The sequence below is a fragment of the Streptomyces sp. NPDC042638 genome, assembly GCF_040647235.1.
Classification (GTDB): Bacteria; Actinomycetota; Actinomycetes; order Streptomycetales; family Streptomycetaceae; genus Streptomyces; species Streptomyces rameus.
Genome location: NZ_JBEZBT010000008.1, coordinates 132,420 through 187,880, shown reverse-complemented (window position 1 = coordinate 187,880; position 55,461 = coordinate 132,420). Strand labels below are relative to the sequence as shown.

At 72.4% G+C, this 55,461-nt stretch carries 52 protein-coding genes and 1 pseudogene; 25 read left to right on the top strand and 28 right to left on the bottom strand.

Annotation, left to right across the window (positions count from 1 at the left end; genetic code table 11):
- Positions 1-134: 134 nt before the first annotated feature.
- A complete protein-coding gene (locus tag AB0B40_RS10235; protein WP_362263669.1) occupies positions 135-3,035 on the bottom strand; it encodes an FAD-binding and (Fe-S)-binding domain-containing protein in 2,901 nt (966 codons plus the stop codon).
- A gap of 156 nt (positions 3,036-3,191) precedes the next feature.
- Here AB0B40_RS10235 and serC point away from each other — a divergent pair, with 156 nt between their 5' ends.
- On the top strand, positions 3,192-4,310 hold the full coding sequence (gene serC / locus AB0B40_RS10230; protein ID WP_362263668.1) for a phosphoserine transaminase: 1,119 nt from the start codon (positions 3,192-3,194) through the stop codon (positions 4,308-4,310).
- 196 nt (positions 4,311-4,506) lie between these two features.
- On the top strand, positions 4,507-5,247 hold the full coding sequence (locus AB0B40_RS10225) for an alpha/beta fold hydrolase (RefSeq protein ID WP_345051252.1): 741 nt from the start codon (positions 4,507-4,509) through the stop codon (positions 5,245-5,247).
- 180 nt (positions 5,248-5,427) lie between these two features.
- Here the strand turns inward: AB0B40_RS10225 and AB0B40_RS10220 are convergent, their stop codons facing one another.
- On the bottom strand, positions 5,428-6,393 hold the full coding sequence (locus AB0B40_RS10220) for a WD40 repeat domain-containing protein (RefSeq protein WP_345051254.1): 966 nt from the start codon (positions 6,391-6,393) through the stop codon (positions 5,428-5,430).
- Positions 6,394-6,491: 98 nt separating this feature from the next.
- Here AB0B40_RS10220 and AB0B40_RS10215 point away from each other — a divergent pair, with 98 nt between their 5' ends.
- The gene (locus AB0B40_RS10215; RefSeq protein ID WP_362263667.1) at positions 6,492-7,175 is read left to right on the top strand and encodes a GDSL-type esterase/lipase family protein; all 684 of its coding nucleotides are present in this window, start codon (positions 6,492-6,494) and stop codon (positions 7,173-7,175) included.
- 83 nt (positions 7,176-7,258) lie between these two features.
- Positions 7,259-7,849, top strand: a complete 591-nt coding sequence (locus AB0B40_RS10210) for a Uma2 family endonuclease (protein ID WP_362263666.1) — start codon at positions 7,259-7,261, stop codon at positions 7,847-7,849.
- Positions 7,850-8,018: 169 nt separating this feature from the next.
- Here AB0B40_RS10210 and AB0B40_RS10205 read toward each other — a convergent pair whose 3' ends face one another.
- The 3 genes from AB0B40_RS10205 to thpR form a co-directional block, all read right to left on the bottom strand.
- Positions 8,019-9,008 (bottom strand): aldo/keto reductase, encoded by a 990-nt coding sequence (locus tag AB0B40_RS10205; protein ID WP_093724609.1) that lies wholly within the window; start codon positions 9,006-9,008, stop codon positions 8,019-8,021.
- Positions 9,009-9,064: 56 nt separating this feature from the next.
- Positions 9,065-9,169, bottom strand: coding sequence for a helix-turn-helix domain-containing protein (locus AB0B40_RS10200; RefSeq protein ID WP_345051465.1), 105 nt, complete (start codon positions 9,167-9,169; stop codon positions 9,065-9,067).
- Positions 9,170-9,450: 281 nt separating this feature from the next.
- Positions 9,451-10,023: an RNA 2',3'-cyclic phosphodiesterase gene (gene thpR, locus AB0B40_RS10195; RefSeq protein ID WP_345051259.1), complete on the bottom strand. Its 573-nt coding sequence runs from the start codon at positions 10,021-10,023 to the stop codon at positions 9,451-9,453.
- A gap of 41 nt (positions 10,024-10,064) precedes the next feature.
- Between thpR and AB0B40_RS10190 the strand changes: the two genes are divergently transcribed.
- Positions 10,065-10,589, top strand: coding sequence for a GNAT family N-acetyltransferase (locus tag AB0B40_RS10190; RefSeq protein ID WP_345051260.1), 525 nt, complete (start codon positions 10,065-10,067; stop codon positions 10,587-10,589).
- A 54-nt stretch (positions 10,590-10,643) separates the two neighbouring features.
- Here AB0B40_RS10190 and AB0B40_RS10185 read toward each other — a convergent pair whose 3' ends face one another.
- Positions 10,644-11,987, bottom strand: a complete 1,344-nt coding sequence (locus AB0B40_RS10185) for an MFS transporter (protein ID WP_345051262.1) — start codon at positions 11,985-11,987, stop codon at positions 10,644-10,646.
- A 26-nt stretch (positions 11,988-12,013) separates the two neighbouring features.
- Entirely contained in the window at positions 12,014-12,451 is a 438-nt protein-coding gene (locus AB0B40_RS10180) for a MarR family transcriptional regulator (protein WP_184965703.1), read from the bottom strand.
- 154 nt (positions 12,452-12,605) lie between these two features.
- Here AB0B40_RS10180 and AB0B40_RS10175 point away from each other — a divergent pair, with 154 nt between their 5' ends.
- Complete coding sequence (locus AB0B40_RS10175; protein ID WP_345051267.1) at positions 12,606-12,788, top strand: ribbon-helix-helix protein, CopG family; 183 nt, start codon at positions 12,606-12,608, stop codon at positions 12,786-12,788.
- Between the two features lie 16 nt (positions 12,789-12,804).
- Here AB0B40_RS10175 and AB0B40_RS10170 read toward each other — a convergent pair whose 3' ends face one another.
- Positions 12,805-14,256, bottom strand: a complete 1,452-nt coding sequence (locus AB0B40_RS10170) for an NCS2 family permease (RefSeq protein ID WP_345051269.1) — start codon at positions 14,254-14,256, stop codon at positions 12,805-12,807.
- Positions 14,257-14,430: 174 nt separating this feature from the next.
- On the opposite strand from AB0B40_RS10170, the gene AB0B40_RS10165 reads away from it, so the two are divergent.
- Together AB0B40_RS10165 and AB0B40_RS10160 are read left to right on the top strand one after the other, a co-directional pair.
- Positions 14,431-14,697, top strand: a complete 267-nt coding sequence (locus AB0B40_RS10165) for a DUF2530 domain-containing protein (RefSeq protein ID WP_345051272.1) — start codon at positions 14,431-14,433, stop codon at positions 14,695-14,697.
- A gap of 107 nt (positions 14,698-14,804) precedes the next feature.
- On the top strand, positions 14,805-17,201 hold the full coding sequence (locus AB0B40_RS10160) for an HAD-IC family P-type ATPase (RefSeq protein WP_362263665.1): 2,397 nt from the start codon (positions 14,805-14,807) through the stop codon (positions 17,199-17,201).
- A 3-nt stretch (positions 17,202-17,204) separates the two neighbouring features.
- On the opposite strand, the gene AB0B40_RS10155 is transcribed toward AB0B40_RS10160, so the two are convergent.
- The 5 genes from AB0B40_RS10155 to AB0B40_RS10135 all read right to left on the bottom strand — a co-directional run bounded on the left by AB0B40_RS10155 (position 17,205) and on the right by AB0B40_RS10135 (position 23,841).
- Complete coding sequence (locus AB0B40_RS10155; protein ID WP_345051277.1) at positions 17,205-18,053, bottom strand: hypothetical protein; 849 nt, start codon at positions 18,051-18,053, stop codon at positions 17,205-17,207.
- A gap of 292 nt (positions 18,054-18,345) precedes the next feature.
- Positions 18,346-19,128, bottom strand: coding sequence for a hypothetical protein (locus tag AB0B40_RS10150; RefSeq protein ID WP_345051279.1), 783 nt, complete (start codon positions 19,126-19,128; stop codon positions 18,346-18,348).
- 198 nt (positions 19,129-19,326) lie between these two features.
- Complete coding sequence (locus AB0B40_RS10145; RefSeq protein ID WP_362263664.1) at positions 19,327-20,214, bottom strand: hypothetical protein; 888 nt, start codon at positions 20,212-20,214, stop codon at positions 19,327-19,329.
- Positions 20,215-20,256: 42 nt separating this feature from the next.
- Entirely contained in the window at positions 20,257-20,571 is a 315-nt protein-coding gene (locus AB0B40_RS10140; RefSeq protein WP_362263663.1) for a hypothetical protein, read from the bottom strand.
- Positions 20,572-20,682: 111 nt separating this feature from the next.
- Complete coding sequence (locus AB0B40_RS10135; protein ID WP_345051285.1) at positions 20,683-23,841, bottom strand: molecular chaperone Hsp90; 3,159 nt, start codon at positions 23,839-23,841, stop codon at positions 20,683-20,685.
- Between the two features lie 156 nt (positions 23,842-23,997).
- Here AB0B40_RS10135 and AB0B40_RS10130 point away from each other — a divergent pair, with 156 nt between their 5' ends.
- Positions 23,998-24,492 (top strand): hemerythrin domain-containing protein, encoded by a 495-nt coding sequence (locus AB0B40_RS10130; protein WP_345051287.1) that lies wholly within the window; start codon positions 23,998-24,000, stop codon positions 24,490-24,492.
- Positions 24,493-24,553: 61 nt separating this feature from the next.
- Here the strand turns inward: AB0B40_RS10130 and AB0B40_RS10125 are convergent, their stop codons facing one another.
- Both AB0B40_RS10125 and ppk2 read right to left on the bottom strand, forming a co-directional pair.
- Positions 24,554-25,516, bottom strand: coding sequence for a YihY/virulence factor BrkB family protein (locus tag AB0B40_RS10125; protein ID WP_362263662.1), 963 nt, complete (start codon positions 25,514-25,516; stop codon positions 24,554-24,556).
- Between the two features lie 92 nt (positions 25,517-25,608).
- Positions 25,609-26,604 (bottom strand): polyphosphate kinase 2, encoded by a 996-nt coding sequence (gene ppk2 / locus AB0B40_RS10120; protein WP_345051290.1) that lies wholly within the window; start codon positions 26,602-26,604, stop codon positions 25,609-25,611.
- Positions 26,605-26,757: 153 nt separating this feature from the next.
- Between ppk2 and AB0B40_RS10115 the strand changes: the two genes are divergently transcribed.
- Positions 26,758-28,383 (top strand): alkaline phosphatase D family protein, encoded by a 1,626-nt coding sequence (locus AB0B40_RS10115; protein ID WP_345051292.1) that lies wholly within the window; start codon positions 26,758-26,760, stop codon positions 28,381-28,383.
- A 46-nt stretch (positions 28,384-28,429) separates the two neighbouring features.
- On the opposite strand, the gene AB0B40_RS10110 is transcribed toward AB0B40_RS10115, so the two are convergent.
- Together AB0B40_RS10110 and AB0B40_RS10105 are read right to left on the bottom strand one after the other, a co-directional pair.
- Positions 28,430-28,897 (bottom strand): GNAT family N-acetyltransferase, encoded by a 468-nt coding sequence (locus tag AB0B40_RS10110; protein ID WP_362263661.1) that lies wholly within the window; start codon positions 28,895-28,897, stop codon positions 28,430-28,432.
- Positions 28,898-28,926: 29 nt separating this feature from the next.
- Positions 28,927-29,850 (bottom strand): DUF3027 domain-containing protein, encoded by a 924-nt coding sequence (locus AB0B40_RS10105; RefSeq protein ID WP_345051295.1) that lies wholly within the window; start codon positions 29,848-29,850, stop codon positions 28,927-28,929.
- Between the two features lie 290 nt (positions 29,851-30,140).
- On the opposite strand from AB0B40_RS10105, the gene AB0B40_RS10100 reads away from it, so the two are divergent.
- The 4 genes from AB0B40_RS10100 to AB0B40_RS10085 all read left to right on the top strand — a co-directional run bounded on the left by AB0B40_RS10100 (position 30,141) and on the right by AB0B40_RS10085 (position 33,746).
- Positions 30,141-31,568, top strand: a complete 1,428-nt coding sequence (locus AB0B40_RS10100; RefSeq protein WP_345051296.1) for an MFS transporter — start codon at positions 30,141-30,143, stop codon at positions 31,566-31,568.
- A 117-nt stretch (positions 31,569-31,685) separates the two neighbouring features.
- The gene (locus AB0B40_RS10095; RefSeq protein ID WP_345051297.1) at positions 31,686-32,159 is read left to right on the top strand and encodes a DUF2771 domain-containing protein; all 474 of its coding nucleotides are present in this window, start codon (positions 31,686-31,688) and stop codon (positions 32,157-32,159) included.
- Positions 32,156-32,878 (top strand): futalosine hydrolase, encoded by a 723-nt coding sequence (locus tag AB0B40_RS10090; protein WP_362263675.1) that lies wholly within the window; start codon positions 32,156-32,158, stop codon positions 32,876-32,878. Before AB0B40_RS10095 ends, AB0B40_RS10090 begins: the two co-directional genes overlap by 4 nt.
- Positions 32,868-33,746 carry a 1,4-dihydroxy-6-naphthoate synthase gene (locus AB0B40_RS10085; protein WP_345051301.1) on the top strand — a complete coding sequence of 293 codons (879 nt, stop codon included), beginning with the start codon at positions 32,868-32,870 and terminating at the stop codon, positions 33,744-33,746. The genes AB0B40_RS10090 and AB0B40_RS10085 overlap by 11 nt, the downstream gene beginning before the upstream one ends.
- Before the next feature lie 48 nt (positions 33,747-33,794).
- On the opposite strand, the gene AB0B40_RS10080 is transcribed toward AB0B40_RS10085, so the two are convergent.
- Positions 33,795-34,178, bottom strand: a complete 384-nt coding sequence (locus AB0B40_RS10080; protein ID WP_345051304.1) for a cold-shock protein — start codon at positions 34,176-34,178, stop codon at positions 33,795-33,797.
- Positions 34,179-34,352: 174 nt separating this feature from the next.
- On the opposite strand from AB0B40_RS10080, the gene AB0B40_RS10075 reads away from it, so the two are divergent.
- Complete coding sequence (locus AB0B40_RS10075) at positions 34,353-34,616, top strand: hypothetical protein (protein ID WP_345051305.1); 264 nt, start codon at positions 34,353-34,355, stop codon at positions 34,614-34,616.
- Here AB0B40_RS10075 and AB0B40_RS10070 read toward each other — a convergent pair.
- Positions 34,580-35,224: an HAD family hydrolase gene (locus AB0B40_RS10070; RefSeq protein WP_362263660.1), complete on the bottom strand. Its 645-nt coding sequence runs from the start codon at positions 35,222-35,224 to the stop codon at positions 34,580-34,582. The two genes, AB0B40_RS10075 and AB0B40_RS10070, sit on opposite strands and share 37 nt — an antisense overlap.
- A gap of 84 nt (positions 35,225-35,308) precedes the next feature.
- The gene (locus AB0B40_RS10065) at positions 35,309-36,328 is read right to left on the bottom strand and encodes a hypothetical protein (RefSeq protein WP_362263659.1); all 1,020 of its coding nucleotides are present in this window, start codon (positions 36,326-36,328) and stop codon (positions 35,309-35,311) included.
- Between the two features lie 164 nt (positions 36,329-36,492).
- Here AB0B40_RS10065 and AB0B40_RS10060 point away from each other — a divergent pair, with 164 nt between their 5' ends.
- Positions 36,493-39,111: a helicase-associated domain-containing protein gene (locus AB0B40_RS10060; protein WP_362263658.1), complete on the top strand. Its 2,619-nt coding sequence runs from the start codon at positions 36,493-36,495 to the stop codon at positions 39,109-39,111.
- Between the two features lie 192 nt (positions 39,112-39,303).
- On the opposite strand, the gene arsM is transcribed toward AB0B40_RS10060, so the two are convergent.
- Positions 39,304-40,194: an arsenite methyltransferase gene (gene arsM / locus AB0B40_RS10055; protein WP_345051316.1), complete on the bottom strand. Its 891-nt coding sequence runs from the start codon at positions 40,192-40,194 to the stop codon at positions 39,304-39,306.
- Positions 40,195-40,299: 105 nt separating this feature from the next.
- On the opposite strand from arsM, the gene AB0B40_RS10050 reads away from it, so the two are divergent.
- From AB0B40_RS10050 to AB0B40_RS10040, 3 genes are read left to right on the top strand one after another with little or no spacing between them, the layout of a single operon-like run.
- A complete protein-coding gene (locus AB0B40_RS10050; protein ID WP_362263657.1) occupies positions 40,300-40,671 on the top strand; it encodes a metalloregulator ArsR/SmtB family transcription factor in 372 nt (123 codons plus the stop codon).
- Complete coding sequence (locus AB0B40_RS10045; protein ID WP_345051319.1) at positions 40,668-41,402, top strand: MIP/aquaporin family protein; 735 nt, start codon at positions 40,668-40,670, stop codon at positions 41,400-41,402. Before AB0B40_RS10050 ends, AB0B40_RS10045 begins: the two co-directional genes overlap by 4 nt.
- A gap of 31 nt (positions 41,403-41,433) precedes the next feature.
- Positions 41,434-41,856 (top strand): arsenate reductase ArsC, encoded by a 423-nt coding sequence (locus tag AB0B40_RS10040; RefSeq protein WP_345051320.1) that lies wholly within the window; start codon positions 41,434-41,436, stop codon positions 41,854-41,856.
- A gap of 111 nt (positions 41,857-41,967) precedes the next feature.
- Here AB0B40_RS10040 and AB0B40_RS10035 read toward each other — a convergent pair whose 3' ends face one another.
- Both AB0B40_RS10035 and AB0B40_RS10030 read right to left on the bottom strand, forming a co-directional pair.
- Entirely contained in the window at positions 41,968-42,438 is a 471-nt protein-coding gene (locus AB0B40_RS10035; RefSeq protein ID WP_345051322.1) for an NUDIX domain-containing protein, read from the bottom strand.
- A gap of 2 nt (positions 42,439-42,440) precedes the next feature.
- Positions 42,441-43,184, bottom strand: coding sequence for an XRE family transcriptional regulator (locus AB0B40_RS10030; protein ID WP_345051468.1), 744 nt, complete (start codon positions 43,182-43,184; stop codon positions 42,441-42,443).
- A 157-nt stretch (positions 43,185-43,341) separates the two neighbouring features.
- On the opposite strand from AB0B40_RS10030, the pseudogene AB0B40_RS10025 reads away from it, so the two are divergent.
- Positions 43,342-43,974: pseudogene (locus AB0B40_RS10025) on the top strand (replication initiator); the annotation flags it as partial.
- Positions 43,971-44,480: a hypothetical protein gene (locus tag AB0B40_RS10020; RefSeq protein ID WP_362263656.1), complete on the top strand. Its 510-nt coding sequence runs from the start codon at positions 43,971-43,973 to the stop codon at positions 44,478-44,480. The pseudogene AB0B40_RS10025 and the gene AB0B40_RS10020, both read left to right, overlap by 4 nt.
- A gap of 76 nt (positions 44,481-44,556) precedes the next feature.
- On the opposite strand, the gene AB0B40_RS10015 is transcribed toward AB0B40_RS10020, so the two are convergent.
- Entirely contained in the window at positions 44,557-46,116 is a 1,560-nt protein-coding gene (locus AB0B40_RS10015) for a recombinase family protein (RefSeq protein WP_345051327.1), read from the bottom strand.
- 110 nt (positions 46,117-46,226) lie between these two features.
- Here AB0B40_RS10015 and AB0B40_RS10010 point away from each other — a divergent pair, with 110 nt between their 5' ends.
- Positions 46,227-47,867 carry a DNA repair helicase XPB gene (locus tag AB0B40_RS10010; RefSeq protein ID WP_345051329.1) on the top strand — a complete coding sequence of 547 codons (1,641 nt, stop codon included), beginning with the start codon at positions 46,227-46,229 and terminating at the stop codon, positions 47,865-47,867.
- Between the two features lie 30 nt (positions 47,868-47,897).
- On the opposite strand, the gene AB0B40_RS10005 is transcribed toward AB0B40_RS10010, so the two are convergent.
- Both AB0B40_RS10005 and AB0B40_RS10000 read right to left on the bottom strand, forming a co-directional pair.
- The gene (locus tag AB0B40_RS10005; RefSeq protein ID WP_362263674.1) at positions 47,898-48,971 is read right to left on the bottom strand and encodes a glycosyltransferase 87 family protein; all 1,074 of its coding nucleotides are present in this window, start codon (positions 48,969-48,971) and stop codon (positions 47,898-47,900) included.
- 99 nt (positions 48,972-49,070) lie between these two features.
- On the bottom strand, positions 49,071-49,253 hold the full coding sequence (locus AB0B40_RS10000; protein ID WP_345051331.1) for a hypothetical protein: 183 nt from the start codon (positions 49,251-49,253) through the stop codon (positions 49,071-49,073).
- A gap of 383 nt (positions 49,254-49,636) precedes the next feature.
- On the opposite strand from AB0B40_RS10000, the gene AB0B40_RS09995 reads away from it, so the two are divergent.
- On the top strand, positions 49,637-51,625 hold the full coding sequence (locus AB0B40_RS09995; protein WP_345051473.1) for an ATP-binding domain-containing protein: 1,989 nt from the start codon (positions 49,637-49,639) through the stop codon (positions 51,623-51,625).
- 132 nt (positions 51,626-51,757) lie between these two features.
- On the opposite strand, the gene AB0B40_RS09990 is transcribed toward AB0B40_RS09995, so the two are convergent.
- Together AB0B40_RS09990 and AB0B40_RS09985 are read right to left on the bottom strand one after the other, a co-directional pair.
- Complete coding sequence (locus AB0B40_RS09990) at positions 51,758-52,456, bottom strand: copper homeostasis protein CutC (RefSeq protein WP_345051332.1); 699 nt, start codon at positions 52,454-52,456, stop codon at positions 51,758-51,760.
- An 89-nt stretch (positions 52,457-52,545) separates the two neighbouring features.
- On the bottom strand, positions 52,546-53,214 hold the full coding sequence (locus AB0B40_RS09985; RefSeq protein WP_362263655.1) for a maleylpyruvate isomerase family mycothiol-dependent enzyme: 669 nt from the start codon (positions 53,212-53,214) through the stop codon (positions 52,546-52,548).
- 102 nt (positions 53,215-53,316) lie between these two features.
- On the opposite strand from AB0B40_RS09985, the gene AB0B40_RS09980 reads away from it, so the two are divergent.
- A complete protein-coding gene (locus AB0B40_RS09980) occupies positions 53,317-53,961 on the top strand; it encodes a hypothetical protein (RefSeq protein WP_362263654.1) in 645 nt (214 codons plus the stop codon).
- Positions 53,962-53,998: 37 nt separating this feature from the next.
- Positions 53,999-55,093 (top strand): GNAT family N-acetyltransferase, encoded by a 1,095-nt coding sequence (locus tag AB0B40_RS09975; RefSeq protein ID WP_362263673.1) that lies wholly within the window; start codon positions 53,999-54,001, stop codon positions 55,091-55,093.
- Positions 55,094-55,461: the final 368 nt, after the last annotated feature.

The following is a 55,461-nucleotide window of genomic DNA, read 5'->3' as shown; positions in this document are numbered from 1 at the left end:
AGGTGTGTGAACCCCTTTAGGAGCTGTCCCGGATGCCGGAACCGGAGGGCCGGCCCGCTCTTATGAAGCTGAGAGCTTCCCTTACTCGGCGACACCCCCCTCGGCCACTCCCTCCCCGGCCGCTCCTTCCGCGGTCACTTCGCCTCCCCCGTTCCCTCCGCGCCTCCTGCCCGCTGATCCAACGCCTCCGCCAGCACCTCCGCCAGGTGCCGCCCCCGCGCCCCGGCCAGGTGCTCCAGCTGGGTCCGGCAGGAGAAGCCGTCCGCCAGGACCAGCGTGCCCTCGGGGGCCTCCCGCACCGCCGGCAGGAGCTGCTCCTCCGCGCAGGCCCGGGACACCTCGAAGTGGCCCCGCTCGAAACCGAAGTTGCCCGCGAAGCCGCAGCACCCTCCGCTCAACTCACCGGTCAGGCCCGCCGACTCGCGCAGCCGGCGGTCGGCGCCGTCACCGAGCACCGCGTGCTGGTGGCAGTGGGTCTGGCCGGTGACCGGGCGGTCGACGGTGGGCGGCGACCAGTGCGGGGCATGCCGCTCCAGGGTCTCGGCGAAGGTGAGGACGGCCGAGGAGAGGCGGGCGGCACGCGGGTCGTCCGGGAGGAGTTCGGGGAGGTCGGAGCGGAGGGCCGCGGCACAGCTCGGCTCCAGGACGACCACCGGCACCCCGGCCCGCAGCACCGGCTCCATCAGGTCCAGCGTGCGGCGCAGTACCGCACGGGCGTGGTCCAGTTGGCCGGTGGAGACATAGGTCAGGCCGCAGCAGACCCGGCCCCGGCGGGCCGTCAGCAGCGCGGTGGCCGACCGGGATCTGCCGTCGCCGATCGCTCCTCCGCGCGGGACCAGCGTCGGCGGGAGCGCCACGCGCAGTCCCGCGGCCTCCAGCACCCGGACGGCGGCCCGGCCGACGGAGGGCGCCAGATGCTCGGTGAAGGTGTCCGGCCACACCGTCACCAGCTCCCCGGCGCCCCGCGCGGGCCTCCTCCTCCGCCACCACCCGCTGAACGTCTCCCTGGCCAGCCGGGGGATCTCCCGCTCCGGTGTGATCCCGCCCAGGCGCTTGACCACCCGCGCCAGCGGCCGGGCCGAGGCGAGCGCGTTGAACAGCGGAGCCGAGCGCGTCCGGGCCGCCCAGCGCAGCCACTGCGGCAGCCGGCCCATGCTGTGGTGGGCGGCGGGGCGGCGGCGGCCGGCGTAGTGGTGGTGCAGGAACTCGGCCTTGTAGGTGGCCATGTCCACGCCGACCGGGCAGTCCGAGCGGCAGCCCTTGCAGGACAGGCAGAGGTCGAGGGAGTCGAGGACCTCCGTGGACCGCCAGCCGTCGGTGACCACCTCGCCCGCCAGCATCTCGTGCAGCAGCCGGGCCCGGCCCCGGGTGGAGTGCTCCTCCTCGCCGGTCGCCCGGAAGGAGGGGCACATCACGGCGGGCCCGGCCGCCGTGGCCGTACGGCACTTGGCGACGCCGACGCAGCGGCGGACGGCCGCGCCGAAGTCACCGCCGTCCGCGGGATAGCCGAAGGCCACGTCGACCGGGCGGCGGGGCAGCACGGAGAAGCGGAGGTTCTCGTCCAGCCGCGCCGGGCGGACCAGCATGCCGGGGTTGAGCAGGTCGTCGGGGTCCCAGACCGCCTTGGCCCGCTCGAACAGGGCCACCGTCTCCTCGCCGTACATGCGGGGCAGGAGTTCCGCGCGGGCCTGTCCGTCGCCGTGCTCGCCGGACAGCGAACCGCCGTGGGAGACCACCAGGTCGGCCAGTTCCTCGGAGAAGCGGCGGAAGCGGCCGACGCCGGTCGCGGTGAGCAGGTCGAAGTCGATGCGGACGTGGACGCAGCCGTCGCCGAAGTGGCCGTACGGCGTGCCGCGCAGGCCGTGGGCCGCCAGCAGGGCCCGGAAGTCGCGGAGGTAGCCGCCGAGCCGGGCCGGGGGCACCGCGCAGTCCTCCCAGCCGGGCCACGCCTCCGTGCCGTCCGGCATCCGGGTGGCCGTGCCGCTCGCGTCCTCCCGGATGCGCCACAGCGCGCGCTGGGCCGCCGCGTCGGTCACGACCAGCGCGCCCACGGCATCGGCCGCGCGCACGATCTTCCCCGCGCGCGCCCGCGCCTCCGCCGCCGTCTCCCCGCCGGTCTCCACGAACAGCCAGGCGCCGCCCCCGGGCAGCCCGGCCCCGGCCGGCACCAGGTCGGCGGCCATGCCCTCCACCGTGAGCGGCCGCAGCGGCAGCAGGCCCGCCGCGGCCTCGGCGGCGGCGCCCTCGTCGGCGTACGCCAGCACGGCCAGGGCACGGGCGCGGGGGTTCTCCACCAGGCGGACCACCGCCTCGGTGAGGATGCCGAGGGTGCCCTCGGAGCCGCAGAAGGAGCGGGCGACGTCCGCGCCCTTCTCGGGCAGCAAGGCGTCCAGCGCGTAACCGGAGATGCGGCGGGGCAGCTCCGGGAAACCCGTGCGCAGCCTGGCCAGTTCCGCCTCGGCCAGCTCCCGCAGCCCGTCCGGGGCGCCCGCCCAGCCGGGGCCGAGCCGCAGCCGCCGCCCGCGCGCGGTGGTGACGGACAGCTCCCGCACGCTGTCCGCGGTCGTGCCCCAGGCGACCGAGTGGGAGCCGCACGCGTTGTTGCCGATCATCCCGCCGAGCGTGCATCTGCTGTGCGTGGAGGGATCGGGGCCGAACCGCAGTCCGTGCGGGGCGGCGGCCTCCTGGAGCCGGTCGAGGACGAGCCCGGGCTGCACGACGGCCGTACGGCTGCCCGGGTCCAGCTCCAGCAGGCCGGTCATGTGCCGGGTGAAGTCCAGCACCACGCCGGTGCCGGTCGCCTGCCCGGCGATCGACGTGCCGCCGCCGCGCGCCACCACCGGCACCCCGCGCGCCCGGCACACCTCCAGCACGGCGGCCACGTCGTCGGCGTCTCTGGGCGCCACCACCCCCAGCGGGACCCGCCGGTAGTTCGACGCGTCCATGGTGACCAGCGCCCGGGCGGTGGCGTCGAAGCCGACCTCGCCCCGGACGGCCTTGCGCAGCGCGTCCCCGAGACCCGCGAGATCTGTCATGCGTCCAGGATGCATCCCCTCACGGACAGTCACCGGAGGTTTTCCACAGCCCCGCCATGATCGTCGTACGACCTCACAAGTCCACGTGCCGGTGATCTCGTCTCATCGGACGGACACGTCTCCACCTCGCTTTCCGTCAGCGGTTAACCTCCTTCCGTGGCCGACATCCAGATTCCCGCTGACATCAAGCCCGCCGACGGACGCTTCGGCGCGGGCCCCTCCAAGGTGCGGACCGAGGCGCTGGACGCCCTCGCCGCCACCGGTACGTCCCTGCTGGGCACCTCCCACCGCCAGGCACCGGTGAAGAACCTGGTCGGCAAGGTCCGCGAGGGCATCTCCGAGCTGTTCTCCCTCCCCGAGGGCTACGAGGTCGTCCTCGGCAACGGCGGCTCCACCGCGTTCTGGGACATCGCCACGCACGGCCTGATCGAGAACAAGTCGCAGCACCTGAACTTCGGTGAGTTCTCCTCCAAGTTCGCCAAGGCGGCCAAGCTCGCCCCCTGGCTCGCCGACCCGACCGTCATCGCCGCCGACCCGGGCGACCACCCGGAGCCCACGGCCGAGGCGGGCGTCGACGTCTACGCCTTCACCCACAACGAGACCTCCACCGGTGTCGCCATGCCGATCAAGCGCGTGGCCGGTGCCGACGAGGGCGCGCTCGTGCTGGTGGACGCGACCTCCGGCGCGGGCGGCCTGCCGGTCGACATCGCCGAGACGGACGTCTACTACTTCGCCCCGCAGAAGTCCTTCGCCTCCGACGGCGGCCTGTGGATCGGCGTGTTCTCCCCGGCCGCGATCGAGCGCGCCGAGCGGATCCACGCCTCCGGCCGCCACGTCCCGGAGTTCTTCTCGCTCCCGACGGCGATCGACAACTCCCGCAAGAACCAGACGTACAACACCCCGGCCCTCGCCACGCTCTTCCTCCTGAACGAGCAGCTGGAGTGGCTCAACGGCCAGGGCGGCCTCGCCTGGTCCACGGCCCGCACGAAGGACTCCTCGACCCGCCTGTACAGCTGGGCGGAGGAGTCGAAGCACGCCACGCCGTTCGTCGCCGATCCGGCCAAGCGCTCGCAGGTCATCGGCACGATCGACTTCTCCGACGAGATCGACGCCGCCGCCGTCGCGAAGGTGCTGCGCGCCAACGGCGTCGTGGACACCGAGCCGTACCGCAAGCTCGGCCGCAACCAGCTGCGCGTCGCGATGTTCCCGGCGATCGACCCGGCGGACGTCGAGGCGCTGACGAAGTGCGTCGACTACGTGATCGAGAAGCTGTAGTCGTTTCCCGTACGACGGCGAAGGGCGCCCGGCGAACACGCCGGGCGCCCTTCGTGTGCGCGATGCCCACGCCGACTGCCGGAGGTACGAGGCTCCTCGGCGCCGCTGGTTCGCGGGCAACGGCTGGAATCTCCCCCAGGGGGAGGTCCTACCGTGTCGGCCGGACGCACGGGCGATGCTTCGAAAGAGGGCTGTGATGACGACGTTTCTGCTGGTCCCGGGACTTTTCATGGGTGGCTGGGCGTGGGAGGCGGTGACCGCCGAGCTGACCGCGCAGGGACACCGGGCGCTTGGGGTCACGTTGCCCGGCATGGCCGAGCGGGCGGGGGAGGACCCCGCCGGTGTGGGGCTGGGCGAGCACACCGACGCCGTGACGGCACTGCTCGACTCGGAGGGACCGGGGGTTGTGCTGGTGGCGCACAGCTACGGCATCTTCCCGGCTCTCGCGGCGGCCGACCGGCGCCCCGGGCAGGTCGCCCGGGTGGTGTTCGTGGACACCGGCTTCCCGGAGCCGGGTGAGTCGGTGGTGGCGCAGATGCCGCAGCTCGGCCTGCTGGACCGCGTCCTCGGCGGTGTCATCCCGGTGCCCGAGGAGATCCCGGCGGTGCACGCCGTCCCGCCGGCGGAGCTGGAGCGCTACCACCGGCTGGCCACCCCGCAGCCGGTGCGGACCGTCACCGAGCCGATCGAGCTGACCGGCGCCTGGCTCAAGCTCCCGACCACCGGGGTGTTCTGCCTCGCGAACGGCCTCAGTCTGGAGTTCGCCCGCACGCTGCACGGCACCGGCCTGCCGCGGTTCGCCAAGCTCGCCGAACCCGGAGTCACCTTCTTCGAACTGGCCACCGGGCACTACCCGATGCTCTCCGCCCCGGTGGAGCTGGCCGGCGTCCTGGTGCGCGCGGCGGCCGGCGAGGGCGTCGGCCTGTACGAGGACTGACCGTCCGCCGGCCGGACCCTCGCCTCGGTGCGGGTCCGGCCGCGTGGTCGGCGTGGGCCGCGCGCCAGGGCGTTGCGCGCTCCCATGCGCCGCGCGCCTCCCGGGAAACTGAGACACCATGGGCACGCCGAGGCTTGCGACGAGCCTCGGTACAGCCGTGCCGCCGTACCGCCTCCCGCGTCAGCTCCGCCGCAGCCGCCGCAGCCCGAACAGGGCGGCCAGGCCGGCCACGACGATCACCGCGCCCACCTTGAGGCTCCCGCCGCTCCCCTTGTCCGCCGAGGAGCCCGAACCGCCCGCCGCCGAGGGCGACTTGCCGGCGGGCCGGTCGGGGGCGTCCTTGGCCTGTACGGCACTGTCCGCGCCCTCGCTGCCGTACATCAGCCTGGTGCCGTCGGCGGAGTAGGACACGGACTCGCCCTGCCCCTGCAAGGGCACGTCCAGGGCCGACCTGCGCTTGATCCGGCCGCCGTTCCAGTCGTAGTAGATGCCGCCGAGGTAGCCGCGCACGGCGAGGTGGCGGCCGTCGGGGGAGAAGGCGGCGTCGGTGGCCCAGAGGTCCACGGGCGCCACAGGCCGGAAGACGTTCGCGCCGGACGTGGAGAGGGTGGCCGGGCCTTCGTACAGGTGCCCGCCGTCCTGCTTCTTGTCGATGATGTAGACGCGGCCGGTCTTCGGGTGGACGAGCAGCGACTCCGCGTCCCGCGGGCCGTTCTCGTACTTCACGACGTACTGCGTGGCCGTGACCGTCTGGTCCGTCAGCCGCTTGGGCTCGGGCAGCTTGTAGATCCACACGTACGGCCACTTGCCGCCGAGGTTGTCACCGATGTCACCGGCGTAGATCTCGTTGTGCGGCCCGATGGAGATCGCCTCGACGTCCCTCGGGGAGCCGATGCCGCGCAGGGTGATCCGGGCGACGGTCCTGCCGGTGGCGCTGTCCACGGCGTACAGGTACGGCCCGTCGTCGCTGTCGTTGTGCGTCCAGTAGACACCGGGGTGCAGCCGGGAGGCGGCGAGTCCGCTGGACTCGGTGACCCGCGGGTCCTTGATGGTGAACCCCTGGTCGCCGGGGGTGTCGGCGGAGGCGGGCAGCGCGCAGGCACCGGCGAGCAGCAACCCGGCGAGAAGGGCGAACGGTCGACGCATGCCCCAAGCCTGCCATTTCCGGCGGGGGTTCGGCCGACGTGGTCCGCCTCACAGACCCCGCGGTCCCACGGGCCCCGGAGATCGTCCATCATGACCGGATGCTGAGGTTCATGCCCGTGGGCGACTCCATGACGATAGGGAGCGCGGGCGAACACACCTGGCGTCACCGTCTGTGGCGGCACCTGTGCGCGACGTACGGCGGCCCGTTCACGTTCGTCGGCCCGCGCGAGACGCTGTACGACAAGCAGGCCGACGCCCCGACGTCCCTCGCCTACGCCGACCCCGACTTCCCGCGCGCCCACCTGGCGGGCTGGGGCGAGGGCTGGCTGCACATGGCCCCGCTGATCGGCGACGCGGTACGGGCCCACCGCCCCGGCGTCCTCCTGGTCTCCCTGGGCCTGATCGACCTGGGCTTCTACACCAACGCCGAGCAGACGGGGGAGAACGTACGGGCCTTCGTCGCCAACGCGCGGGAGGCGGACCCACGCATCCGGATGGTGGTGCTGCCGGTCATCCCGAACATCCGGGCCGCGGCGGACGAGGCCTTCGCCGACCAGGTGGACCGGTTCAACGTGCTGCTCGCCAAGACGGTGGCCGACCTGGACGGGCCCCGCTCCCCGCTGCTGCTGGCCTCGGCCCCGGAGTCGTACGACATCCACACCGACACCTACGACGGCACGCATCCCAACGCGCGCGGCGAGCACCTGATCGCGAAGGCGTTCGCGGGGGCGATGTGGCAGGCGTGGGGGGTCGGACAGGCGTACGGGGCTGGAACGGCCTGACCGGAGTCCGCCGTCTCCCGGCGGGCGTGCCTATCGTTGTACAGCGCGGCCGCGCTGAGCGACGGGGCGGCCGGGGTGCCACGATGACCGTCCTCGAAGACAGGACCGAGATGGCCGACGCCGACGCGAACACCCAGGGTCTGGACGAGTTGTTCGAGCGCCTGGAGCGGATGCCCGTCCCCGAAGGATTCAGGGTCGAGATCGTCGGGGGCTACATCTTCATGGCGCCGCAGCGGGACTCTCACTGGGGAATCACCTTCCGTATCGCGAGCGCCGTCGCGAAGAGGTTCGGGATGGACAGGGTGTTCTCCGACGTTCGTATCGACTTCCCGGGTGACAAGAACGGCTTCTGCCCCGACGTCGCCCTGCTCAAGGAGTCGGCGAAGAAGGACGACAAGGGTCACTGGCGGTACCAGGACGTCGAGTTCGTCGCCGAGGTCATCTCCCAGGGCACCGCCTCCAACGACTACGGCCCCAAGAGGCTCGCCTACGCGGAGGCCGAAGTCCCGCTCTACGTCATCGCCGACCCCTGCCAGGGGCGCTGCTTCGTCTACACCGACCCCAAGGACGGCGACTACGGGACCCGGACGGCGGTGGACTTCGGCACCGGCCTCGACCTGACCGGCACGGTGGTCGACCTCGTCCTGCCGACCGACGGCTTTCCCCGGGACTAGGGCGCCGCCTGCCGCGCGACACCCGGCCCACAAGCCCTTGTCTGGAGCGCACTCCAGGCCGTCCGCAGGAGCGGTGAGCGTCAACCCCGAGTGGAAACGACGAAGCCGCCGCCTCCCACTCGCCTCGAACGCAAGCAGAAGGCGACGACTCCGACACAGACCCGCTACCTCACCATGCGAAGGCTTCGGGAGACGGTCCGGGACCGGGGAAGATCTCGTCCAGAGACGTCAGCAGTTCCTCGCTCAGCTCCAGCTGTAGGGCGCGCAGCGCCGAGTCCAGCTGCTCCTGCGTGCGAGGGCCGACGATCGGGCCGGTGACGCCGGGGCGGGTCAGCAGCCAGGCCAGTGCCGCCTCACCGGGCTCCAGGCCGTGCTTGTCGAGGAGGTTCTCGTACGCCTGGATCTGCTCGCGTGTCTTGGTGTCCTTGAGCGCGTCGGCAGCGCGGCCGCTCGCCCGGCGCCCCTGTGTGGCCTCCTTCTTGAGGACGCCGCCGAGCAGTCCTCCGTGCAGCGGAGACCAGGGGATGACACCGAGGCCGTAGTCCTGCGCGGCCGGGATGACCTCCATCTCGGCGCGGCGCTCAGCGAGGTTGTAGAGGCACTGCTCGCTGACCAGGCCCATGCGGCCGTGCCGGGCCGCGGTCTCGTTGGCCTGGGCGATCTTGTAGCCGGGGAAGTTGGACGACCCCGCGTAGAGGATCTTGCCCTGCTGGACCAGGACGTCGATCGCCTGCCAGATCTCCTCGAATGGCGTCGACCGGTCGATGTGATGGAACTGGTAGATGTCGATGTAGTCGGTCTGCAGCCGCTTGAGGGAGGCGTCGACGGCCCGTCGGATGTTCACCGCGGAGAGCTTGTCGTGGTTGGGCCAGACGTCCCCGTCGCCCGCCATGTTCCCGTACACCTTGGTGGCGAGGACGACCTTGTCGCGCCGCCCGCCACCCTGGGCGAACCAAGTTCCGATGATCTCCTCGGTGCGGCCCTTGTTCTCACCCCACCCATAGACGTTGGCCGTATCCAGAAAGTTCAGACCCGCGTCGAGAGCGGCGTCCATGATGCCGTGGCTGGTTGATTCGTCTGTCTGCGGACCGAAGTTCATCGTGCCGAGAACGAGTCGGCTGACCTTGAGTCCGGTGCGTCCGAGCTGGGTGTACTTCATGGGCCACAAGCCAACTGCTTCGAGTCCGCTCCAGGCAAGGGCATCAGGTTCCGCCGTCAGGAGTCGTCTCCGAGGCGCCGGTACAGCGTGGCCCGGGAGACGCCCAGAGCCTTGGCGATGGCACTGACGCTCTCTCCCTTCGCCTTCCTCGCGCGGGCCACGGTCAAGCGAGGAACTGCTGACCGGCCTGGACGAGATCTTCCCGGGCCCGGGGCCGTCCCCGGAGGCCTTCGCCTGGTAGGCGCCGGGAGGGGCAGCGCTCCGCGAGGGGCGCGGGGAACCGCACGCCCGGCCACCACGGCCCGCGGCGGAAGGACGGGCGCGGTTCCCCGCCGCTCCCCTGCCTCAGCGCATCGCCGAGGCCAGAGCCACCACGACGAACAACAACACAAGCGCACCGGCCATGATCCGGTTCCGGGTTTTCGGGTCCACGTATTCGAGACTAACCGCCCGCGCCCAGTGCCCAGCGTGCGACCACCTCGTACCGCGGCTGCTCCCCCGGCACCCCGGACCTCGGCAGCTCACTCCGTACCAGCGCCACGTCGGTGACGCTCCAGCTCCGGCCGGCGAACTCGTGGAGCAGACCGACGAAGGGCCCCACGTCCACCGCGTCCCGGCTGCGGGCCAGCGTCAGATGGGCCTGGTAACGGCGGTGCTCCCCCATCGGCATCCCAGCCTTGCGCGCCGCCGCCTCCGCCCGGCCGGCCAGCAGCCGCAGCTCCGCCACGTCTCCCCGGGCGCCCGCCCACAGCGCGCGGCCCTGGCCGAACTGGCCGCCGCCCGCGACGGCGAGCGTGAAGGGGGCCGCCCGCCGCGCCGCGCGGGCCAGGCGGTCCGACAGGGCCGGGACCAGGTCGTCGGCGACCTCGCCGTAGAAGGCGAGGGTGAAGTGCCAGCCGGGACGGCCGGTCCAGCGCAGCCGGCCGGCGCCCGGCAGCTGCCGCAACCGGGTCACCTCCGCGGCGAGTTCGTCCGCGATGTCCTCCGGGGGCAGTACGGCGGCGAAGAGTCTCATGGACCTCACGATCCCAGACCCCCGGCGGGCATGATGGGGCGATGACGATCACCATTCGTGACGGCGGCCCCGGCGATCTCCCCGCGATACTCGGCATGCTCGACAGCAGCGTGGAGTGGCTCGTCTCACAGGGGCGCACGGTCCAGTGGGGCACCGAGCCCCTGTCGCGGCACGAGAAGACGGTGGCGGCGGTCGTACGGGCCATGGACGAGGGCACCACGTACATCGCCGAGGTCGACGGCGTGCCGGCCGCGACCCTCACCCTCACCGACGGGCCCGGCTCCTACCTGTCCCACCTTCCGCCGCCCGGTGAGCCCGAGCGGTACATCCACTGGCTCGCCTCCGACCGCCGCTTCAAGGGGCGGGGCGCGGGCGGCGCGCTGCTGGAGCACGCCGCCGAGGTGACCCGGCGGGCCGGCGTGCGCCTGCTGCGCGTGGACTGTTACGCGGGCGGGGACCGCGCGCTCGTCGCCTACTACGAGGCCCACGGCTTCACCCCGGCGCACACCTACACCCACGGCCCGGACGACTGGCCGGGACAGGTGCTGGCCCGGAGGGTCGGCTAGCCCCCTCCGGGACCTCTGCTCCGGGATCCCTGGTGCCCCGGCCCCGCGGGACGCTCAGGCGGCCGTCGCCAGCTGTTCCCGCTCGCGCGGGACGAACCGGACCCGCGGGTGGCCGCGGTGCCAGCCCACGGACAGCCGCAGGTCGCCGACGCGGGCCAGGACCAGCCCGATCGCGCCGGCCGCGAGGGCGGACACCACCCCGCCGGCCGCGAAGCCGATCCGGGCGCCGTAGGTGTCGGTGATCCAGCCGACCACCGGCGCGCCCAGCGGCGTGCCGCCCATGAACACCATCATGAACAGGGCCATCACCCGGCCGCGCATGGCCGGGTCGGTGCCCATCTGCACGGCGGTGTTCGCGGTGACGTTCACCGTCAGGCCGAAGATCCCGATCGGCACCATGAGCAGCGCGAACAGCCAGTACGACGGCGCCACCGCGGCCACGATCTCCAGCGTGCCGAAGGCCAGCGCGGCGGCGGTCAGGACCCGCAGCCGGGCCGTGCCGCGCCGGGCGGCCAGCAGCGCGCCGACCAGCGAGCCGACGGCCATCAGGGTGTTGAAGAGGCTGTAGGCGCCGGCTCCGGCGTCGAACACGTCGTCCGCGTAGGCGGAGAGCCACACCGGGAAGTTGAAGCCGAAGGTGCCGATGAAGCCGACCAGGACGATCGGCCAGATCAGCTCCGGCCGCTTCGCCACATAGCTGAGCCCCTCCCGCAGCTGGCCCTTGCCGCGCGGGGCGCGCCGCACCACGTGCAGTTCACGGGCGCGCATCAGCAGCAGGCCGGCGATCGGCGCGGCGAAGGACAGGCCGTTGGCGAGGAACGCCCAGCCGGTGCCCACACCGGTGATCATCAGGCCGGCCACGGCGGGGCCGACGAGCCGGGCGGACTGGAAGTTCGCCGAGTTCAGGCTGACCGCGTTCTGCAGCTGGTCGGGACCGACCATCTCCGAGACGAAGGACTGGCGGGCCGGGTTGTCGACCACCGTGGCGAGACCTACGGCGAAGGCGGCGACGTAGACGTGCCAGACCTGGACATGGCCGGTGAGGGTCAGCGCGGCGAGCGCGAGACCGGTGAGGGCCATCGAGGACTGGGTGACCAGCAGGGCGGGCCGCTTGGGCAGGCGGTCCACGAGGACGCCGCCGTACAGACCGAACAGCAGCATCGGCAGGAACTGCAGGGCCGTCGTGATGCCGACGGCCGCGGAGGACCCGGTGAGGCCGAGGACCAGCCAGTCCTGCGCGATGCGCTGCATCCAGGTACCGGTGTTGGAGACGGCCTGGCCGACGAAGAAGAGGCGGTAGTTCCGGATCTTCAGCGAGCTGAACATCGAGGACTTGCGGGAAACGGGGGTGGTAGTGGTCGGTGCGGGGGCGGAAGGTGCTCCGGATCCCGTACTCAAAAGGGTCCCCTCCTTGGGTGGTGCGCTTACAGGTGTGCGAGCTTCTCCAGCACGGGGGCGGCGGCGCGCAGGGCGGCCCACTCGTCCTCGTCGAGGCCCTCGACCAGGCCGGCCAGGAACGCGTTGCGCTTACGGCGGCTCTCTTCGAGCATCGCCTCGGCCTGTTCGGTCTGGGTGACGACCTTCTGGCGTCGGTCCTCGGGGTGCGGCTCCAACCGGACCAGTCCCTTGGCTTCGAGCAGCGCGACGATGCGGGTCATCGACGGCGGCTGGACGTGCTCCTTGCGGGCGAGTTCGCCCGGGGTGGCCGAGCCGCAGCGGAAGAGGGTGCCGAGCACCGACATCTCGGTGGGGCTCAGCGACTCGTCGACCCGCTGGTGCTTGAGGCGACGGGACAGCCGCATCACGGCGGAGCGGAGGGCGTTCACGGCGGCAGCGTCGTCGCCATGGGTAAGGTCCGGCATGTTCTTTAGGGTAACTCATTACCCTGACTAAAGACCACCGGGCGCGCCCGCGGTGCCCGTGACACCCGCCACCGAACCCATCGATCACCCGAACGGGTGAGCCGGTGCGGGAAAGCGACGCACCGGACGGCCGGATGTGGCGACCCTCGTACGCATGGGGACCAGCGTGCTCAGCCTGCGGATAGACGGGGAGCTGCTCGAAAGGCTCCGGAACCACGCGGCGAGAAGAGGAATGAGCGTCCAGGACTATGTCGTCCGGACGCTCATTCGCGATGACTTCGACGAGCGGTTCCAGACCGCCGTCGAGGAGACGGAGAGGTTCTACGGGGTCACGTGACGGCTCACGCGCGGGCTCAGGTCAGGCCCAGGGCCGGCATCAGGTAGTAGAAGGCGAAGACCGCCGAGACCACGTACATCGGCACCGGGATCTGCCGGGCGCGTCCGGCGACCAGGCGCAGCACCGTGAAGGTGATGAAGCCCATGCCGATGCCGTTCGTGATCGAGTAGGTGAACGGCATCATCAGCATCGTCACGAAGGCGGGGATCGCGATGGTGTAGTCCGCCCAGTCGATCTCCGTGACGGAGTTCGACAGGATCAGGAAGCCGACCGCGACCAGCGCCGGGGTGGCCGCCTGGGACGGGACCATCGTCGCGACCGGGGTGAGGAACAGCGCCACGGCGAACAGACCGCCCGTGACGACGTTCGCGAGGCCGGTACGGGCGCCTTCGCCGACGCCCGCCGTGGACTCCACGAAGGCGGTGGTGGCCGAGGAGGAGCTGGCACCGCCCGCGGCGACGGCGAGGCCGTCGACGAGCAGGACCTTGTTGATGCCCGGCATGTAGCCCTGGGCGTCGGTCAGCTTGGCCTCGTCACTGATGCCCATGATCGTGCCCATCGCGTCGAAGAAGCACGACAGCAGCACGGTGAAGACGAACAGGATGCCGGTCAGCACGCCGACCTTGGAGAAGCCGCCGAACAGGCTGACGTGCCCGACCAGGCCGAAGTCGGGGGTGGCGACCGGGTTGCCCGGCCACTTCGGCACCGTCAGGCCCCAGGAGGGGACCGTGGCGACCGCGTTGACGACCACCGCGAGCACGGTCATGCCGACGATGGAGATGAGGATCGCGCCCGGCACCTTGCGGACCATCAGCGCGAAGGTGAGCAGCGCGCCCAGGATGAACACGAGCACCGGCCAGCCGGTGAGGTGGCCGCCCGTGCCCAGCTGGAGCGGGACGGTGGTCTGGGCGGCGTCCGGCATACGGGTGACGAAGCCGGAGTCGACCAGGCCGATCAGCATGATGAACAGGCCGATGCCGATCGAGATCGCCTTGCGCAGACCGAACGGCACGGCGTTCATGACGCGCTCGCGCAGACCCGTGGCGACCAGCAGCATGACCACGAAACCGGCCAGTACGACCATGCCCATGGCGTCCGGCCAGGACATGCGGGGCGCCAGCTGGAGCGCGACGACCGAGTTCACACCGAGGCCGGCGGCGAGCGCGATCGGCACGTTGCCGATGACACCCATGAGCAGCGTGGAGAACGCGGCCGTCAGCGCGGTCGCCGTCACCAGCTGGCCGTTGTCCAGATGATGCCCGTACATGTCCTTCGCGCTGCCGAGGATGATCGGGTTCAGCACGATGATGTACGCCATCGCGAAGAAGGTGGCGAGACCGCCACGGACTTCCCGGGCGACGGAGCTGCCGCGCTCGGAGATCCTGAAGTAGCGGTCGAGGGCGCCGAAACCGGGCGCACCGCCCGGCTTCTCGGGGGTGGGGACCTTGGCGGGTGCCGAGGTGGACATGCGCGATCCTCATCACCAGCGGGGTTCCCCCGAGCCCCGTTGGAGTTTCATACGAGCGGAAGTGGTCAGAGACAAACGGTTTCAGTATGAAGATATGAGAGAGAGATCGCCATCTCCGCGCGTAGACCTGATCGGCCGGTCAGCGGCCCGGTTCCGGCCCATAAGCTGTCTCCCATGGCCAAGTGGACCCCCAAGCACGAGGCGCCCGAGCCCCTGGAGGGCCCCGTGGTCGCCACCGTCACCGGCGGCACGATCGTGTGGTTCGTGCTCTTCCTCGTCCAGCTGCCCTTCTACGGCTGGTTCGACGACCACGGTCACCTGTGGTGGCTGTGGACCTGCCTGGCCGGGGGCGGGCTGGGACTGATCGGCGTCTGGTACGTCCGCAGGCGGGACGCGGCGATCAAGCGGGACACGGCACTGAAGGCGACGGGCGCGCAGTAGCCGTACCGGCGCACCGTACGACCTGCGCAGGAGCCCGGTCCTCCCCAGGTCGGAAATCGGCCCTGCTCGGCAGGTGAAGGGGCAGATCCACACGTACCGTCGAATGCATGAGCCATATAGACGCGGGCGCTGAACTGGACCCCGTCCACCCCGTGGCCCTGCCGAGGAGCCGGCCGACAGGGCTGACCGGCGCCGAAGTGGCGGAGCGGCGCTCGCGCGGGCAGGTCAACGACGTACCGGTGCGCAGCAGCCGGTCGCTGGGGGAGATCGTCCGGGCGAACGTCTTCACCCGGTTCAACGCGATCATCGGCGTGCTCTGGGTGATCATGCTGTTCGTCGCACCGATCCCGGACGGCCTCTTCGGCTTCGTGATCCTCGCCAACACCGCCATCGGCATCGTCCAGGAGTGGCGGGCCAAACAGACCCTCGACTCGCTCGCCGTGATCGGGGAGACCCGGCCGACGGTGCGGCGCGACGGGGTGGCGGCCGAGGTCCCCACCGACGAGATCGTGCTCGACGACCTCATCGAGGTCGGCCCCGGCGACAAGATCGCGGTCGACGGGGTGTGCGCCGAGACGGACGGCCTGGAGATCGACGAGTCACTGCTCACCGGCGAGGCCGACCCCGTCGTCAAACGCCCCGGCGACCAGGTCATGTCCGGCAGCTTCGTGGTCGCGGGCGGCGGCGCCTTCACGGCCACCAGGGTCGGCCGCGAGGCCTACGCCGCCCAGCTCGCCGAGGAGGCCTCCCGTTTCACGCTGGTCCACTCCGAGCTGCGCACCGGCATCTCCACGATCCTCAAGTACGTCACCTGGATGATGGTCCCGGCCGCCGTCGGACTCGTCATCACCCAGCTCGTCGTGCAGAACCACGACCTGAAGGACGCCGTCGCCCGCACGGTCGGCGGGATCGTGCCGATGGTCCCCGAAGGGCTGGTCCTGCTCACCTCGGTGGCCTTCGCGATCGGGGTGATCCGGCTCGGCCGCAAGCAGTGCCTGGTGCAGGAGCTGCCGGCCATCGAGGGCCTGGCCCGCGTCGACACCGTCTGCCTGGACAAGACCGGCACCCTCACCGAGGGCGGCATGGACGTCACCGGGCTGCGGCCGCTGGACGGGGCGGACGAGGGATACGTCCGCAAGGTGCTGGGCGCGCTCGGCGAGTCCGACCCGCGCCCGAACGCCTCCCTCCAGGCGATCGTCGACGCCTATCCGGACAGCGTGGACTGGCGCTGCGTGGAGTCGCTCCCCTTCTCCTCCGCCCGCAAGTACAGCGGGGCCGCGTTCAGCGAGGGCGACGGCGAGACCAGCACCTGGCTGCTGGGCGCCCCGGACGTCCTCCTCGCCGACGGCGACCCGGCCCTGGCCGAGACCGAGCGGCTCAACGAGCAGGGGCTGCGGGTCCTGCTGCTGGCCCGCGCGCACCGGGACCTGGACGACGCCGAGCCGGCCCGGGGCGCCCGCCCCACCGCCCTGGTCGTGCTGGAACAGCGGCTGCGGCCCGACGCGTCCGAGACCCTGCGCTACTTCGCCGACCAGGACGTCCGCGCCAAGGTCATCTCCGGGGACAACGCGGTGTCGGTCGGCGCGGTCGCCGCCAAGCTGGGTCTGGCGGGTGCGGCGGTGGACGCGCGGCGGCTGCCCACCGGACAACGGGAGATGGCACAGGCACTGGACTCGGCCACCGTCTTCGGGCGGGTCTCCCCGCAGCAGAAGCGGGACATGGTCGGCGCGCTCCAGTCGAACGGCCACACGGTCGCGATGACCGGGGACGGCGTGAACGACGTGCTGGCGCTGAAGGACGCGGACATCGGGGTCGCCATGGGCTCCGGTTCGGAGGCCACACGGGCGGTGGCGCAGATCGTGCTGCTGGACAACAGCTTCGCGAGCCTGCCCTCGGTGGTCGGCGAGGGCCGCCGGGTGATCGGCAACATCACGCGCGTGGCGACGCTGTTCCTGGTGAAGACGGTCTACTCGGTCCTGCTGGCGGTGCTGGTGGTGTGCTGGCAGGTGGAGTACCCCTTCCTGCCCCGGCACCTGACCCTGCTGTCCACGCTCACCATCGGCGTCCCGGCCTTCTTCCTGGCCCTCGCGCCGAACAAGGAGCGGGCGAGACCCCATTTCGTGCGCCGGGTGATGCGGTACTCGGTGCCCGGCGGCGTGGTGGCCGGGGCGGCGACCTTCGTGACGTACCTGCTCGCCCGGCACCACTACTCCGGCTCCGGTGCGCTGGACGCGGAGACCAGCGCGGCCACCCTGACCCTGTTCCTGATCTCCATGTGGGTACTGGCGATCATCGCCCGCCCCTACACCTGGTGGCGGGTGGTCCTGGTGGCCGCGATGGGCGTGGCCTTCCTGCTGGTCCTCGCCGTCCCCGCCCTCCAGGACTTCTTCGCCCTGAGACTGGTCGGCATCACGATGCCGTGGACGGCGGTCGGGGTGGCCGTGGTGGCGGCGGCCGTCCTGGAGTACCTGTGGAGGTGGGTCGACCGCCGCTTCCCGGACTAGGCGTTACTGCACGTCGACGTAGTCGCCGGCGGCGGTGGCGAACGAGGCGTACGCGCTGCCCGCGTAGGTGAGGCGCCAGTAGCCGTCGTACGCGGCGGTGGCGGTGGCCTTCAGGTTGCCGTACGCGTCGGACTTGACCGTCTTCACGTCCGTGTACGTGCTGGTGCCCGCCTTCTTGAACTGCAGCGTGACCGTCTGGCTCGTGAAGGCGTGGTACTTGTGGTCCTGCCAGTCGACGCGGGTCAGCTTGCCGGTGGTGGTGAGGGTCGCGCCCTTCTTCACCGGCTCGGGGCCCGCGTCGGCGGTGAGGATGACGTTGCGCAGCAGCCTGGTGGTGCCCATGTCGCCCTGTTCCTTGAACCCGACCTTGTTGTAGTCGGGGTTCTCGGGGTCCTGCCCGTTGAGGGCGCCGGCCTCCACGGCGACCGTCCAGCTGCCGACGTCGGTGTTCAGCAGGTCGCCCTCGGACGGGTAGAGGTCGATGGTGCCCTCGCAGGTGGCGGTGCCGGGGGTGGCCGGCGCGTCCGCACAGGTGGCGCTGTCGGACTTGTCGTAGCCCAGCTCCCTGGACGTGTCGGAGCCCAGCGTCCCGCGGTAGAGGTAGGCGTCGCTCCAGAAGTCGGCCTTCGTGATGTCCACGTCGGAGCCGTGCTTCAGCGTGTACGAGTAGGCGATCCTGACCGCGCCGGTAGGGGCGCCGATCTTGGTCGACGAGGCGATCTTGAGACCCGAGAAGCTGACGTTCAGGGGGTACGGCGTCCCGTCGGTGCCGGTGGCCTGAGCGGCCGGGGCGGTGAAGGCGGCAAGGGCCAGGGCACCGGCGGCGGCTGCCACGGTGGCACGAATGCGCATGTGTGTCCCTGTCGGGAGAAGTGATCATGGAGCCGGTCGACTCAGGCGATCAGATCCCCGAAGGACACGGAGGGTTGTACCGCAAGACTGGTTCCCGCCAGTTCTTGATCTGACGATTACCTGATGGTGACACAAGTGAGAGGAAACGTTCCGGGGTGGCTGCTCGACGGGTTCCGCGAGTGGCTGCTCGCCCGCAGGGGCGAGTTCCTGTCCGAACGGGACGCGGCGTAGCGCGACGGCCGCGCCACCGGTGTGACTCCGGGGGCGCGGCCGTCCGTGTGCGGGCCCGGACCTACTGCACGTCGACGTAGTCGCCCGCGGCGCTGACCGGCGCCGAGGAGGTGGAGCCGGCGTAGGTGAAGCGGTAGTAGCCGTCGTAGCCGGCCGTGACCGTCGTCTTCAGGGCGCCCGTGGAGGACGAGGTGACCGTCTTGACGGTGGTGTAGGCGGTGCTGCCCGCCTTGCGGAACTGGAGCTGGACGGACTGGCTGCTGAAGACGTTGTAGGTGCCGTGCTCCCAGTCGGCACGGGTCAGCTTGCCGGTGACGGTGAGGGTCGCGCCCTTCTTCACCGGCTCGGGGGCGGCGTCGGCGGTGAGCTTGGTGGCGCGGCGGACCGGCAGGGTGCCGAGGTCGCTCTGCCGCTTCTCGGCGTGGGTCGTCTTGTCCTGGGCGATGCCGCCCTGCTTCCAGGTGCCGGCGTCCGAGTTCCAGAGTTCGTCGGCCGGGATGGTGATCGTGGCCGAGCAGTTCACGGTGGTCGAGTTCACCGTGTCGCAGGTGCCCGGGGCGTCGCTGCCGACCAGGGTGTCGGGGTCCGACGCCGAGGTCCCGCGGTAGAGCAGCGGACCGGTGTTGACGTTCGCCATGGAGACCGTGGCGGGGTGCGTGACGGTGTACGTCGCCGTGACCCTGACCGTGGAGGTGGCGCCGATGGAGATCGCCTTGCCGCTGTTGACCTTCACGTTGGAGAAGGTGACGTTCGGGGCCGCGGGCGCCGCGTGGGCGGCGGGCACGGCGAAGGCGGAGAGGGCCAGGGCGCCGGAGACGGCGGCCACGGTGGCACGAATGCGCATGTGCGTTCCCTAGGAGGGAGAAGTGATCGTGGAGTCGGTCGACTCAGGTGATCAGATCCGCGAAGCACGGGCCGGGTTGTACGGCAAGAGGGTTTCCCGGCCAGAATTGACGGCGGCATTACCTGCACATGCCATAAGTGAGAGGAAACGTTCCGGCCCCGGGAGAGGCACGCTCTCCCGGGGCCGGAACGGCGCCGCCTACTTCACGTCGACGAAGTCACCCGCGGCGCTGACCGCCGGGGTGGTCGTGGTGCCCGCGAAGGAGAAGCGGTAGTAGCCGTCGGCCGTGGCCCTGGCCGTCGTCCTCAGACCGCCCGTGGAGTTCGTCCTGACGGTCTTCAGCGTGGTGTAGGTGCTGGAGCCCTTCTTGCGGAACTGGAGCTTCACGGACTGCCCGGTGTAGCCGTGGTACTTGTGGTCCTCCCAGTTGGCGCGGGAGAGCTTGCCCGTGACGGTGAGGGTCTTGCCCTTCCGCACCGGCTCCGGGGCCGCGTCGGCCGTGAGCTGGGAGTTGCGCTGGACCAGGGTGGAGCCCAGACCGAACTGCAGGGCGGTCTTCTCGCTGTCGAAGTCCAGGGCGATGGCGGCTCCGTGCCAGGTACCGGCCTGGGAGTTGTACAGCTTCAGGTCACGCTCGGTCGTGCGCGGGTTGATGTCGACCGGCCCCTTGCAGGTGGCCGTGGTGGCCGAGGTCTCCACACAGGTGGCCGGCTTGTCCCCGCCCTGCATGTTCTCCGGGTTCTCCGCGGGACCGCGGTAGATCAGCGGGCCGGTGGCGAACATGGGGTCGGTGACGTCGACGTCGGCGCCGTGGGTCAGCTTGTAGGTGACCACGGTGGAGGCCTTGGTGGCCGTACCGACCTTGATCGCCTTGCTGATCCGGAAGCCGGAGAAGGACACGTCGAGGTCGCCGATGGGCGCCGCGGTGGCGGTGAGGGCGGTCCTGCCCGGGGTGTGCCGGGCGAGGGCCTCGGCGACGTCCGCGCGGTAGGACGGACCGCCGTCCGCCGCGTGGGCGGCCGGCAGCGCGAGTGCGGAGAGGGCCAGGGCGCCGGAGACGGCGGCCACGGTGGCACGAAGGTGCATCTGTTGTCCTCTGAGTGGTGTGGTGCTGTGGTGTGCGGCTGGTCACCGCACGTCGACGAGGTCGCCGGCGGCGCTGACCGCGGAGGCGCTGGAGTCGCCCGCGAAGGAGAAGCGGCAGTAGCCGTCCACCGACGCCGTGGTGGTCGTCGTCAGGTGGCCCTTGGCGTCCGCCTTGACGGTCTTCACCGAGGCGCTGCGGGTGGACGTGGTGGCGTTCACCTCGGCGCAGGTGGGCTTGCCGGTCGACGCGTACCCGTCGTCGGGGCCGAAGAGGTCGAACGCGTCGGCGCCCTTGACGGAGCCAGAGCGCCGCCCACGACGGCGACGGAGGCACGGATACGCATGTTTCGTCCCCACGTCGGGTTCCGGGGAGTCGGGTGACTCCGCAGATGTGACGCGGGGAGGAAGTGAAAGGTTGTACTACTGGTGAGGGTTCCGTCGAGATGTCGAGAGGGACCCGGGGGGAGGTCAGTCGAACCAGCGGTCGCGTGCCAACTCCTCGGTCCGCGACGGGTCTTCCAGCAGCGCGGCCACCTCGAACCGGCGCGGCCACTGCCTCGCCGCCCACGCCAGCCCCGCCGCGACCCCCTCCAGGGTGGCCGCGTGCAGCACACCGTCGTCGGTCAGCCGCCAGTCGATCTCCACGCCGTCCACGACCAGTTCCTCGTGCTCGACGTACGTCCGCGGGGTCCGCGGCCCGAGCAGCACCCGCACCGGCTCCGGTACGTCGTGCTCGGCCCCCTCGGAGTGCACCTCGCCGGTGACGGACTCGCTCAGCCGGCGCACCTGGAACAGTTCGGCCAGCTCGGCGGCGCGCGCGGGCCGGACCGGCAGCAGCGGCACCCCGGAGGTGAACGGCAGCAGGTCCGGGGAGTCGACCACGACGGCCGTGGCGGCCTCCACGACCTCCACCCGCCCGTCCACGACGGCCCGCAGCTCCTCCGGCAGGGTCACCTGCTCCGGGTCCAGCTCCGCCAACGCGCCGTACAGACCGTGCAGTTGGGTCGCCGTGACCGGCCGCTCCGGGTCGGCGAGCCGGTCCAGCAGCTCGGCGGCGCCGCCGGGCTCGTCCAGCAGCGCGCCGACGGAGGTGCGCACGCCGAGCGCCCGCAGCACCTGCTCGTCCTCGAAGCCGGTGGCGTCGGCCTCGTCGTACAGCCCGCGCAGCAGCGGGTCCCCGCCGGCCGCGAGCAGACCGGCCGGGCGCCGCCCGTCGAGCACGGGGTGCCCGCGCAGCCACCACGCCGTGTACGGCCGTACGACCTCGTGGGTGCCGTCCGGCAGCAGCACGCGCACGGGCTGGGTCAGGGCGTCCCGCAGCGGCGGCCGGGCCAGCAGGGAGAGCGCCTCGGGCCAGTGGTCGTCGTCCACCAGGTCCAGGTCGCGGACGGCGACCAGCTCGGTGGCGACGGGCGGCACCGGGCTGTCCGGGAACCGGTCGAGGATGTCCTCGCACCACACGTCCACCGCGTCCAGCAGCCCCGCGTCGTCCGGCTCGGCGTAGTCGCCCTCGCGGGGCTCCAGCTCGTCCGGGTCCAGTACCACGTCGGTGGCGCGGACCAGCGCGAAGTCGGTGAGCACCCCGCACGCGGCGAGCGGCTGCTCACCCCACTTCTCGGCCAGGTCCTCGTCCACGGCGGCCAGTTCGCCCTCGCGGATCACCCGGGCGAAGGCGCTGCCGGGAAACACCAGTTCCCCGGCGGGCGCCAGTTCCCCGTCCTCGTCCGGCAGCGCGAGAGCGCCCAGCCAGGGCTCGTCGCCCGGCTCCAGGCCCGCGTCCCGGACGAGGGCGAGCACGGTCTCGGCCAGCTCCTCGGCGTCCGGCGCGGCCTCCTCCCAGACCGGGCCGCCGTCCTCCTCCAGGGAGCCCGCCACGGCGGCCCGCACCTGCGGAGTGGTCAGCACCGCGCGCGGCGTGGCGGGCAGCGCGCCCAGCTTCTCCAGCAGCGGATGCGCGGCATCCCGGTGGGCGACCTTCAGCCCGAGCCGCCCCAGGACGTCCGCGTCCATCCGCTCCGCGTCCGCGGTGGGCAGCAGCACCTGCCGTGGCCCGATGGTGGTCCGCCCTCCCCCGGCGCCGAAGACCTGGGAGGTGCCACCGGCGAGCGGCACGGGAAGCCCGGACAGCCGCTCGGGATCGACCCCGGCGAGGCTGTCGTACAGCCGCCACCACCACCGCGGCTCCTTCTCCAGCCCGGCGAGCCGGTCGATGGCGTCGGCGAGCGGCAGCCGGGCGACCCCGAGGGTCCGCAGCTCCACGCGCCGCTCCAGCCCCGCCGGGAGCAGGGTCGGCAGCACCTCGGCCAGCACCCGCACGGTGTCGGCCCCGGCGCCCTCCACGATCTCGGCGTCCCGGGGCCGCAGCGCCTCCGGCAGTTCGTCGTCGGCGCCGGCCTCGAGGGCCGGCGGCAGGAAGGCGGCGCGCGGCAGCCGCTCCAGCACGGCCTGGCGCAGCGCCCCGTCCAGCTCCCCCTTGCCGAGCGGCCCGGGGACCAGGTCGATGATCCCCGCCCCCACCGGCCGCCACCCGGCGAGCAGTTCGGCGTAGACGTCGGCCGCGCGCTGCACCAGGAAGTCGGTGAGGGGGCCCGGGGCCGCGTGCCGCCGGGTGGTGTCCAGCGGGAAGGAGGCGATGAGCAGCGCGGGCACGCCCAGCGGCTCGTCACTCGGGGTCGGCGCGTGCAGGACCGGACTCGTGCGGGGCCGCACCGGGGCGCCGTAGGCGTCGACGGGGACGGCCCAGGTCACCGACCAGCGGGGGCGCAGCCGCTCCTCCACCGGCCGGCCGGCGAGCAGGTCGGGGGTGAGCGGCCCGTGCGCGGAGGCGGAACGCCAGTTGGTGATGCCGTCCCGGGAGTCCTCGACGACCGTGAAGGGACCGTCGGTACGGCGGCTGAGCGTGCGCGGCGCCTCGTCGCCGACCTCCACGACGACCTCCTCCAGCCCCGGCAGGGCCAGCAGCAGGGCGTCGTCGACACCGGCGAGCAGCCGCTCGGCGAGATCGGCGGCGGCGGTGTCCCGCAGGGGCAGGATGACGGCGGTGTCGTACGGCTCCGGAGCGGTGCCCTCGGCGGCGAAGGGCAGCCGCAGCAGCGGCACATGGCCGTCCCGGCGCCGCACCTCGTCGCCCAGCCCCGGACTGTGCCGGGCGGTCCCGGCGGCCAGTTCCCGGGCCTCGGCGAGGGACCAGCGCACGCCACCGTGCCGGCCCACGATCGCCGGCTCGTCGGTCACGGCGAGCACGGCGGCGAAACCGACCCCGAACCGGCCGACGGCACCGTGCGCGGACCCGGTGTCCCGCTTCGCGGAGGCCCGCAGCGTGGACAGCGACTCCACTCCGGTGGCGTCCAGCGGGGCGCCGGTGTTCGCGGCCACCAGCACGCCGTCGCGCAGGGTGAGCCGCAACCGCCCGGGCGTCCCGGCCCGCGCGGCGGCGTCGGCGGCGTTCTGGGCCAGCTCGACGACGAGCCGGTCCCGGTAGCCGCCCAGGACGAGGTCCTCCTCGGCGTTGGCGTCCTCCCGGAACCGGGCGGGACTGGTCGCCCAGGCGTCGAGGACACCGCGACGCAGACGGGCCGTCCCGAAGGGATCGGCACCCTCGGCCGCCGGCCGCACGAACTTGCTCACGTTCACTCTCCTCATCCGCCTGAGGACGAAGGTACAGCGCGGACGCGGATCGGGCCGAAGGAGCGTGACGGTGACGGAGCCGGGAGGCCATCAAGGCGAAGGGCGGGGGTAGGCGGTAGGGGCCCGTTCCGTTCGCACGAAAGTGGTGCCCGTCCCATGCCCCAGACTCAGGACGTCGTCGAACTCATCCTCCAGGACCACCGGCGTATGGAGGATCTCTTCCGTCTGATGCGCAGCGTCGAGGCCGACCGCGCGGCCGCGCTGGAGGAGTTCGCGAACCTGCTGATCGCCCACGCGCTGGCCGAGGAGGCCAAGGTCTATCCCGCCCTCAAGCGGTACAAGAACATCGACGACGAAGAGGTCGAACACGGCGAGCACGAGCACGACGAGGGGAACCAGGCCCTGCTGGACCTCCTGGAGGTCGAGGAGGTCGGCTCCGAGGAGTGGGACGCCAAGCTGGAGGATCTGGTGGAGGCCGTCACCCACCACGCCGACGAGGAGGAGCGCACCATCCTCAACGGTGCGCGCGAGAACGTGGCGATGGAGCGGCGCGAGGAGCTGGGCGTGGCGTTCCTGGAGGAGCGTGAACGCCGGCTGAAGGCCGACTGCGGCTCGGTCGAGAACGTACGCCGCATCGTCGGCTCCTCCTGACCCCCCGCCCCAGCGCGAACCGCCCGGCGTCCCGCGCCGGGGCCAGGGGCCCGGGCCCCGGTCAAGGGCCCGGGCCGGGGTCCGGGCTCACGGGGTGGGTCAGGCCGGCGCGGGCCGCCTCCAGCTGGGCGGCGAAGGCGATGCCCAGGAACAGGGCGATGCCCGTCAGGTTGGCCCACAGCAGCAGGGCCACGAAGGCCGTGAGGGGCCCGTACACCGCGCCGAAGGAGCCGCTGCGGGAGACGTACAGCGCCAGCAGCCAGGTCGCGGTGACCCACAGCACCAGGTGGACGGCGGAACCGAACGCCAGCCAGGTGTAGCCCGGTTGGTCCCGGCGCGGCGACCAGCGGAAGACGACGGCGGAGGCCACCCAGGCCAGGGCCGTGCCCACGGGTATCTCCAGGGCGCCCCACCAGGCCGGGGGCCCGGGCCACCCCAGCGCCTCGGTCGTCGCGGCGCCGAGGGCGTCACCCGCGACCACGACCAGGAAGCCCAGCACCATCGGCAGGCCGGCGGCGAAGGCGAGGAGCACGGCACGGCCGTACTTGCGGGGGAAGGGCCGGTCCCGTTCGATGCCGTAGATGCGGTTGGCGCCCCGTTCGACCTGGCCCATGGCCGACGCCAGGTTGAGGACGGAGAAGACCAGCCCGAGGCAGAGCGCGACCGTGCTCCACGCGCCGGAGCCGGCGGTGCGGCGGGTGCGGCGCAGCGCGTCCTGGATCACGTCCGAACCGGCGCCCGGCCCGATCCTGCCCAGGGTCAGCTCGACGACGCGCCCCACGCTCTCCGTGTGCGCGGCCGTGGCGAGGCCGACGAGCGCGATGGTGAACGGCACCATGCCCAGCACGATCTGGAAGCCCAGGGCCCGTGCGTTGGTGAAGCCGTCGGCGTAGCGGAACCGCGAGAAGGCGTCGAGCAGCAGGCGCGTCCCCCCGTAGCGCCTGAGCGCGGTGAAGGCCTCGTCGCCGGAGAGCTCGTCCCCGATCATGTCCCGCGTCTGCGGGACGTGCACCACCGTGCCCATGATCCGGTTCCCCCCTCATCTGTGGCTGTGGAGCCGTCTGTGGCTGTGGAGCCGTCTGTGGCTGTGGAGCCGTCTGCGGCTGTGGAGCGGCGTCATCGCGGGTCCGGATGGGTGCCCGGTCCGTCACCCGGTCCGGCCAGCGGCGTCGGCGACAGGGCCGTGGCTTCCTCGCCGGGCTCCAGCAGGGTGTCCGCCGCGCCGACGATCAGCGGATCCGGGGTGCCCACCGCCCGGTGGTCCTTGGCCGGGTAGTCGAAGCGGGCCAGGAGGCTGCGCATCGCCTCCAGCCGGCCCCGCCTCTTGTCGTTGTTCTTCACGACCGTCCAGGGCGCGTACGGCGTGTCCGTCGCCCGGAACATGTCGACCTTGGCCGCGGTGTAGTCGTCCCAGCGGTCGAGCGAGTGCAGATCGGTGGGGGAGAGCTTCCAGCGGCGGACCGGGTCGACCTGGCGTATCGCGAACCGGGTGCGCTGCTCGCCGCGGGACACCGAGAACCAGAACTTCACCAGCAGCACGCCGTCGTCGGTGAGCAGCTGCTCGAACAACGGCGCCTGCCGCAGGAACTGGCGGTACTCGGCTTCCGAGCAGAAGCCCATGACCCGTTCCACGCCGGCCCGGTTGTACCAGGAGCGGTCGAAGAAGACGATCTCACCGCGGGCCGGCAGGTGCGTCACGTACCGCTGGAAGTACCACTGCCCGGCCTCGCGTTCGGTCGGCTTGTCCAGCGCCACCACGCGGGCCCCCCGGGGGTTCAGCCGCTCGGTGAACCGCTTGATGGTGCCGCCCTTGCCTGCCGCGTCCCGCCCCTCGCAGACCACGACGATCCGCTGGCCGGTCTCCTTCACCCAGCGCTGCAGCTTGAGCAGTTCGATCTGGAGGATCCGCTTGGTCCGCTCGTACTCGCGCCGGCCGACCCTGCTGTCGTAGGGGTGGTTCTCCCGCCAGGTGTCGATCGGCCGGCCCCCGGCGTCCAGGAGCACGGGCCGCTCCGGCTGCCGGTCGTCCACCTCCAGGCCGCGCAGCAGGTCGTCCTCGCGCACCGTGCTGCGGGTTTCCGATGTCTCCGTCGTCTGCTCGTGCTCGGCCACGGCACCGCCTCTCCCGCCTCGCCGCTCACCGGGGCCGCCCCGCCGGGCCCCGTCGCGGTCTCATTCCCACGTGCCCACCCGGACGGGTCCCAGACGCCTGTACCGTCCCTACGGTCGTTCCTTTCCGTACCGTGCGAGACAAGAGGCGATCACGTGGCCGAACTGCGTCTGGGTCCGCTGCTGAGGTACACCGACGGCTCGTGCGCGACCGTGTGGGTGGAGGCGAGCCGGCCCTGCACGGCCGAGGTGCGCTGCTCCGACGGTGCGGGCGGCACGGCCCCGACCTTCCAGGTCGCCGGGCACCACTACGCACTCGTCACGGTGACCGGGCTCGCACCGGGCACCTCGCCGTCGTACGAGGTGTTCCTGGACGACGCGCCGGTGTGGCCGCTGCCCGGCTCCCGCTTCCCGCCCTCCGTCATCCGGGTGCCCGCGGCCGGCGACGACGTCCGCGTCACCTTCGGCTCCTGCCGCTGGGCCGCGCCCCCGGCCGACGGCAAGGACCCGGTCGGCCCCGACGCCCTCGACACCCTCGCCACCCGGCTGGCGGCCGGTCCGGACGCCGTCCGCCCCGACGTCCTGCTGCTGCTGGGCGACCAGGTCTACGCGGACGAGACCTCGGAGGAGACCCGGCGCTGGCTGGCCGGCCGCCGCGACCTCGACCGGGCGCCCGGCAGCCAGGTCACGGACTACGAGGAGTACTGCCGCCTCTACCACGAGTCCTGGCTGGACCCCGAGATCCGCTGGCTGCTGTCCACCGTGCCCAGCTTCATGATCTTCGACGATCACGACGTCGTCGACGACTGGAACACCTCCGCCGCCTGGCTCGCCGACATGCGCGCCACGGACTGGTGGCAGGAGCGGCTGCTGAGCGGCCTGATGTCCTACTGGGTCCACCAGCACCTGGGCAACCTCTCCCCCGCCGAACTGGCCGACGACCCGACCTGGGCCGCCGTCCGCGCGGTCCCGGACGGCACGGACGCGCTGCGCGCCCTGGCCGAGCGGGCCGACGCCGACTCCGCCTCGGTCCGCTTCAGCTACCGGCGCGACTTCGGCCGGGTCCGGGTGGCGATGGTGGACTCCCGGGCGGCCCGGGTCCTGGACGAGGACCGCCGCGCCATGCTCGGCCCGGGCGAGGCGGCCTGGCTGCGCGAGCAGATCCTGTCGGACGCGGGCTCCTACGACCACCTGCTGATCGGCACCTCCCTGCCCTGGCTGCTGCCGCACCTGGTGCACGACGCGGAGGCCTGGGACGCGGCCCTGTGCGCCGGGGAGCGCGGCGCCCGCTGGGCCCGCTTCGGCGAGCGGCTGCGCCGCGGAGCCGACCTGGAGCACTGGGCGGCCTTCCCCCGCTCGTTCGCCGACCTCGCCGGTCTCATAGCCGAGGCCGGGTCCCGGGCGGACGCACCGGCGAGCGTGTGCGTGCTGTCGGGGGACGTGCACCACGGCTACGTCGCGCGGGCGTCCTGGCCTTCCGGCGGCCCGTCCGTCCCCGTCGTCCAGCTCACCTGCTCGCCCGTGCACAACTCGGTGCCGTTCATGATGCGGATCGGCTTCCGCTTCGGCTGGAGCGCCACGGCCCGCCTGCTGGGGCGGCTCCTCGCCCGGCACGGCCGCTGCTCCCGGCCGCCGGTGAGGTGGCGCAAACAGGGCGGCCCGTGGTTCGGCAACCAGCTCATGACCCTGACCCTGCGCGGCCGTTCGGCCCACCTCCGCCTGGAACGGACGGGCCGGGACGCGGCCCTGCACACCGTGCACGAGGCTGCGCTGACCGGCTGACAGGCCACGACTGCCCACCACCGCGCCGGCCAGGGCGATCCCGGAGTCAGGGGACGGGCCGGCGGTAGATCTGCCGGGAGCCGCCCTCCGGGCCGGGGGCCGTCGCCTCGGCCGGGGTGAAGCCGAGGCTCTCGTAGAACGCGCGTGCCCCGCTGGTCACCGCGCCGGGGTGGTCCGGGCCGAAGGTGACCACCTCGACGGTGCCGGGGCCGCGGACGAAGCGGCGGACGGCGTCGGACACCAGCGCGCGCCCGACGCCCCGCCCCCGCGCCGCCTGCGAGACGACGAGCCAGTGCACGTGGTGGACCGGGGCCGCGGCTTCGAAGAGCAGGCCGCCGAGCAGGCCGGAGGAGTCCCGGTCCTGGGCCACCAGGGCCGTTGCCGCGCGGATGTTCTCCGCCACGGCTCGGCTGAACCCGGGGTCGTCCACCATCGGCCCGAACCAGTGCTCGACCTGGGCCGCCAGACCGAGAAAGCCGGGAAGGTCCCGTTCCTGCGCCACTCTGATGATCACGTGAGCAGTCTCGCGGCGGAGGCCGGAATTCAGGAGTGGCCCAGCTCCGCCGTCTCGTCGTCGCCCGTCTCCGGGACCGAGCCGGAGTCGCGGGCCGGGCGGAGCGGGAAGGGGTCGACCCGGGTCTCGTCGACGACCGGCGCTGCGGGCTGCGGGGGCTTCGGCATGACCGCGGCCTCCGAGTGGGCACCGCAGCCGTAGGCGAGGGAGACCACACGGCCGTCCGCCGGTGAGAACTCGTTGGCGCAGATGCCGAACGCCTGGCCGAGGGAGCCGCCGATCCGGGTGAGGAAGCCGCAGCTCACGCAGGTGGCCGGAGCCGCCTGGGCCATCGGCGTCTTGGGGCCGAAGGCGTCCTCCCAGCGGTCGGCGGCGCTGTGCAGGCCGTAGCGGGACAGGACACGCGCGCGCCGCATGCCGAGTTCCTCGGCCACCGCGGCGATCGAGCCGCGGGTGGGGATCGTCGGCTGGACGGCGGGGGCGCCGGGGGTGACGTCGGCGTCCTCGGCCTCCGCCAGCTCCCGCATCTCCTCGGAGACCGGTGAGTTCGACGGGGGCTCCTCCTCGCCGACGTAGCCGGGCTCCAGGCGCAGGTCGTCCTGGTCGGTGGGGAGCAGGTCGCCGGGGCCGAGGTCGCCGGGGCGCAGGCGCTCGCTCCACGGGACCCACTCGGGGGCGAGGAGGGCGTCGGGGCCGGGCAGGAGGACGACCTCGTCCAGGGTCACCAGCTTGGCGCGGGAGGCGCGGGCCACCGTCGCGGCCCAGCGCCAGCCGCGGTAGCCAGGCTCCTTGCACTCGAAGAAGTGCGTGACAACGCGGTCGCCCTCCGCCACGAGACCGGTGTGCTCGCCGACCACGCCGGGCGCGGCGGCCTCCTCGGCGGCGGTACGGGCGAGGTCGACGGCCTCGGCGCACAGGCGGTCGGGGGTGCGGCTTCGCGTTGTCGCGCTCACAGGTATCGCTTCTCTCCTACGCCGTCTCGTCGAGTGCGGCTGCCTCCGGCGGTTTCGCCTACGGAGCGGACCTGGGGACCGCATCGACGTCTGCATCCGCGCGCCCGGGCGCACCTCTGCCATCCATTCTGCGTTATGGCTGAGATAGGCACGCTACACCGGGCGGGATTCGTGGATATTCCCACCCGCCCACCTGTGCCGGTCCGGCGGAACCGGAGGGCACGGCCCGTACGGAGTCGTACGCCGCCATCCGTGCCGTACCGCGCTATCAGGCCTCATCTCGGGGCACTATGAACGTCGTGGCAGCCGCGGACAGGGCGAGTGGTCGGGGCGGCGGTTCGGGCCGGGTGGGCACGGCCGTCCGCGCGGTCGGCCGCGCCCTGCACTTTCCCCTCACCGCTCCGGCGCGCGGCATCCGCAGGATCACGCACGCGCACGGCGCGGGCGAGTCGGGCCTGGGCAAGCTGATCGAGCTGCACGCGGTGAACGGCGCCGGGGACGTCATGGTCACCGTGGCGCTGGCCTCCACCGTGTTCTTCTCCGTGCCCACCGACGAGGCGCGCGGGCGGGTCGCGCTGTATCTCGCCATCACCATGGCGCCGTTCACGGTCCTCGCTCCGGTCATCGGCCCGCTGCTGGACCGGCTGCCGCACGGGCGGCGGGCGGCGATGGCCGCGGCGATGCTGGCGCGGGCGCTGCTGGCGCTGGTCGTCTCGGGGGCGGTGGCGACCGGCGGTCTGGAGCTGTATCCGGCGGCGCTGGGCGTGCTGGTGGCGTCCAAGGCGTACGGCGTGGTCCGCAGTGCCGTCGTGCCGCGGCTGCTGCCGCCGCGGTTCTCGCTGGTGAAGGCCAACTCCCGGGTCACCCTCGCGGGGCTGCTGGCCACCGGGGCCGCCGCGCCGGTCGGGGCGGGGCTGCACGCGCTCGGCGATCCGTGGCCGCTCTACGGCGCCTTCGTGATCTTCGTTGCCGGGACGTTTCTGTCGTTCTCGCTGCCATCCACGGTGGACTCGGCCAAGGGTGAGGACGTGGCGCTGCTCGCGGCCGACGAACGGCATCTGCACGGGCCGTGCCGCCGGCAGGCCAGGCGACCGGGGCTGCGGACGGTCGGACCCGCCGTCACGCACGCGCTCGGCGCCAACGCCGCCCTGCGCTGTCTGTCCGGCTTCCTGATCTTCTTCCTCGCCTTCCTGCTGCGCGAGCATCCGCTGGCCGGGCAGAGCGCGGCGGTGTCGCTGGGGACGGTGGGGGTCGCGGCGGGGGCGGGCAACGCCCTGGGGACGGCGGTGGGGGCGTGGCTCAGGTCGCGCGCCCCGGAGATCATCGTCGTGACCGTCGTCGCGGTGGTGCTCGGCGCCTCGCTCGTCGCCGCTCTGTTCTTCCAGGCGGTCCTGGTGGCCTGCCTGGCGGCGGTGGCCGGGTTCGCGCAGGCACTGGCCAAGCTGGCGCTGGACGCGCTGATCCAGCGGGACGTGCCGGAGCCGGTGCGGACCTCGGCGTTCGCCCGCTCGGAGACGCTGCTGCAGATGGCGTGGGTGTTCGGCGGCGCCGTCGGCATCGTGATGCCGCTCAACGGCACGCTGGGGCTGCTGGCCGGCGCCGCGTTCGTGGCCGTCGGCTGGCTGACGACGCTGCGGGGGCTGCTCGCCTCGGCCCGGCACGGCGGCCGGCACGGCCCGGGGTGGCGTGACGCCGTGCGCGACGCCGGGCCGGCGTAACGATCCGGGCACGGCTTCCCCGCCTGCGGCCCGGTCCCGGGCACGCGTGGCGTAACGAACCGGGCACGTCGCACCCCACGTGGGCGGACGGCTCCGGGGGCCCGATAGCCTTCGGCCATGACCACGCTGCAATCCGTTGTGCGACGCCGCCGCGCCGTCGCCGTCGCCGGCGCCGTTTCCGCCGGACTGCTCGTCCTGTCGGCCTGCGACAAGCCGTCGCCCGTGGCGACGATCACCGTCGGCGGGGACTCGGTCAACTCCGAGGCTCTCTGCTACAACGACGGCAAGGCGCTGGACGCCGACTCCCTGAAGGACTGCCTCAAGAACGCCGACCACGCCAAGTCGATCAAGGTCGGCCAGGACGAGACCGTCCGCATCGGCGTCGACCCGAAGATCGCGGAGGCGGGCTGGATCGTGCTGGTCAACGGCCGCCCGTTCAGCGACCTCAGCAAGGAGACGTACCGCACGATCCCGAACGGCGCCTTCTTCCAGGAGCAGTACGGCACGGGCGGCACCACCAACACGCTCGCCATCCAGATGGGCGACAAGACGAAGAAGGGCTTCTGGTCCTTCAAGCTGAAGAAGGCCTGACCACGCCTTCCGTCCCGGTCCTCGTCGCCACCGCGGTCCCCGTCGAACGGGACGCGGTGGCCCGGGCGTTGCCCGCGGCGGCCGAGGAGGTACGGCTGCCGGGCGCGACCCTGTGGCGTACGGCCGCGGGCTGGGACCTGCTCGCCGCGGGCGTCGGCCCGGCGCCCGCCGCCGCCGGCACCGCGGGCGCCCTCACCGCCGCCGCGCTGGCCGGCCGCCCCTACGGCCTGGTCGTCTCGGCCGGGATCGGCGGCGGCTTCCAGCCCGGGGCGCCCGTCGGCTCGCTCGTCGTCGCCGACGCCATCACCGTGGCCGACCTGGGTGCCGAGACCGCCGACGGCTTCCTGCCGGTCACCGCACTCGGCTTCGGAACCATCACCCACCGCCCGCCGGAATCACTCGTACGAGTCGTGTCCGAGGCCGCCGGCGCGCGTACCGGCACGATCCTGACCGTCTCCACGGTGACCGGCACCGCCGGCCGCGCCACCGCCCTCCTCGACCGGCACCCCGGCGCGCTCGCCGAGGGCATGGAGGGCTTCGGGGTGGCGGAGGCCGCCGTCGCACACGGCGTGCCCGTCCTGGAGATCCGCGCGGTCTCCAACCCGGTCGGCCCCCGCGACCGGGCCGCCTGGCGCATCGGTGACGCCCTCGCCGCCCTCACCGAAGGCTTCGGGAAGCTCGCGCCCGCACTGGAGAGTTGGAACGCACATGACGCATGAGCCGCTGCAGATCGCGTACTCCCCCTGCCCCAACGACACGTTCGTCTTCGACGCCCTGGCCCATGGCCGCGTCCCCGGCGCCCCCGCGCTGGACGTGACCTTCGCCGACATCGACATCACCAACGGCATGGCCGAGCGCGGCGAGTTCGACGTACTGAAGGTGTCGTACGCCGTCCTGCCGTACGTCCTCGACGAGTACGCGCTGCTGCCGTGCGGGGGCGCGCTCGGGCGGGGCTGCGGGCCGCTAGTGCTCACCCGGGAGCCGGAGGCCGGGGACGCCTCGCACGCTGCGGGCGGTGCGGGACTGACGGGCCGTAGGGTCGCGGTCCCGAGCGAGAAGTCCACGGCCTACCTGCTCTTCCGCCTCTGGGCGGCCGAAAGCGTGCCCGGCGGGGTCGGCGAGATCGTGGTGATGCCGTTCCACGAGATCATGCCGGCCGTGCGGGACGGCAAGGTGGACGCGGGCCTGGTCATCCACGAGGCCCGGTTCACCTACCGCGACTACGGGCTGCACAAGCTCGCCGACATGGGCGAGCACTGGGAGCTGACCACCGGGCTGCCGATCCCGCTGGGCGCGATCATCGCCAAGCGCTCGCTGGGCGCCGGGACGCTCGGCCGGCTCGCCGACTCGGTCCGCGCCTCCGTGCGGGCCGCCTGGGACGACCCGGAGGCCTCCCGGCCGTACGTCATGGCGCACGCCCAGGAGATGGACCCGGCCGTCGCCGACCAGCACATCGGGCTGTACGTCAACGAGTTCACCGCCGATCTCGGCGAGGACGGCCACGCGGCGATCCGCGGGCTGCTCACCCGTGCGGCGGCCGAGGGGCTCGTACCGCCCCTCGGCCCGGACGCGCTCGCGTTTCCCTGACGGATTCCCCGATTCCGGGGCCCGGACAGGATGCTCGGAACAGGATGGTCAGACGTCCAGTTGGTCGGCGACCGCGCGGAGCAGACCGGCGATCTTCTTGCCCGAAGCCTTCTCCGGGTAACGGCCCTTCTCCAGCATCGGCGTGATGTTCTCGAGAAGGGTCGTCAAATCCTGCACGATCGATGCCAGCTCGTCCGGCTTCTTGCGCTGGGCGGCGGCGACCGACGGCGTCGGGTCGAGCACGATCACCGACAGCGCCTGGTCACCACGCTGACCGGCGACGACACCGAACTCCACGCGCTGACCCGGCTTGAGCACATCGACTCCGGCGGGGAGAACCGAGGAATGGACGAAGACGTCACCGCCGTCGTCGCGGGAGAGAAAGCCGAAGCCCTTCTCGCTGTTGAACCACTTGACCTTGCCGGTAGGCACGTCTGTCCTCGTCCTCGTACTCGTTGGAAAACTACATCGGAAACGGCTCTTGATAGCACTGGAGCGGGTCGACCACGACCCGCCGATACCAAGCGCTACCAAGGCTAATGGTCTTGGGGCGGGTGACAAGACGTCGCCCGGTTGTTCTCTCGCGCTGGGAACTACCCTGGTGGGGTGCGTGACAAAACCCAACCGAATTCCGCCGAGCCCGGTGACCGGCTGATCCGCGCCGGTGCCGTCGTCTTCTTCCTCGGGGCGGTGGCCACCCTCGTCACGGTGGCCCCGCTGTTCTTCGGAGCGAAGCCTTTTCCGACCTACATGTTCGGTCTGAGCATGCTCATGGCCGTCGGATTCCTGGTCGCCGGCGCCGGTGTCCTGCGGTCGGTCACCGCCGGCCGGCGTCAGGCGCGGGGCGCGGCCCCGGGCGCCCCGCGGTAGCCGGAGAGCCACGCCGGGAAGGCGGAAAGACCGCTCAGGACGACGTCCGCACCGGCGGCGCTCAGCTCGTCGGCCGGGCACGGGCCGGTCGCCACGGCGACCGAAAACGCACCTGCCGCACGAGCCCCGCGCACGTCTCCCACGTGATCGCCGACGTACACGCCGGCGCCGTGCTCGCGCAGCGCCGCCGCCTTCTGCTCGGCCCACAGGTCGCCGACGACCACGTCCGGCTCGATGCCGAGGTGGGCCAGGTGCAGCTTGGCGTTCGGCTCGTACTTCGCCGTCACCACCATCGTCCGCCCGCCGGCCGCGCGCACCGCGTCGACCGCCTCCCGGGCGCCGTCCATGGCGGGCGTCGCGGCGATGGCCATCGACGGGTACATCTCCCGGTAGAGGGCGGCCATCGCCGGGACCTGCTCGGCGGGGAACCACTGGATCAGCTCCTCCACGAGCGGCGGCCCGAGCCGGGTCACCGCCAGATCGGCGTCGATGAACGTCCCCGTCCGCTCCGCCAGGGCCAGGTAACAGGCACGGATGCCCGGGCGTGAGTCGATGAGGGTCATGTCGAGGTCGAAGCCGACGGTCAGGGTGGAGGCCATGGGGGACATTGTGCCGGGTACCGTCGGCCCGGCGGCCGGAGGAGGGCCGGGGGGCGACGACGGGCAGCCGGCCGTCGTCGCCCCCCCGGCCGGTCAGCCCTTCCGCTGGGAACGCCACACGAGATACAGGGCCGAGGCCAGCGCGGCGCCCCGCACCACCCAGGGCCAGGTCTCGCCGACGGCGTCGGTCATGTGGCCCCGGGCGACCGGCTCCCCCCAGCGGCCGTCGTTGCGCCCCCACAGCCACACGAGTCCGGCCGCCACCGCCGTGCCCGGCAGCACCGCCACCGCCCACCGGGTCTCCGCGGCCGTCAGCCGCCGCGATCCGTAGGCGATCGCCCAGCCGAGGAGCAGCGCGAACCAGTTGCCGAGCACGGTCCCGGCGACGAGGGCGGCGGCGGCCAGCAGGAGCAGGGGGTTGGACCATCGTGTGGGGCGCCCGGGGAGGAAGCGGCGGCGCGGCAGGGGTTCGGGCGCGGTCCCGGCGGGGCCGGCCGCGGCCTCGACGGCAGCCGCCTTCCCCTCCTCCGCCGCCTTCTCGGCCTTCTCCGCGGCGGCCCCCGCGGGGGGCCGCCGGAGCAGTTCGGGGATCTCCACACCGCCGACGAATCCCGGTACCGGGTCGGTGTCCGCCAGGAGCCCCCCGGTGCTCACCCGCCACCAGTCGGGCGTGGCCGTGCCGTCCCCGAGTTCGTGCGCGGGGGCGAGATGCGGCGGGGCCGGGGCGCCGGGCCGTACCGGCTGCGCCGGCTCGGCCGGGCGCTGGCGCGGTACGCCCCGGCGCAGCCCCCTCGGCCGGGACCGCTCCGCCGGTTCCGGCGCCCCTGCCCCGGAGGAGGGCTGTGCCGGTACGGCGGCGGGGGGCGGCTGCGGGGGACCACCGCCGGTGCCGCCGGCCGCCGCGACCACCTCGTCCGGGGTGCCGAGGCCGTCCAGGATGCGGCGGACGGCGGCGGGCGAGTCCACCGTCGTCCTCGCCCGGCACCGGTCGATCTCGTTGCGCAGCTCCGACACGAGCCGCATCCGCGTCGCCGACGGCAGCTGACGCTGCTGGGCGACGTCCCCGACGCGGCTCAGATACTCGTAGACGACCTGATCGCTCTCGATCCCCACGGAACCCCTCCGGGGTGCGCCGACTGAAACCCCGGTGAGGACGGTACCGCTTCCCGCCGATCGCCCGGGGCGGGGTGACCGGCCCTCGGGGCGGCCGGGCGCCGGGCGGGCCGTGCGCGGCCGACCTCTCCGGTCCGGCCGGGATGTCCGCTAACGTTGGCCGGATGAGCCCCGAGGCCCACTCAGCCCCTCGGTCCCTCGCGGAGGCGCTCCGCGCGCGGGACGACGCCTCCCTCGCCGCGCTGCTGCGCAGCCGCCCGGACCTCATCACTCCCGTCCCCACCGATCTCACCCAGCTCGCCACACGCGCCGGCACACGCGCCTCCGTCCTGCGCGCGCTGGAACGGCTGGACCGGTTCGCGCTGCAGACCGCGGAGGCCCTGGCCGTGGCCCCGGACCCGGCGCCCTACGACACCCTGCTCGGGCTGATGGCCGGGGACGCCGGCGACGAGGCGGTGGCCGGCGCACTGCCGCGGGCCGTCGCCACCCTGCGCGAGCAGGCGCTGGTGTGGGGCGGTGACGACCGGCTGCGGCTGGTGCGGACCGCCCGCGAGCTGCTCGCGCCCTCACCGCAGCATCCGTCCCCGACCGGGCTCGGGCCGACCGTCCAGGAGGCCACCTCGGGCATGTCGCCGGGACGGATCCAGGAGATCGTGACGACCGCCGGGCTGGCGTCGACGCACGACTCGGTGTCCGCGGTGACCGCGCTGGCCGGGTTGTTCACGCACCGGAAGAAGATGGCGAAGCTGCTCGCCGGGGCCCCGGAACCCGCCCGCGAGGTGCTGTCCCGGCTCGTGTGGGGGCCGCCGTACGGGCAGGTCACCGCCGAGCCGGCGGCGCATCTGCGCTGGCTGCTGGACCGCGGCCTGCTGCTGCCCACCGCCCCCGGCACGGTGGTGCTGCCCCGCGAGGTCGCCCTGCATCTGCGCGAGGGCCGTGCCCACCGCACGCCCGAGCCGCTGCCGCCCGCCGTGGTGCCGGCCGCTGCCCACAGCCCGCAGGTGGTGGACGCCACCGCGGCGGGGCAGGCGTACACCGCGCTGGCCACCGTGGAGGAGCTGCTGAAGGACTGGGACGAGGGCGGCCCGGCCGTCCTGCGGGCGGGCGGCCTGAGCGTGCGCGACCTGAAGCGGACCGCCGTGGCACTGGACGTGTCCGAGCCGGTCGCCGCGTTCTGGACGGAACTGGCCTACGCGGCCGGCCTGATCGCCTCCGACGGTGAGGTCGACGAGCGGTACGCGGCGACCCCCGCCTACGACGAGTGGCTGGAGCAGCCCCCGGCCGAGCGCTGGGCCCGGCTCGCCCAGGCCTGGCTGACGGCCACCCGTACGCCGGGACTGGTCGGCGGCCGGGACGCGAAGGACCGGGCCCTGTCGGCGCTCGGGCCGGGGCTCGACCGGTCCGCCGCGCCCGAGGTACGGCACCGGGTGCTGTCCCTGCTGGCCGGACTGCCGCAGGGCGCGGCCCCGGACGCCGGGTCGGTGCTGGCCCGGCTCGGCTGGGAACGGCCGCTGCGCGGGGTCCGGCGGGACGGCGAGGACGACCTGCGCTCCCGGCTGGCCCGCTGGACCCTGTCGGAGGCGGAACTGCTGGGCGTGACCGGGCGGGGGGCGCTGGCGGCACAAGGACGCGCACTGCTCGGCGCACCGGCCCCCGCTGCCGGGCCCGACTCCGCGACGCCCGGCACGACCGGGACCGGCACGGCCGGGACCGGCGCGCCGCCCCCCGGCACGTCCCCGGCCGGCGCCGGCTCCCCCGTGCCCGCCGGGCCCGGTGACAAGCTGCCGGTGCACCATCACCGCCCGCCCGACCGGCTCGCGCCACTGTCCGCCGCCGAGCAGGCCGTCGCCACCGCCGCGGCGGCCCGGCTGCTCGCCCCGCTGCTGCCCGAGCCGCTGGATCACGTCCTGCTCCAGGCCGACCTGACGGCGGTCGCCCCGGGCCCGCTGCGGCGCCCGCTCGCGGAGACGCTGGACGTGCTGGCGGACGTGGAGTCCAAGGGCGGCGCGACCGTGTACCGGTTCACGCCCGCGTCCGTGCGGCGTGCCCTGGACGCCGGGCGGACCGCCACCGACCTGCACGCCTTCCTCACGGAGCACTCCCGCACCCCGGTCCCGCAGCCGCTCGCCTACTTGATCGACGACGTGGCCCGCAGACACGGCCATCTGCGGGTCGGCGCCGCCTCGGCGTACGTGCGCTGTGACGACGACGCCGTGCTGAACGAGATCCTCGCCGACAAGCGGGCCGCCGCCCTGCGCCTGCGCCGGCTGGCCCCGACCGTGCTGGCCACCCCGGCCGATCCGGCGGCACTGCTGGAGGGACTGCGCGCGATGGGGTACGCGCCCGCCGCCGAGTCCGCGGAGGGCGATGTCCTGATCACCCGTGCCCACGCCCACCGCACCCCGCCGCGCACCGCGCCCGAGCCCGTGCCGGACGGGCCGCCGCCGCCCGACGCCACGCTGCTCGGGGCGGCGATCCGCGCGATCCGGGCCGGTGACCTGGCCGCCACCACGCCACGCAAGCCCGTCGGCGAGCCGCTCGCGGGCGGTGAGCTGCCCCGGACCTCCTCCGCGGAGACCCTGGCCACCATGCAGGCCGCCGTCCTGACCGGCGACTCCGTGTGGATCGGCTATGTCAACGCCGAGGGCGCCGCCAGTCAGCGGGTCATCGCCCCGGTGCGGGTCGAGGGCGGCTTCGTGACGGCGTACGACCACACGGCGGACGAGGTGCGGACGTACCCGCTGCACCGGATCACCGGGGTCGCGGAACTGGCGGACGACTGAGACGGCCGCCCGGTGAACCCCTCGGAGCATGTCCGCCCGATGAGGCACACTGGACGTTTGGCCGTTGTGGAAAGGGTGTGCCGCGCGTGAATGGTCCACTGATCGTCCATACGATCAGGCGCGATGCGCATACTAGCGGATAGATCCGAGCTGTGGAGTGGCTACGGTCGGCTGCGCGTGCTGTCGTTGCCGTCAGTTCTGGCAGCCACAGCCGCTCGCGGCCTTGGCCTCGGCGACCGTTGTCGACGGATCGGCGGCCTGCTCATCGGGGGTGCAACAGGCACTTACGCCGCAGCAGGCCGCGGTTGCGGAAGAGGCGTCCGCCTCGGCCGTGCTGGCAGGCTTGACCGCGCGGACGATGGCGGAGTGCATGCCGTCGGCAACCGGGTGGGTGGGAGTGATCTCGACGTCTGTGAAGCCTGCGGCCTCCAGCCCCTGGCGGTATTCGGAGAAGGACAGTGCGCCAGCGATGCAGCCGACGTAGTCGCCGCGCTCGGCTCGCTGTCCGGGCGTGAGAGTGTCGTCGGCGACGACGTCGGAGACTCCGATCCGGCCGCCGGGCTTGAGGACGCGGAAGGTCTCGGCGAACACGGCGGGCTTGTCGACGGACAGGTTGATCACACAGTTCGAGATCACCACGTCGATGGTGTTCGCGGGCAGCGGGATCGCCTCGATGGTGCCCTTCAGGAACTCGACGTTCGTCGAGCCGGCCTTCTCGGCGTTGGCAAGGGCTAGGGCCAGCATCTCGTCGGTCATGTCCACCCCGTACGCCTTGCCGGTGGAGCCGACTCGTCGGGCCGAGAGCAGGACGTCGATGCCACCGCCCGACCCCAGGTCGAGGACGCGCTCGCCCTCACGCAGTTCTGCGACGGCGGTCGGGTTGCCACAGCCGAGGGAGGCGGCGACGGCCTCAGCGGGGAGGGCATCGCGCTCGTCGGCGGCGTACAGGGTCGAGCCGAAGTTCTCGTCGATCTCGACCGGTTCGGGCCCGCAACATGCGGCGCCCCCCTCGGTCACCTTCACGGCCGCCGCGGCATAGCGCTGGCGGACGGTTTCACGCAGTTCAGTGGACTGCTCGCTCATGACTCACTCCCAGGTGACGGGGCATGGCGGTGCCCCGGAACGGCCTGTATTGACGTTCGTTGATTCAACCTTGCGCCTTGAATCGAAAAACGTCAACATAGAGGCATGTCGAAACAAGAGCTTGAGGTGATCGGGCAGGACGCCGCGTGTTGCGCGGGGCTGTCCTCACCGCTGGATGAGGACCAGGCGGCCGAGCTGGCGAAGGTGTTCAAGGCCCTGGGCGACCCCGTCCGGCTCCGGCTGCTGTCGATGATCGCCTCCCGTGGCGAGGGCGGCGAGGTCTGCGTGTGCGAGCTGACCCCGGCCTTCGAGCTGTCCCAGCCGACGATCTCCCACCACCTCAAGCTGCTCCGGCAGGCCAGCCTCATCGACTGCGAGCGGCGCGGGACCTGGGTGTACTACTGGGTGCTGCCCGGTGTCCTGGACCGGCTCGCCGCATTCCTGACCGCGCCGCAGACCGCCGGAGCGACCGCGTGACCGCGTCCCTGGGCCGCCGTGTCGCCGCCGAAGCCATCGGGACCGGGCTGCTGGTCGCGGTCGTCGTCGGCTCCGGGATCCAGGCCACCGAGTTGTCGCACGACGTGGGCGTGCAGCTGCTCGCCAACTCCCTCGCCACCGTCTTCGGCCTGGGCGTGCTGATCGCCCTGCTCGGGCCGGTCTCCGGCGCGCACTTCAACCCGGCCGTCACACTCGCCGCCTGGTTCACCGGCCGCCGCAAGCCCGACGGCCTCGCCCTGCGAGACGTGGCCGCGTACGTGCCCGCACAGATCGCCGGGGCCGTTGGCGGGGCGATCCTGGCCGACGCGATGTTCGCCAAGCCGCTGGTCCAGTGGTCCACGCACGACCGGTCCGCCTCTCACCTGTGGCTGGGTGAGGTGGTCGCCACGGCCGGGCTGATCCTGCTGATCTTCGGCCTCGAACGCATCGGCAATGCCTCCCTCGCACCGGTGGCCGTGGCCTCGTACATCGGGGCCGCCTACTGGTTCACCTCCTCGACCTCCTTCGCGAACCCGGCAGTGACCATCGGCCGGGCCTTCACCGACACCTTCGCCGGAATCGCCCCTGCCTCCGTCGCCCCGTTCATCGCTGCCCAACTGGCTGGAGCCTTGCTCGGGCTGACTGCCGTCATCGCTGTGTACGGCCGTCCCGCCCCCGCCGGGGACAAGGTCGTCGTCCCACATGGCGAACCCGAACTCGCCTCCTCCTGACCCACTCCGCTCTCCCGGAAAGACGCCTGCCATGAGCACCCCCGCCCCACGCCCCTCGGTCCTGTTCGTCTGCGTTCACAACGCCGGCCGCTCCCAGATGGGCGCCGCCTTTTTGAATCACCTGGGCGGTGACCAGATCGAGGTCCGCTCGGCCGGCTCCGCCCCCGCCGACGCGGTCAACCCCGCCGTGGTCAACGCCATGGCTGAGGTCGGCATCGACATCTCCGCTGCAACACCCAAGGTCCTCACCACCGAAGCGGTTCAGTCCTCGGACGTGGTGATCACGATGGGCTGCGGGGACGCCTGCCCGGTCTTTCCCGGCAAGCGGTATTTGGACTGGCAGTTGGACGATCCCGCCGGGCAGAGTGTCGACGCCGTTCGGCCCATCCGGGACGAGATCGAGCAGCGCGTGCGCGGTCTGCTCGCCGAACTCGGTATTCCAACGGCGGCGTAACGGACGGCAAGGTGCGACTTCTGCCCTCTCCTGGTGTGATCGTCGGCGGGCAAGCCCAGGGTCGGCGAGCGCCGCCTTGCCGTCAGCGCTGCTGACATCGGGGCGTACGCGTCAGCCGAGGTACGGCTGCTCACGGTGTTCCAGAAAGTGCTGAAGCCGTAGCCGCTGGGTGTGGTGCATGGGCAGCTCGCCCAGCTCCTCCGTCGGGACGAATCGCAGTTCCGTGGATTCGTCGGAGATCGCGAGTTGCCCGCCGACTACTCGGGCGGTGAAACAGACATTGAACTGTCGGCGCACCTCACCGTCCGTATAGGCGATGACGTGGCGCGGGTCGGTGTACGTCCCGACGAGCCCGGTGATCTCCACGTCCAGGCCCGTTTCCTCCTTCACCTCCCGGATGGCGGTTCCCGGTAGCGAGTCGGTCATCTCCATGCCGCCGCCGGGCAGAGCCCAGAGATCGTTGTCTCGCCGGCGCTGCAGGAGAATGCGTCCTTCGTCGTCAGTGACCACCGCGGACGCCGCAACGACCAGACTGTTGGGCTTGGGAGCGTCTGGATCGTCGTAGTACTCGGTTCGTGCCATGGTCACCTTTCTTGGACTGGCGTCGCGGTCGCCCACACCGCAGCGAAGCTGTCAGCGTACGTATCGAACATGCCGCCTGACCCACTTCGGCGCAGGTGCCACACAGGGGCACCGTAGGCGTTCACGCCCCAGACATGGGCGTTGACCAGCGCCTGGTCATCCGCACGATAGATCGAGTTGTAGAGCGTGGTGGCGTGGGTCCGCACCTCGATGCCGGATACCCCGGCAAGGGGGCGGTAGTGCATGAGGGCAAGTCGGCAGCGGGACTCGATCCCGTGCCCGAACCTCTCTTCAGCGCCGCGCTGTTGGACATTCGGACTGTCCGGGTCGCCGATCGCGATACGGATCGCGCAACCGTCGGCAGCTCGCTCGCGCAACAGGTCATTCAGCCGCGGGTACGCCTCGTGCAGGAAAACGGCGGCGTACACCAACACGTCGATGTGCTCGCGGGCCTGGGTCAGCATGTCCACGAAGGTGGATACGGGGAGGTCCGCCCGCTGGTCGTAGAGGGCCACAAGTTCCGGACTGACGGCGCGGGCAGGGCGTGCCTGCCGGAGCGCGGGCCATAGAGCGTGCACGTCTTCTCCTAGTATTTCCGCTGCCAGCATGGCTGTGGCACGGCGCGGCGTACGCCCCAAGTTGACCCATCTTTCAACGGACTTGGGATCGACCTCGACCTTGTTCGCAAGGGCGGCGTACGTCCAGCCGCCAGCGGCCATGGCAGCACGTAGCCTCTCGTTCGGCATCCCAGACAAGGAGCGGCGGCGGCCCATGGCCGCCATAGGAGCATTGCTGCCTATTTGCTCCGACAGTCGGCGAACTTTATCCACAGGCAAATCGGGCCAGGGTTGGAGCTGTGGAAAGACGCACGGCAAATCGCGCTCGCCGTTACCAAGGGGCGGCCGGTACAAGGTCGACCCCATCACCGCCCTGGGCGACGGCGAACTCACCGACGCCCGCGTTGCCGAGTACACAGACGCCAAGGTCGCCGGATACGTCGCCAAGTACGCCACCAAGAACGCCGAAGGCACCGGCACCGTAGACCGCACCCTGATGTGCCGCCCCTGCCACGGGCGCGGCTACGTACGCGGCCCTGACCGCTTCCACGACGTGTGCGCCGACTGCGACGGCACCGGACAGGCCGAACCCATCAAGGCCCTGCCCGTACAGCAGCACGTACGGCAGATGATCCGCACCGCCTGGGCCCTCGGCCACCTGCCGGAGCTCGCCCACCTCAAGCTCTGGAAGTGGGCCCACATGCTCGGCTTCCGCGGCCACTTCTCCACCAAGTCCCGCGCCTACTCGACGACCCTCGGCGCACTCCGTGACGTTCGCCGTGCCTGGCGTCTCGCCCAGGCCGAAGCCGTCCGCGCCCGGGCCGGCCTCCCCACCACCGACGAGACCACCCTCGTCACCGCCTCCTCCTGGACCTACCTCAGCAGCGGCTATCGCCCCGGTGAGGAGTTCCTCGCAGCCCAGGTCCGCCACGACATAGCCCATACGCAACTCCTCAAGCAGGAGGGGGATTTCTCATGATCAACCGCAAGACGACGTTCGTCGGCCGCTTCCACTGCGGCCAAGGCTCCTGGCGTGTCTCCACCGGGACTGCGGAAGTCGCCAGGGTCATCGGGCAGCTCTTCGGCAGGCGATCGCCGTCCCACGACAACCACGAAGCCGACCACTTCGAGGTGCTGCCCCGATCAACCTCCATGCGGGTCGTCATCTCCGGCCCCGAATCCATCAAGGCCGGCCTGCTGACAGCCGCACCCCGCTATGAACCCCAGCCGAGTACTCGCCTCTCGTTCCGCCTCGCCGACGCACACGCCCTCGGCGGCTTCCGCCTCAGTTCCGCCTCATGGGACCTGGCAGAGTCCGTCCCCACGCTGAGGACGGCACTGTCCGAGACGGACGGAGACGCTCTCTGCGAACTGGCTGCAGAGAAAGTTGAGTTCACAACCCGCGATGGTGCGGCGCTGTCGTATTGCCGCCCTTCTATCAAGGTCATCGGACCTTGGCACGCCCCCGATCAGCACGCCGCCTGACCTGAACACAGACAGCGACGCCCCCACCTCGTCCGTCCGGTGAGGGCGCCGCTGCGTGTGTCCGGTGACGTCGGCGTCAGACCTGGCTGTCAGCCGCCTCGGTCTCCTGTTCGCTCTTCTTGGCCGCTGCCGCCCGTCGCATGTGCCCCTCCTCGCCGAAGTACACCGACAGGCGTGAGGTGTCCAGCTTCTTCCCGCCCCGCCGCGCGGGTGCCACCTCCACGTAGCCGCCCGCGTTCAACAACAGGTCTCGCTTACCGGCCACGTCCGAGCGCTTCCACTGCTCGGCGTGCGTCTCGCCGGTCGGCTCCGCCTTCACGCCGCCCGGCTTCGCCGTTCGCTGCCTCTCCTTCAGGGACGCCAGACGCTCCTCCAGCTTGGCGTACTGCTCCGCGTACCGGATCGCTCCGTCGTCACCCCTGAACAGGCCCCGGTCATAGCGGTCCTTTTGCAGGTCGGCCAACGCTTCCTCGGCCTGCCTGATCTGCGGGCGGAAGTCCTCACCCGCCTGCTGGACCATCCGCAGCACGGGAAGGTGCCCGTACTTCGCTAGGAACTGCTCGGCGACATGCTCCTCGGTGGTCACCCCCGCCACGGTCGGCCCGTAGCACTTCTCGCCCGGCTTCTCGTCCCCCTTGGCCGCCCGCTGGCGGTACTTCAGGGGGCCGATGCACCGGTACCGAAGCTGACCGTTGCGCCCGCTGAAGGTGTACATGCGCTCGCCGCAGACTCCGCAGTGCATGATGCCGCGCAGCAGCGACGTCCCCTCCCGGCGCTTCTCACCTGGGTTGGCCCGGCGCTCCAACTCGTCCTGGAGCATCTGCCAGGTGTCCGTGTCGAGGATCGGCGGCCGGTTGACCAGCGGCAGGCCGTCCGTCCGCAGGATCGGCTTTCCGTCCTCGATGACCTGGCCGAGCAACTGGGGGTTGCCCAGCATGCTGCGCAGCGTGGTCGTGTACCACTGTTTGGAGTCGCTGCGCTTGCCCGTGGTCTGGCGTGAGGTGTGGCCGGGCGACGGGACGCCCTCCTTGTTGAGGTCGTTGATGATCTGCATGAGCGAGTCCTTGGCCAGGACCCGTTCCACGATCCGCTTGATCGTCTTGGCCTCGCCCTCGTTGACCGCGAGGACCTTGCCCGCCCCGTTGGGGTTGGGGACGACCATGTACCCGTACGGGACCCGACCGCCGGTGTAGCGGCCCTCGCGGCGCAGGTGCTCGTGCGCGCTGGACACCCGCATGCCGATGGTGTCGGACTCCAGCTCGGCGAAGACCGCGATCACCTTCGCCATGGCCCGGCCCATGGACGACGTGAGGTCGAGCGGCTCCGTCGCGGACGCGAGCGCAACGCTCTGGTGCTCGGCGAGTCTCATGATCTCCGCGAAGTCGACCGTGGAGCGCGCAAGCCGGTCGATCTTGAAGAACACGATCACGTCCAGCTCTGCGAGCCGGGTCAGGATGCGTTGCAGACCCGGCCGGTCGAGGCCCCGCGAGAAGCCGGAGACATCGATGTCTTCCTCGACGACTATGACGTCCCAGCCGCGTGCCTCACACAGCGCCTCGCAAGCCGCTCTCTGGCGCTCGGGAGAAGTCGTCTCGTCCGTTTCACGCGATAGGCGAACATAGACAGCGGCGCGCATCCCCGGCGCGCTGGCCGGAACGCCCTTTTCGGCGCCGGGCACGGGGCATGGCCCGAGCCGTGGCAGGTGCGGTGTCTGTCACGCTGGAAATCCTATCCGTGGAGGTATGCGTGTCCTGCCTAATCGTCCAGTCCGACAAGACCCTGCTCCTGGAAGTCGACCACGAGCGGGCCGACGACTGCCGACGTGCCATCGCGCCCTTCGCCGAGCTGGAGCGGGCGCCCGAGCACATCCACACCTACCGGGTCACCCCGCTCGGCCTGTGGAACGCGCGGGCCGCCGGGCACGACGCCGAGCAGGTCGTCGACGCCCTCGTGCAGTACAGCCGCTACCCCGTGCCGCACGCCCTGCTCGTGGACATCGCCGAGACGATGGACCGCTACGGCCGCCTCACCCTCAGCAAGCACCCCACGCACGGACTCGTCCTCACCACCACCGACCGGCCGGTGCTGGAGGAGGTGCTGAAGTCCAAGCGGGTCGCCCCGCTGGTCGGCGCCCGCATCGACCCGGACACCGTCGCGGTGCACCCCTCCGAGCGCGGGCAGATCAAGCAGACGCTGCTGAAGCTGGGCTGGCCGGCCGAGGACCTCGCCGGGTACGTCGACGGTGAGGCGCACCCGATCGAGCTGCTGGAGGACGGCTGGGCGCTGCGCCCCTACCAGCGGCAGGCCGTGGAGAACTTCTGGCACGGCGGCAGCGGTGTCGTCGTGCTGCCCTGCGGCGCCGGGAAGACGCTGGTCGGCGCGGGATCCATGGCCCAGGCGCAGTCGACCACGCTGATCCTCGTCACCAACACCGTCTCCGCCCGGCAGTGGAAGCACGAACTGGTGAAGCGGACCTCGCTGACCGAGGACGAGATCGGCGAGTACAGCGGCACGAAGAAGGAGATCCGGCCGGTCACCATCGCCACGTACCAGGTGCTGACGACCAGGCGGAAGGGCGTCTACCCGCACCTGGAGCTGTTCGACTCCCGGGACTGGGGGCTGATCGTCTACGACGAGGTGCACCTGCTGCCCGCGCCGGTCTTCAAGTTCACCGCCGACCTCCAGGCGCGCCGCCGGCTGGGGCTCACCGCCACCCTGGTGCGGGAGGACGGCCGTGAGTCGGACGTGTTCTCCCTCATCGGGCCCAAGCGGTTCGACGCGCCCTGGAAGGAGATCGAGGCGCAGGGCTACATCGCGCCGGCCGACTGCGTCGAAGTCCGGGTGAACCTGACCGAGTCCGAGCGGCTGGCGTACGCGACGGCCGAGACGGAGGAGAAGTACCGCTTCTGTGCCACCACCGCGACCAAGCGGAAGGTCACGGAGGCGATCGTCCGCCGCTTCGCCGGGCAGCAGATCCTCGTCATCGGCCAGTACATCGACCAGCTGGACGAGCTGGGCGAGCACCTGAACGCCCCCGTCATCAAGGGCGAGACCTCCAACGCCCAGCGCGAGAAGCTCTTCGACGCGTTCCGGGAGGGGGAGATCAGCGTGCTGGTGGTGTCGAAGGTCGCCAACTTCTCCATCGACCTGCCCGAGGCCACGGTCGCCATCCAGGTGTCCGGCACCTTCGGCTCCCGGCAGGAGGAGGCCCAGCGGCTCGGGCGGGTGCTGCGCCCCAAGGCCGACGGCCACCAGGCCCACTTCTACTCGGTCGTCGCCCGCGACACCATCGACCAGGACTTCGCCGCCCACCGGCAGCGCTTCCTGGCCGAGCAGGGCTACGCCTACCGCATCATGGACGCCGACGAGATCCTCGCCGAGGGCTAGGGCCTCGCGTTCGGATCACGGCGGGCTCCCTCACCTCGGGCTGGAGGCCGGGGCCGGTTTTCCCGTCCGCTCCATCGAGACGACCGGGCGACGGCCGGCCACGCTGTCGTACGCGAGGGGCAGCCCGAAGGCCAGGAGAGGGTAAGCGGACGCCAACGGCTGCTGCCACCACGGCAGGCCCAGGTCCAGGGCGCCCTCGTGCGGCACCAGCCACATCGTGCGGGCGGTGAAGACGAGGGCCACGAGCGCGGCCGTACGGGCGCGCCCCTCCGCGAGCAGTACGGCGAGCAGCGGCACGCACCACACCCAGTGGTGGGTCCAGCTGATCGGACAGATCAGCAGGGCCGTGAACGCGGTCAGCAGGATGCCGTGGCTGTCCCGGCGGGCGCGGGCCGCCAGCGCCAGGCCCGCCACCGCGACCGCTGCCGCCGGGAGCGCCCAGGTGAGGCCCGGCGCGGGGTCGCCCAGGGTGCGGGCGACCAGCCCCCGCAGGGACTGGTTGTCCACGATCCACGCCTTGCCCACCCGGCCGGTCTCGTACAGGCGCCGGGTCCAGAAGTCGGCGCTCGCGGAGGGCAACAGGGCGGCACCCAGCGCGACCGTCGCACCGAAGGCCGCCGTCGCCGTGGCCGCCTCCCGTATCCGGCCGCGCAGGATCAGGTAGATGACGAACACGGCCGGGGTGAGCTTGATGCCCGCCGTGATGCCGAGGGCGAGGCCCTTGGCGCGGGCACCCGGCGGCCGGGTCAGGTCCCACAGGGCCAGGCAGCCGACTGTCAGGTTGATCTGGCCGAACAGGAGCGTCTGGAAGACCGGCTCCAGCCAGAGCGCGCCCGCGGTGGCCGTGCAGAGCAGGGGCAGGGGCAGCCGACGGGAGGCCAGGCGTGCGGAGAGGGCGACGAAAGCGGCGAGCAGAAGCGCGTTGCCCGCCAGGAACGCCGCTTTGAGGGCCGGAACGGGCAGCCAGGTCGCCGGGACGAAGAGGATCGCCGCGAAGGGCGGGTAGGTCGCGGGAAGCCGCCACCGGGTGACGGTGAAGCCGTAGAGATCTCTGCCGTGGGCCACGGCCGCGCCCTCGGCCCGGTAGACGAGGAGGTCGGCCATGGGTGCGCCGCGCAGGGCGCACAGCGTGACGAAGGAGGCGAGGGAGAGGGCGAGAAGGGGCAGGGCCGTCCGTTTCCGCACGGACCCGACCCTATGCCGTCATATGCGGCGTATGCCCGCTTCCTCGCCGTACTCGCCGAGGATGACGACGCTGAACGCCGCCTCGACGAACACCTTCACGGCGCGCAGGGCGTTGCCCAGCGGGTGATGGTGCGGGCCGTCCATGGCCGTGGCGCCGGTCGGCGGCCGGCCGGAAGCTGGAGTGATGGTCGCTGCGCTCATGCCTCCATGGTGGAACTTCGGGCATAAGACGCGCATCGGTCTCCGGGTCCAGTTCTGCGGGCTTTCGAGTAGATCTCCGGGTGGACCCGCGCCCCTACGCCGGACGGACCTCACCCCTAGGGGACACCCGGGCGGAAATGCGTTGGCGCGCGTCCCGCCGTCTCACTAGAATCCTCGCTCTTGCCCGCCTCCCCTCGGAGCGCCGCCGCCCGGCCGGAAACCGGACGGCACTGTCGTCGTAGCCACACAGCAGGCCCACCGGAGGCACCCCCTTGTCCGCGCCCGCCCACGAACCGCCCGCAGCCCGGCCGGCCGACCAGTCGGCCGACCCCCTCTCCCGAGAGCGCTCCCACCTCGCCGCGTCCCGCTCCGCCCTGCGCGCCATGCGCGAGGACGTGGAGGCCCTCGACATCAGCGACGTCACCGCGAACTGGGTCAACGCCGAAGTGCTCGCCCGGCAGATCGACGAGCGCGTCAAGGCGCTGGCCGACCTCAGCGGCACCCCGCTGTTCTTCGGCCGGCTCGACTACCTGCACGCGCCGGGGGCGGAGCGGGCCGAGGGCGCCGGGGGCGAGCAGTTCTACATCGGGCGGCGGCATGTGCACGACGCAAGCGGCGACCCCATGGTCATCGACTGGCGCGCCCCGGTCTCCCAGCCGTTCTACCGGGCGTCCAGGAAGGACCCCATGGACGTCGCGCTGCGCCGGCGCTTCGGCTACACCGGTGGCGACCTGACGGCGTACGAGGACGAGCACCTCTCCGACCCGGCCGATCCCCTGGAGGCGGCCACTGCCGGCAAGCTGCTCCAGCAGGAGATCGAACGGCCGCGCGTCGGCCCGATGCGGGACATCGTGGCCACCATCCAGCCCGAGCAGGACGAGATCGTCCGCTCCGGTCTGTCCGGCACGGTCTGCGTGCAGGGCGGCCCCGGCACCGGGAAGACCGCCGTCGGACTGCACCGGGTCGCGTACCTGCTCTACGCCCACCGGGACCGGCTCGCCCGTACCGGCACCCTGGTCATCGGGCCCAACCGGTCCTTCCTGCACTACATCGAGCAGGTGCTGCCGGCGCTCGGCGAACTGGCCGTCCGGCAGGCGACGGTGGACGACCTCGTCGCCCGGGTCGAGGTGCGCGGCACGGACGACGCCGCCGCCGCGCTCGTCAAGGGCGACGCCCGGATGGCCGAGGTCCTCAGGCGCGCCCTGTACGCGCACGTGACCATGCCTGCCGAGCCGGTCGTGGTGGTGCGCGGCTCGCGCCGCTGGCGGGTGCCGGCGTACGAAGTCGAGGAGACCGTCCGCGAGTTGCTGGCCCGGGACATCCGCTACGGCGCGGCCCGCGAGGCCCTGCCGCAGCGCATCGCGCACGCCGTGCTGGTGCAGATGGAGCGGGCCGGGGAGGCCCCGGACGACCGGGTGCAGGACGCGGTCGCCCGCAGCAGCGCGGTGAAGGCGGCCGTGAAGGCGGTCTGGCCTGCCGTGGACCCCGCGAAGCTGGTGCTGCGGCTGCTGGGTGAGCCGGAGTTCCTCGCCGAGCACGCCGCCGGGATCCTGGACGAGGACGAGCGGAAGACGATCCTGTGGGCCAAGCCGGTGCGCGGCGTGAAGTCGGCGAGGTGGTCGGCGGCGGACGCGGTGCTGATCGACGAGGCGGCCGACCTGATCCAGCGCACCCCCTCGCTCGGCCATGTCGTGCTGGACGAGGCCCAGGACCTGTCCCCGATGCAGTACCGGGCCGTCGGCCGCCGCTGCACCACCGGCAGCGCGACCGTCCTGGGCGATCTCGCACAGGGCACGACTCCGTGGGCGACCCGCAGCTGGGCGGAGGCGCTGGGTCATCTCGGCAAGCCGGAGGGGGCGGTCGAGGAGCTGACGGCCGGTTTCCGCGTGCCGACGGACGTCATCGCGTACGCCTCCCGGCTGCTGCCGCACATCGCGCCCGGCCTCGCCCCGGTCGCCTCCGTCCGGGAGAACCCGGGGTTCTTCGAGGTGCGCACGGTCACGGGGACGGCCGAAGTCGTCGCCGCTTGCGCGGAGTTGCTCCGCAACGAGGGCTCGACCGGTCTGATCGCCGCCGACGCCCGGGTCGCGGACCTCGCCGAGGCGCTGGCGGCAGCCGGCATCTCCTTCCTCGGACCCGGCGAGGAGACCACCCGCGAGACCCGGCTGACCCTCGTCCCGGCCTCGCTCGCCAAGGGCCTGGAGTACGACTACGTGGTCCTGGACGAGCCGCGGGCGGTGGTGGACGGCGAGCCGGACGAGCGCACCGGGCTGCGGCGTCTGTACGTGGCGCTGACCCGTGCGGTGTCCGGCCTGATCGTGACGCACTCGGCGCCGCTGCCCGCGCAGCTCGCCGACCAGGGCGCCCGCTGAGGAACCGAGGTCTCCTCCTCGGATCGGGCCGGGCCGGCCAGCCCGGCCCGATCCACCCGTCGGGCCCCTGGGGCCGCCTGCCGCGCGACGCCCGGCATGATCCCGACGAGAGGCCCTAGGGCCAGACAGGCCCTAGCAGGCTTCCCCGTCCAGCGCCGTACGCCACTGCGCGACCGCGTGCGCCGAGACGGGGCCCCGCCAGCCGTCGGGGCGGGCCGCACCGCCGATGTGGAACGCCTCGATCCGGCCGTCCCGGAGCCGGGGCACATGGGCGAGGCGCAGTCCGCCGCCGACCAGGATCTGCTGCTCGTACCCGGGTTCGCCGTCGTGTGCCGCCTCGGCGAGCAGGGTGGGCAGGCCGTCGTCCACGCCCGCCGCGGAGCCGGCGGTGAGGTAGGTGTCCAGGCCGGGCAGGTCGGCGAGCTGCTTGCGCAGGGCGTCCCGGTCGGCGGCCCGGTCGATCGCCCGGTGGAAGGTCCAGCGGCAGCCGCCGAGAGCGCCGACGACCCGCTCCACGGCGGCCAGGTCGACACCGCCGTCCGCGGCGAGGAAGCCGAGCACGAACTGGTCGGCGCCGGCCTGCCGCAGCTCACCGGCCACGCCGACCAGCCGGTCCACGTCGCCGGCCGCGAACCCGTCCGCGAGGCGGAGCATCACGCGCAGGTCGATGTCGACGGCGGCACGGATCGCGGCGACGGTGGCGGGCGAGGGGGTGAGCCCGTCGGCCGCCATCTCGGTGACCAGCTCCAGCCGGTCCGCGCCTCCGGCCTGGGCGGCGACCGCGTCCTCGACGTCGAGGGCGATCACCTCCAGGACTGCACGCTTGCTCATGGCACCCCATTCATCGGCGTTCATCGGGCGACTACAGGTCTAGTCCAATTTAAGAGTACGCCGGTCCCCGGGCGCCACGGAGCCGTCCTTCACCCGAAGACGTTCAACTCCGCCTCACGGGCCCCGGCCAGCTCATAGGACCCAGCCGTCACCGGCCGCCCCGCGTACAGGCGGATCAGCGTGGCGGCGTCGCCGAGGTACCGGGCGGGCGGACCGCTCGCGGCCACCGCCCCGAGCCGCAGCGGCTCGTCCACGTCATCGAGGTCGGCGTGCAGCGGTACGTGCTCCCTGACCCGGGTGAACCGCGCCAGCAGGGCCAGCGCGTCCGGCAGCCCGTCCCCCGCGTAGGCCCCCGGCACGCCCCACGCCTCCCGCACGTCCCCGGCGTGCACCCACTCCCCCAGCGCGATCACGTCCAGGCCCCCGTCCCCGCGGGCGATCACCGGCCCGGCCTCGGTCATCCCGCGCTCCAGTTCGTCCACCACCCGCGCGTTCGTCCAGCCGGCCCGGTCGGCCACGTCCCGGTCGTTGGACTCCGGCGAGAACACCCCCTTCCCGAGCCGGCCCTCCACCACCCGCATCAGCGCGGCGGAACAGTGCGCCAGCACCTCCCGCACCGTCCACCCGGGGCACCCGGCCGTCGGCAGTGTGAAGTCGGTGTCGGGGCGGGAACGCAGCAGCGGTACGAGGGCGTCGCGTTCCACCGCCAGCAGCCGGCCGGGGAGTTCGGGATCGCGCGCTTCCGGTATCTCCGTCATGCGGTTCACGCTAGAGGCGCCCGCGGGCGGCCGTCACGCGGGACACCGACGGCAACCGCCCGGTGCGGGCCGGTCGCCGGCCGGCGCGGAACAATGGGAGCCATGGCCGACCTCGACGCCCTGCGTCTCCGCTTCGCCCGCGCCCTGGAGGCAGTCCGCGCCCCCGGTGGCGGCCCCGACCCCGCCCCGTACGCCGACGCCCTGCTCGTCCGCTGGCAGGAGCCGCAGCGCCGCTATCACACGGTGGCCCACCTCACCGCCGTACTCGACCACATCGACGTCCTGGAGACCTACGCGGCCGACCCGGACGCGGTCCGCCTGGCCGCCTGGTTCCACGACGCCGTCTACCTGCCCGAACGCTCCGAGAACGAGGAGCGGTCCGCACGGCTGGCCGAGCGCGCCCTGCCGGAGGCCGGCGTACCGGACGCCACCACGGCCGAGGTGGCCCGGCTGGTCCGGCTCACCGTCACCCACGACCCGGCCGACGACGACCGCGACGGCCAGGTGCTGTGCGACGCCGACCTCGCGATCCTGGCGGCGCCCCCGTCCGCGTACGCCGCCTACACCGCCGAGGTCCGCGAGGAGTACCACTTCGTGCCGAACGACGCCTTCCGCGCCGGGCGGGCCGCGGTCCTGCGTCAACTCCTCGGTCTGCCCCGGCTGTTCCGGACCCCCTACGGGCAGGAGGAATGGGAGGCGACGGCCCGCTACAACCTCACCGGAGAGCTGGAAATGCTGTCGACCTGAGGGGTCCGGCCCGCCTAGGGTGCGACCCATGCGTGCCATGGGCGGGGATCAGGTGGAAGAGGCGGTCGCGGGCTGTGTGGCGGCCCTGCGGCCGGCGGTGGACCAGGACTGGACGGCGGTGAGGGCCGGCGGGCTGGAGTGGAACTGCCATGACACGGCGGTCCATGTCGCCGACGATCTCGTCGCCTACGCGGCCAACCTGGCGGGGCGGGCCCAGGACGGCTACTTCCCCTTCGAGCTGACCCTGGGCGACGGCACCGACAACACCGGCCTGCTGCAGGTGGTCGAGGCGACCGGCGCGCTGCTCGCCGCGGCCGTCCGCACCGCCCCGCCCGGCGTCCGCGCCTTCCACCCCTACCCCTTCCGCAGCGCCGACCGGGCCGGCTTCGCCGCCATGGGTGTCGCCGAAGTCCTGCTGCACACCCACGACATGGCCCAGGGGCTCGGCCTCGCCTACGAGCCGTCCGCCGACCTGGCCGAGTCCGTCCTGACCTGGATCTTCCCGCACGTCCAGCCCGGCCCCGCGCCCTGGCCGACCCTGCTGTGGGCGACCGGCCGCGGCGAGCTGCCCGGCCGCGCCCCGGTCACCGAGTGGCGCTGGCGCAACAACCTGGTCGTCCCCGCCGAGCGCGTCACCCTCACCGGCATCCGCCCGGCCGCCGCCGACGATCTGCGCCTGGGCGGCACGGGCGGCTTCGACTGGATCGAGGGCGGCCCGTACGAGGGCACGAGGGAAGCCTGCTCCCACCTGATGAAGGCGTACGAGGCCGGCGTGCACCGGCCGGAGTTCGGTGTCTTCGCCCTCGTCCGGCCCGAGGACGGCCGGGCGGTCGGCGGTATCGGCTTCCACGGTGCCCCGGACGAGGAGGGGCGGGTGGAGATCGGCTACGACCTCGCCGTGGGCGCCCGTGGCAACGGCTACGCGACCGAGGCGCTGCGCGCGCTGACGGGGTGGGCGCTGGCCCGGGAGGACGTCGACGTGGTCCTGCTGACCGTCGAGCACGACAACGTGCCCTCCCAGAGGGTGGCGACGCGCGCCGGATTCACCCGGGCGACCGTGGAGGAGGAGCGGCTCGCCCAGGACAAGCACGATCTGGACGCCGGACTCCGTCTGTACATCCACCACAGCTGACCCCGGCCGCCGAACCGGTGAGCCCGGGAGCGGGGCCGGTGAGCCCGGGAGCGGGCCCGGTGAGCCCGGGAGCGGGCCCGGTGAGCCCGGGAGCGGGCCCGGTGAGCCCGGGAGCGGGCCCGGTGAGCCAGGGTGCCGGGCCGGTGAGCCAGGGTGCCGGGCCGGTGAGCCCGGGAGCGGGGCCAGTGACCCGGGAGCGGGGCCAGTGAGCCAGGGAGCCGGACCGACGAGCCCGGAGGCCGGGCCGGTGAGCCCGGGAGCCGGACCGGCGGGCCCGGGAGCCCGACCAGCGGGCCCGGACCCCGGACCGGCGAACCCGCACGCCAGCCCGACTAGCCCGGACGCCGGACCGAGAGCCCGGACCCCGG

Bases quoted from the DNA above. Each gene is read 5' to 3' on its own strand.
- AB0B40_RS10035 (WP_345051322.1), bottom strand. From the start codon at position 42,438: ATGGCACGAACCGAGTACTACGACGATCCAGACGCTCCCAAGCCCAAC.
- AB0B40_RS10000 (WP_345051331.1), bottom strand. From the start codon at position 49,253: ATGAGCGCAGCGACCATCACTCCAGCTTCCGGCCGGCCGCCGACCGGC.
- AB0B40_RS10225 (WP_345051252.1), top strand. From the start codon at position 4,507: ATGACGACGTTTCTGCTGGTCCCGGGACTTTTCATGGGTGGCTGGGCG.
- AB0B40_RS10145 (WP_362263664.1), bottom strand. From the start codon at position 20,214: ATGCACCTTCGTGCCACCGTGGCCGCCGTCTCCGGCGCCCTGGCCCTC.
- AB0B40_RS10050 (WP_362263657.1), top strand. From the start codon at position 40,300: ATGTCGAAACAAGAGCTTGAGGTGATCGGGCAGGACGCCGCGTGTTGC.
- arsM (WP_345051316.1), bottom strand. From the start codon at position 40,194: ATGAGCGAGCAGTCCACTGAACTGCGTGAAACCGTCCGCCAGCGCTAT.
- AB0B40_RS09990 (WP_345051332.1), bottom strand. From the start codon at position 52,456: ATGAGCAAGCGTGCAGTCCTGGAGGTGATCGCCCTCGACGTCGAGGAC.
- AB0B40_RS10015 (WP_345051327.1), bottom strand. From the start codon at position 46,116: ATGCGCGCCGCTGTCTATGTTCGCCTATCGCGTGAAACGGACGAGACG.
- AB0B40_RS10150 (WP_345051279.1), bottom strand. From the start codon at position 19,128: ATGCGCATTCGTGCCACCGTGGCCGCCGTCTCCGGCGCCCTGGCCCTC.
- AB0B40_RS10095 (WP_345051297.1), top strand. From the start codon at position 31,686: ATGACCACGCTGCAATCCGTTGTGCGACGCCGCCGCGCCGTCGCCGTC.
- AB0B40_RS10060 (WP_362263658.1), top strand. From the start codon at position 36,493: ATGAGCCCCGAGGCCCACTCAGCCCCTCGGTCCCTCGCGGAGGCGCTC.
- AB0B40_RS09995 (WP_345051473.1), top strand. From the start codon at position 49,637: ATGCGCGAGGACGTGGAGGCCCTCGACATCAGCGACGTCACCGCGAAC.
- AB0B40_RS10020 (WP_362263656.1), top strand. From the start codon at position 43,971: ATGATCAACCGCAAGACGACGTTCGTCGGCCGCTTCCACTGCGGCCAA.
- AB0B40_RS10170 (WP_345051269.1), bottom strand. From the start codon at position 14,256: ATGTCCACCTCGGCACCCGCCAAGGTCCCCACCCCCGAGAAGCCGGGC.
- AB0B40_RS10005 (WP_362263674.1), bottom strand. From the start codon at position 48,971: ATGGCCGACCTCCTCGTCTACCGGGCCGAGGGCGCGGCCGTGGCCCAC.
- AB0B40_RS10160 (WP_362263665.1), top strand. From the start codon at position 14,805: ATGAGCCATATAGACGCGGGCGCTGAACTGGACCCCGTCCACCCCGTG.
- AB0B40_RS10155 (WP_345051277.1), bottom strand. From the start codon at position 18,053: ATGCGCATTCGTGCCACCGTGGCAGCCGCCGCCGGTGCCCTGGCCCTT.
- AB0B40_RS10130 (WP_345051287.1), top strand. From the start codon at position 23,998: ATGCCCCAGACTCAGGACGTCGTCGAACTCATCCTCCAGGACCACCGG.
- AB0B40_RS10100 (WP_345051296.1), top strand. From the start codon at position 30,141: ATGAACGTCGTGGCAGCCGCGGACAGGGCGAGTGGTCGGGGCGGCGGT.
- AB0B40_RS09975 (WP_362263673.1), top strand. From the start codon at position 53,999: ATGGGCGGGGATCAGGTGGAAGAGGCGGTCGCGGGCTGTGTGGCGGCC.
- AB0B40_RS10070 (WP_362263660.1), bottom strand. From the start codon at position 35,224: ATGTCCCCCATGGCCTCCACCCTGACCGTCGGCTTCGACCTCGACATG.
- AB0B40_RS10220 (WP_345051254.1), bottom strand. From the start codon at position 6,393: ATGCGTCGACCGTTCGCCCTTCTCGCCGGGTTGCTGCTCGCCGGTGCC.
- AB0B40_RS10190 (WP_345051260.1), top strand. From the start codon at position 10,065: ATGACGATCACCATTCGTGACGGCGGCCCCGGCGATCTCCCCGCGATA.
- AB0B40_RS10180 (WP_184965703.1), bottom strand. From the start codon at position 12,451: ATGCCGGACCTTACCCATGGCGACGACGCTGCCGCCGTGAACGCCCTC.
- AB0B40_RS10165 (WP_345051272.1), top strand. From the start codon at position 14,431: ATGGCCAAGTGGACCCCCAAGCACGAGGCGCCCGAGCCCCTGGAGGGC.
- AB0B40_RS10040 (WP_345051320.1), top strand. From the start codon at position 41,434: ATGAGCACCCCCGCCCCACGCCCCTCGGTCCTGTTCGTCTGCGTTCAC.
- AB0B40_RS10125 (WP_362263662.1), bottom strand. From the start codon at position 25,516: ATGGGCACGGTGGTGCACGTCCCGCAGACGCGGGACATGATCGGGGAC.
- AB0B40_RS10235 (WP_362263669.1), bottom strand. From the start codon at position 3,035: ATGACAGATCTCGCGGGTCTCGGGGACGCGCTGCGCAAGGCCGTCCGG.
- AB0B40_RS09985 (WP_362263655.1), bottom strand. From the start codon at position 53,214: ATGACGGAGATACCGGAAGCGCGCGATCCCGAACTCCCCGGCCGGCTG.
- AB0B40_RS10210 (WP_362263666.1), top strand. From the start codon at position 7,259: ATGACCGTCCTCGAAGACAGGACCGAGATGGCCGACGCCGACGCGAAC.
- AB0B40_RS09980 (WP_362263654.1), top strand. From the start codon at position 53,317: ATGGCCGACCTCGACGCCCTGCGTCTCCGCTTCGCCCGCGCCCTGGAG.
- AB0B40_RS10205 (WP_093724609.1), bottom strand. From the start codon at position 9,008: ATGAAGTACACCCAGCTCGGACGCACCGGACTCAAGGTCAGCCGACTC.
- AB0B40_RS10215 (WP_362263667.1), top strand. From the start codon at position 6,492: ATGCTGAGGTTCATGCCCGTGGGCGACTCCATGACGATAGGGAGCGCG.
- AB0B40_RS10030 (WP_345051468.1), bottom strand. From the start codon at position 43,184: ATGCCGAACGAGAGGCTACGTGCTGCCATGGCCGCTGGCGGCTGGACG.
- thpR (WP_345051259.1), bottom strand. From the start codon at position 10,023: ATGAGACTCTTCGCCGCCGTACTGCCCCCGGAGGACATCGCGGACGAA.
- AB0B40_RS10175 (WP_345051267.1), top strand. From the start codon at position 12,606: ATGGGGACCAGCGTGCTCAGCCTGCGGATAGACGGGGAGCTGCTCGAA.
- AB0B40_RS10085 (WP_345051301.1), top strand. From the start codon at position 32,868: ATGACGCATGAGCCGCTGCAGATCGCGTACTCCCCCTGCCCCAACGAC.